This is a genomic window from Acinetobacter sp. YH12227 (genome assembly GCF_013417785.1).
GTDB lineage: Bacteria > Pseudomonadota > Gammaproteobacteria > Pseudomonadales > Moraxellaceae > Acinetobacter > Acinetobacter gandensis.
Genome location: NZ_VPDH01000017.1, coordinates 1 through 53255 on the forward strand (window position 1 = coordinate 1; position 53255 = coordinate 53255).

Annotated in this window: 48 protein-coding genes and 1 pseudogene; 21 read left to right on the forward strand and 28 right to left on the reverse strand. The window is 39.5% G+C overall.

The window, feature by feature from the left end; translation table 11 throughout:
- Nucleotides 1–117: 117 nt before the first annotated feature.
- From FTV09_RS05435 to cxpE, 3 genes are all read right to left on the reverse strand, one after another.
- A complete protein-coding gene (locus FTV09_RS05435; RefSeq protein ID WP_180057164.1) occupies nucleotides 118–807 on the reverse strand; it encodes a CSLREA domain-containing protein in 690 nt (229 codons plus the stop codon).
- 118 nt (nucleotides 808–925) lie between these two features.
- Nucleotides 926–1630 (reverse strand): DnaA regulatory inactivator Hda, encoded by a 705-nt coding sequence (hda, locus tag FTV09_RS05440; RefSeq protein WP_180057166.1) that lies wholly within the window; start codon nucleotides 1628–1630, stop codon nucleotides 926–928.
- Nucleotides 1631–1648: 18 nt separating this feature from the next.
- Nucleotides 1649–2866 (reverse strand): chloramphenicol efflux transporter CxpE, encoded by a 1218-nt coding sequence (gene cxpE / locus FTV09_RS05445; protein WP_180057168.1) that lies wholly within the window; start codon nucleotides 2864–2866, stop codon nucleotides 1649–1651.
- A 133-nt stretch (nucleotides 2867–2999) separates the two neighbouring features.
- Between cxpE and purM the strand changes: the two genes are divergently transcribed.
- A complete protein-coding gene (gene purM / locus FTV09_RS05450) occupies nucleotides 3000–4070 on the forward strand; it encodes a phosphoribosylformylglycinamidine cyclo-ligase (RefSeq protein ID WP_180057170.1) in 1071 nt (356 codons plus the stop codon).
- Nucleotides 4071–4079: 9 nt separating this feature from the next.
- Nucleotides 4080–4709, forward strand: coding sequence for a phosphoribosylglycinamide formyltransferase (gene purN / locus FTV09_RS05455; protein WP_180057172.1), 630 nt, complete (start codon nucleotides 4080–4082; stop codon nucleotides 4707–4709).
- Between the two features lie 88 nt (nucleotides 4710–4797).
- Here purN and FTV09_RS05460 read toward each other — a convergent pair whose 3' ends face one another.
- Together FTV09_RS05460 and sppA are read right to left on the reverse strand one after the other, a co-directional pair.
- Nucleotides 4798–5604 carry an alpha/beta fold hydrolase gene (locus tag FTV09_RS05460; RefSeq protein ID WP_067765294.1) on the reverse strand — a complete coding sequence of 269 codons (807 nt, stop codon included), beginning with the start codon at nucleotides 5602–5604 and terminating at the stop codon, nucleotides 4798–4800.
- A complete protein-coding gene (gene sppA / locus FTV09_RS05465) occupies nucleotides 5601–6626 on the reverse strand; it encodes a signal peptide peptidase SppA (RefSeq protein WP_067765300.1) in 1026 nt (341 codons plus the stop codon). The genes FTV09_RS05460 and sppA overlap by 4 nt, the downstream gene beginning before the upstream one ends.
- A 130-nt stretch (nucleotides 6627–6756) precedes the next feature.
- On the opposite strand from sppA, the gene FTV09_RS05470 reads away from it, so the two are divergent.
- Entirely contained in the window at nucleotides 6757–7737 is a 981-nt protein-coding gene (locus tag FTV09_RS05470) for a lysophospholipid acyltransferase family protein (protein ID WP_180057174.1), read from the forward strand.
- Here FTV09_RS05470 and FTV09_RS05475 read toward each other — a convergent pair.
- The 3 genes from FTV09_RS05475 to FTV09_RS05485 form a co-directional block, all read right to left on the reverse strand.
- Nucleotides 7734–10184, reverse strand: a complete 2451-nt coding sequence (locus tag FTV09_RS05475; protein WP_180057176.1) for a DNA internalization-related competence protein ComEC/Rec2 — start codon at nucleotides 10182–10184, stop codon at nucleotides 7734–7736. The genes FTV09_RS05470 and FTV09_RS05475 overlap by 4 nt on opposite strands.
- Nucleotides 10185–10285: 101 nt before the next feature.
- A complete protein-coding gene (lolD, locus tag FTV09_RS05480) occupies nucleotides 10286–10969 on the reverse strand; it encodes a lipoprotein-releasing ABC transporter ATP-binding protein LolD (RefSeq protein WP_067765310.1) in 684 nt (227 codons plus the stop codon).
- Entirely contained in the window at nucleotides 10962–12197 is a 1236-nt protein-coding gene (locus FTV09_RS05485) for a lipoprotein-releasing ABC transporter permease subunit (protein ID WP_067765312.1), read from the reverse strand. Before FTV09_RS05485 ends, lolD begins: the two co-directional genes overlap by 8 nt.
- 25 nt (nucleotides 12198–12222) lie before the next feature.
- Here FTV09_RS05485 and FTV09_RS05490 point away from each other — a divergent pair, with 25 nt between their 5' ends.
- A complete protein-coding gene (locus tag FTV09_RS05490) occupies nucleotides 12223–12792 on the forward strand; it encodes a PilZ domain-containing protein (RefSeq protein WP_180057178.1) in 570 nt (189 codons plus the stop codon).
- A 7-nt stretch (nucleotides 12793–12799) separates the two neighbouring features.
- On the opposite strand, the gene FTV09_RS05495 is transcribed toward FTV09_RS05490, so the two are convergent.
- Both FTV09_RS05495 and FTV09_RS05500 read right to left on the reverse strand, forming a co-directional pair.
- Nucleotides 12800–13705: a DMT family transporter gene (locus FTV09_RS05495; RefSeq protein WP_180057180.1), complete on the reverse strand. Its 906-nt coding sequence runs from the start codon at nucleotides 13703–13705 to the stop codon at nucleotides 12800–12802.
- Between the two features lie 6 nt (nucleotides 13706–13711).
- On the reverse strand, nucleotides 13712–14185 hold the full coding sequence (locus FTV09_RS05500; protein ID WP_067765321.1) for a YaiI/YqxD family protein: 474 nt from the start codon (nucleotides 14183–14185) through the stop codon (nucleotides 13712–13714).
- Between the two features lie 290 nt (nucleotides 14186–14475).
- Here FTV09_RS05500 and FTV09_RS05505 point away from each other — a divergent pair, with 290 nt between their 5' ends.
- A complete protein-coding gene (locus FTV09_RS05505; RefSeq protein WP_067765324.1) occupies nucleotides 14476–15408 on the forward strand; it encodes a hypothetical protein in 933 nt (310 codons plus the stop codon).
- Nucleotides 15409–16031: 623 nt separating this feature from the next.
- On the opposite strand, the gene serC is transcribed toward FTV09_RS05505, so the two are convergent.
- On the reverse strand, nucleotides 16032–17111 hold the full coding sequence (gene serC, locus FTV09_RS05510; RefSeq protein ID WP_180057183.1) for a 3-phosphoserine/phosphohydroxythreonine transaminase: 1080 nt from the start codon (nucleotides 17109–17111) through the stop codon (nucleotides 16032–16034).
- Nucleotides 17112–17458: 347 nt separating this feature from the next.
- Here serC and FTV09_RS05515 point away from each other — a divergent pair, with 347 nt between their 5' ends.
- From FTV09_RS05515 to FTV09_RS05530, 4 genes are all read left to right on the forward strand, one after another.
- Nucleotides 17459–18943 (forward strand): TolC family protein, encoded by a 1485-nt coding sequence (locus tag FTV09_RS05515; RefSeq protein WP_180057185.1) that lies wholly within the window; start codon nucleotides 17459–17461, stop codon nucleotides 18941–18943.
- A 90-nt stretch (nucleotides 18944–19033) separates the two neighbouring features.
- A complete protein-coding gene (locus tag FTV09_RS05520) occupies nucleotides 19034–20185 on the forward strand; it encodes an HlyD family secretion protein (RefSeq protein ID WP_373685015.1) in 1152 nt (383 codons plus the stop codon).
- Nucleotides 20186–21316, forward strand: a complete 1131-nt coding sequence (locus FTV09_RS05525; RefSeq protein WP_180057189.1) for an ABC transporter permease — start codon at nucleotides 20186–20188, stop codon at nucleotides 21314–21316. It begins immediately after the preceding gene.
- Nucleotides 21313–22410 (forward strand): ABC transporter permease, encoded by a 1098-nt coding sequence (locus FTV09_RS05530; protein WP_180057191.1) that lies wholly within the window; start codon nucleotides 21313–21315, stop codon nucleotides 22408–22410. Before FTV09_RS05525 ends, FTV09_RS05530 begins: the two co-directional genes overlap by 4 nt.
- A 138-nt stretch (nucleotides 22411–22548) precedes the next feature.
- Here the strand turns inward: FTV09_RS05530 and FTV09_RS05535 are convergent, their stop codons facing one another.
- A complete protein-coding gene (locus FTV09_RS05535) occupies nucleotides 22549–23115 on the reverse strand; it encodes a hypothetical protein (protein ID WP_180057193.1) in 567 nt (188 codons plus the stop codon).
- 462 nt (nucleotides 23116–23577) lie between these two features.
- Here FTV09_RS05535 and gltP point away from each other — a divergent pair, with 462 nt between their 5' ends.
- The gene (gene gltP, locus FTV09_RS05540) at nucleotides 23578–24873 is read left to right on the forward strand and encodes a glutamate/aspartate:proton symporter GltP (protein WP_180057195.1); all 1296 of its coding nucleotides are present in this window, start codon (nucleotides 23578–23580) and stop codon (nucleotides 24871–24873) included.
- Between the two features lie 65 nt (nucleotides 24874–24938).
- On the opposite strand, the gene FTV09_RS05545 is transcribed toward gltP, so the two are convergent.
- The 6 genes from FTV09_RS05545 to FTV09_RS05570 form a co-directional block, all read right to left on the reverse strand.
- Nucleotides 24939–25379, reverse strand: coding sequence for a DUF3887 domain-containing protein (locus tag FTV09_RS05545; RefSeq protein ID WP_180057197.1), 441 nt, complete (start codon nucleotides 25377–25379; stop codon nucleotides 24939–24941).
- Nucleotides 25380–25453: 74 nt separating this feature from the next.
- Nucleotides 25454–28435: a DNA gyrase subunit A gene (gyrA, locus tag FTV09_RS05550; RefSeq protein WP_180057199.1), complete on the reverse strand. Its 2982-nt coding sequence runs from the start codon at nucleotides 28433–28435 to the stop codon at nucleotides 25454–25456.
- 291 nt (nucleotides 28436–28726) lie between these two features.
- Nucleotides 28727–29257 (reverse strand): hypothetical protein, encoded by a 531-nt coding sequence (locus FTV09_RS05555; protein ID WP_306669491.1) that lies wholly within the window; start codon nucleotides 29255–29257, stop codon nucleotides 28727–28729.
- Between the two features lie 389 nt (nucleotides 29258–29646).
- On the reverse strand, nucleotides 29647–30579 hold the full coding sequence (locus tag FTV09_RS05560; RefSeq protein WP_180057201.1) for an FAD-binding protein: 933 nt from the start codon (nucleotides 30577–30579) through the stop codon (nucleotides 29647–29649).
- 18 nt (nucleotides 30580–30597) lie between these two features.
- Nucleotides 30598–31350 (reverse strand): electron transfer flavoprotein subunit beta/FixA family protein, encoded by a 753-nt coding sequence (locus tag FTV09_RS05565; RefSeq protein WP_180057203.1) that lies wholly within the window; start codon nucleotides 31348–31350, stop codon nucleotides 30598–30600.
- Nucleotides 31351–31843: 493 nt separating this feature from the next.
- Nucleotides 31844–32449, reverse strand: coding sequence for a LysE family translocator (locus FTV09_RS05570; protein WP_180057206.1), 606 nt, complete (start codon nucleotides 32447–32449; stop codon nucleotides 31844–31846).
- Between the two features lie 114 nt (nucleotides 32450–32563).
- Between FTV09_RS05570 and FTV09_RS05575 the strand changes: the two genes are divergently transcribed.
- Entirely contained in the window at nucleotides 32564–33058 is a 495-nt protein-coding gene (locus FTV09_RS05575) for an Lrp/AsnC family transcriptional regulator (protein ID WP_180057208.1), read from the forward strand.
- A 70-nt stretch (nucleotides 33059–33128) separates the two neighbouring features.
- Here the strand turns inward: FTV09_RS05575 and FTV09_RS05580 are convergent, their stop codons facing one another.
- From FTV09_RS05580 to FTV09_RS05610, 7 genes are all read right to left on the reverse strand, one after another.
- Nucleotides 33129–33500 (reverse strand): hypothetical protein, encoded by a 372-nt coding sequence (locus FTV09_RS05580; protein WP_218949773.1) that lies wholly within the window; start codon nucleotides 33498–33500, stop codon nucleotides 33129–33131.
- A gap of 292 nt (nucleotides 33501–33792) precedes the next feature.
- The gene (locus FTV09_RS05585; protein WP_180057210.1) at nucleotides 33793–34713 is read right to left on the reverse strand and encodes a tyrosine recombinase XerC; all 921 of its coding nucleotides are present in this window, start codon (nucleotides 34711–34713) and stop codon (nucleotides 33793–33795) included.
- 87 nt (nucleotides 34714–34800) lie between these two features.
- On the reverse strand, nucleotides 34801–35625 hold the full coding sequence (locus tag FTV09_RS05590; RefSeq protein WP_180057212.1) for an enhanced serine sensitivity protein SseB C-terminal domain-containing protein: 825 nt from the start codon (nucleotides 35623–35625) through the stop codon (nucleotides 34801–34803).
- 98 nt (nucleotides 35626–35723) lie between these two features.
- Entirely contained in the window at nucleotides 35724–36569 is an 846-nt protein-coding gene (gene dapF / locus FTV09_RS05595; protein WP_067765369.1) for a diaminopimelate epimerase, read from the reverse strand.
- A gap of 12 nt (nucleotides 36570–36581) precedes the next feature.
- Nucleotides 36582–37826 carry a diaminopimelate decarboxylase gene (gene lysA / locus FTV09_RS05600; protein ID WP_180057214.1) on the reverse strand — a complete coding sequence of 415 codons (1245 nt, stop codon included), beginning with the start codon at nucleotides 37824–37826 and terminating at the stop codon, nucleotides 36582–36584.
- A 24-nt stretch (nucleotides 37827–37850) separates the two neighbouring features.
- The gene (locus tag FTV09_RS17920; protein WP_067765761.1) at nucleotides 37851–38054 is read right to left on the reverse strand and encodes a lipoprotein; all 204 of its coding nucleotides are present in this window, start codon (nucleotides 38052–38054) and stop codon (nucleotides 37851–37853) included.
- Nucleotides 38055–38470: 416 nt separating this feature from the next.
- Nucleotides 38471–39874, reverse strand: coding sequence for an amino acid permease (locus FTV09_RS05610; protein WP_067765376.1), 1404 nt, complete (start codon nucleotides 39872–39874; stop codon nucleotides 38471–38473).
- Nucleotides 39875–40207: 333 nt separating this feature from the next.
- Between FTV09_RS05610 and FTV09_RS05615 the strand changes: the two genes are divergently transcribed.
- Nucleotides 40208–41563, forward strand: a complete 1356-nt coding sequence (locus FTV09_RS05615; protein WP_180057216.1) for a sodium:alanine symporter family protein — start codon at nucleotides 40208–40210, stop codon at nucleotides 41561–41563.
- 255 nt (nucleotides 41564–41818) lie between these two features.
- Here FTV09_RS05615 and FTV09_RS05620 read toward each other — a convergent pair.
- Nucleotides 41819–42187 (reverse strand): annotated as a pseudogene (locus tag FTV09_RS05620) (hypothetical protein); the annotation flags it as partial.
- A 170-nt stretch (nucleotides 42188–42357) separates the two neighbouring features.
- Between FTV09_RS05620 and radA the strand changes: the two are divergent.
- The 6 genes from radA to FTV09_RS05650 all read left to right on the forward strand — a co-directional run bounded on the left by radA (nucleotide 42358) and on the right by FTV09_RS05650 (nucleotide 48163).
- Nucleotides 42358–43746: a DNA repair protein RadA gene (gene radA / locus FTV09_RS05625; protein ID WP_067765382.1), complete on the forward strand. Its 1389-nt coding sequence runs from the start codon at nucleotides 42358–42360 to the stop codon at nucleotides 43744–43746.
- 116 nt (nucleotides 43747–43862) lie between these two features.
- Nucleotides 43863–44855, forward strand: coding sequence for a Tim44 domain-containing protein (locus tag FTV09_RS05630; protein WP_067765385.1), 993 nt, complete (start codon nucleotides 43863–43865; stop codon nucleotides 44853–44855).
- Between the two features lie 214 nt (nucleotides 44856–45069).
- Nucleotides 45070–45420, forward strand: a complete 351-nt coding sequence (locus tag FTV09_RS05635; RefSeq protein ID WP_180057218.1) for a hypothetical protein — start codon at nucleotides 45070–45072, stop codon at nucleotides 45418–45420.
- 1 nt (nucleotide 45421) lies between these two features.
- Nucleotides 45422–47194 (forward strand): PepSY domain-containing protein, encoded by a 1773-nt coding sequence (locus tag FTV09_RS05640; protein ID WP_180057220.1) that lies wholly within the window; start codon nucleotides 45422–45424, stop codon nucleotides 47192–47194.
- On the forward strand, nucleotides 47191–47529 hold the full coding sequence (locus FTV09_RS05645; RefSeq protein ID WP_180057222.1) for a DUF3325 domain-containing protein: 339 nt from the start codon (nucleotides 47191–47193) through the stop codon (nucleotides 47527–47529). Before FTV09_RS05640 ends, FTV09_RS05645 begins: the two co-directional genes overlap by 4 nt.
- Nucleotides 47530–47641: 112 nt before the next feature.
- The gene (locus tag FTV09_RS05650) at nucleotides 47642–48163 is read left to right on the forward strand and encodes a tetratricopeptide repeat protein (RefSeq protein WP_180057224.1); all 522 of its coding nucleotides are present in this window, start codon (nucleotides 47642–47644) and stop codon (nucleotides 48161–48163) included.
- Between the two features lie 58 nt (nucleotides 48164–48221).
- Here FTV09_RS05650 and FTV09_RS05655 read toward each other — a convergent pair whose 3' ends face one another.
- Nucleotides 48222–49571: an amidohydrolase gene (locus tag FTV09_RS05655; protein WP_180057226.1), complete on the reverse strand. Its 1350-nt coding sequence runs from the start codon at nucleotides 49569–49571 to the stop codon at nucleotides 48222–48224.
- Nucleotides 49572–49896: 325 nt separating this feature from the next.
- Here FTV09_RS05655 and ahcY point away from each other — a divergent pair, with 325 nt between their 5' ends.
- The 3 genes from ahcY (at nucleotide 49897) to FTV09_RS05670 (ending at nucleotide 53053) form a co-directional block, all read left to right on the forward strand.
- Complete coding sequence (gene ahcY / locus FTV09_RS05660; protein ID WP_067765402.1) at nucleotides 49897–51279, forward strand: adenosylhomocysteinase; 1383 nt, start codon at nucleotides 49897–49899, stop codon at nucleotides 51277–51279.
- Between the two features lie 189 nt (nucleotides 51280–51468).
- Nucleotides 51469–52305, forward strand: coding sequence for a methylenetetrahydrofolate reductase [NAD(P)H] (metF, locus tag FTV09_RS05665; RefSeq protein ID WP_067765405.1), 837 nt, complete (start codon nucleotides 51469–51471; stop codon nucleotides 52303–52305).
- A 34-nt stretch (nucleotides 52306–52339) separates the two neighbouring features.
- A complete protein-coding gene (locus FTV09_RS05670) occupies nucleotides 52340–53053 on the forward strand; it encodes a 16S rRNA (uracil(1498)-N(3))-methyltransferase (RefSeq protein WP_067765408.1) in 714 nt (237 codons plus the stop codon).
- A 35-nt stretch (nucleotides 53054–53088) separates the two neighbouring features.
- Here the strand turns inward: FTV09_RS05670 and FTV09_RS05675 are convergent.
- Nucleotides 53089–53255 (reverse strand): IS1 family transposase (locus FTV09_RS05675; RefSeq protein WP_257222822.1); only part of this gene is annotated, 167 nt, incomplete at its 5' end.

Here is a 53255-nt window from a genome sequence, read left to right on the forward strand (position 1 = left end):
TTCTTGACTCAAGCATTAATGCAGTACGATCTTCAAAGTTAAGATGATGGTATGACAATTTTATATACTCCATAAACCCTTTAAATTAATTAGGTGGTTTATGTCGCACTTCAAGTTTTACTCTGCCCCTTTAAATAGACTCATCGAAATAGCAAAGCTTGGTGCTAATGCGTAAACAGCGCCACCTTCTGTAGCAGTATTATTTTCAAATATGGTATTTTGAATATTGAGTAGACTTGCTGCTGTTTTACCCTCTTCTGATAAACCAACATTATAAATTGCTCCGCCCAATCGCGCATGACCATTAATTAATTTGACATACTCTAAGCTTAATAGCTCGTTGTTATATATAATTCCACCTAAATCAGCACATTGACTAACACCACACCCTTTTAAAGTAATTTCTTTGAGAGAAACTTTAAATTGTGTATTTTTTTCATCATCAATATGAAAAATTTGGTCGGAACCAGTCATTTCAATAATGGCATTATTTAATCCAGGAACAGTGTCATCATTAAAAGAAGCGTCATAAGTCGTTTTAATATTGGTTTCAGCTGTAAGATTAATTTTTTTATCTAATTTATAGGTTTTTTGTTTTTCCAATAATATAGATGCAATAGCACCTTTACCACCACAGCCATTATAGCCTGCTTCGGGCATTCCTTTATTAATGTATTCAATTGCTTCGCGAAGTGAACATTCCTTATCATCTTTCACGACATCATCCGTGGTAGTCACGGTAATTTCTGCGCTAAATGCATGGCCTGCCATCAATAGCATACCCATGCCTATGCTCTGTTTGAGCATATCCATCTCCTTAAATTTTTTTTATCTTTTTATTCTCTAGTTGCAAAATCCCTGCAACATCGAAATATTTTTATGTACTTTGTCACAGCTTGAGTAATTACTCAAGAATTTTTATTGCTTACCGATATTCATCAATGAGGGCAAAAATTTGTCTTAAATTAGCATGGCTCAACTTGGTTTTTTCGCCTTTAAGCATCTGTATGAGCTGCTCAAGCGATCTCAATAATATAGACGCTTGATGTGGGCCATGTACCAATAAATAATCAACAATTTGTTGATCCATATGAATGCCACGACGGTTTAATACAGAATTGACTAAAGCTTGGCGATCAGCAAATAAACTGCCGTTAGGCACTTTCACACTCACAGCCTGAGTAAGACGTGATTGTAGATCTGGTAACTCTAACTTCAGCTCAATTGGTGCGACGCGTGATGAAAACACTAATTGACCACCTTCTTCATTATTATAATTAATCAGGTGAAAAACCGCTTTTTGCCAATGTGGAACACCACTTATAGCTTCTATATCGTCTAAGGCTACTAAATCATAACGATCTAAAGATGTAATCGCCTCAGTTGGGGCATCAAGCAATTCAAGCAATGAAACTTGAATTGCTGATTTTCCAATTTCTAAATATGAATCACAAATTGCAGAAAGTAAGTGGCTTTTACCTGTACCCGCACCACCATAGATATAGAACCGATTCATCAGTCCCGCATGTAGCTGGCGTACACCATCAATTACATGCCCCCAACCTGGCCCGGAAAAATCACCAATTCGGGCATCGAGTTGTGGTTCAATATCTAACTGCAATTGACGCATATCTATATTTTGGCCTTATCAATCTTTTTTATCTGATGAGTCAATGTTACTCGAAATTTCAGAATCTTGCAGTGAATTTACTTCGTGATTTTTGAGTTCAATATCGACTGCTATCTGCTCTGTTTCAACAGTCACTGAACCTGTCGCAGCATCACTCAGAACCACTACATCGCTGCGATAGAGCTGGCTTTTTTCGTAATTTTCACGAACATGACGAAGCAAAACAACAATAACAGCTGCTACAGGCAAGGCAATTAGCATACCCAATAAACCCGCTAACTGCGCACCAGCCAAAACTGCAAATACAACAGCAACTGGTGATAAACCAATTTTATCGCCCAATAGAAATGGCTGTAGAATATAGCCCTCTATTGCCTGCCCAACCATAAAAACGACAAGTACGAGTGCAAGATGCACCCAATCTAAACCAAATTGGAATAAACAAGCGATAACTGCTGAGATAATGCCAACTGCAAAACCAAGATAAGGAATAATACTTGCCAATCCAGCGATCATACCAATGATAATGCCAACTTCAAGCCCAATAAGTTGCAGTCCCATGGCATAAACTACGCCTAACAAGAACATTACTAAAAATTGTCCTTTAACAAAGGCACCCAGTACTTCGTGACATTCACCAACAATTGTTAAGGTACTTTTTTCATACTTACGAGGAATCAGACGACGCATGCTATCCAACATGCGCTCCCAATCTAATAAGAAGTAGAAAGCAATAATTGGAATAAGAACGATGGTACCGCCAATTTGAATAAAGTTCAGACCAGATTGTGCAACTTTCAAAATCATGGCTTGAATACTGTCCACACTATAATTAGTCTGGATATATTCCATAATTGCTGCAGACATTTGCTCAGTGTCAATTTCCATTGGCACTAAATTAAATGTATTTGATAGCCAAGGCAGGAATGTGTAATTCAACCAATGAATATTTCCAGGAATGTTTTTCTTGGCATACATGAGCTGTTCCCAGACCAACGGCACCAAAAACCACATCGCAAGAAAAATAACTACACCAATCCCGATGAATACACAGCTAATTGAAAGCCAACGCGGCAAACCGATATTGTGTAATTTATCAACCAATGGACTAAATAAATACGCAATTAAAAAAGCGCCAATGAATGGTAAAACAACAGGTTTTAGTAGATATACGACCCAGAGGATCAATGCTATCCCTGCCAGGATAAATATGCGACGTAAGGTGCGGTCACCCATAAAACTCACCTTTATTCAATGTAATCGTTATAGAAAGGAAAATATTTTAATAAAGATAACATTTTAGTTCGAAATAGCATAAGAGTTTTGCATATTCAGGTTATAATCCCCGCGCGAATGCGGAGACTTCATTATGAGCAACTCAACTTCTACCCCAAACACTGGTTTAAGCTACAAAGATGCAGGTGTCGACATTGAAGCGGGCGACGCGTTAGTCGATCGTATCAAATCTGTCGCGAAACGTACTGCACGCCCTGAAGTAATGGGCGGTCTAGGCGGCTTCGGCGCTCTTTGTAAAATTCCTAAAGGTTATGAAGAACCTGTTCTCGTATCTGGCACAGATGGTGTTGGTACAAAATTACGTTTAGCATTGAATTTGAACCGTCACGACACAATTGGTCAAGACTTGGTTGCAATGTGCGTAAACGATCTTCTTGTATGTGGTGCTGAACCACTATTCTTCCTCGACTACTATGCAACTGGTCACTTAAATGTAGATGTTGCTGCCAATGTTGTCACTGGTATTGGTGCAGGTTGTGAACTTGCAGGCTGTGCATTAGTAGGCGGTGAAACTGCTGAAATGCCAGGCATGTACGAAGGCGAAGACTATGACCTTGCAGGTTTCTGCGTAGGTGTTGTTGAGCAAAGCAAAATTATTGATGGCTCTAAAGTTAAAGCAGGTGATGTTCTTGTAGGTGTTGCATCTTCAGGTGCACACTCTAACGGTTATTCACTGCTTCGTAAAATTTTAGATGTGAAAAACGTAGATTTGACTCAAATCGTTGATGGTCGTCCGCTTGCTGATGCAGCAATGGAACCTACACGCATCTATGTGAAACCAATTCTTCAGTTATTAAAAGAAGTTGACGTTCATGCGATGGCCCACATCACTGGTGGTGGTTTACCAGGTAACTTACCACGTGTACTTCCAAATGGTGCTCAAGCGGTTGTGAATGAAGCGTCTTGGGAATGGCCAGAACTGTTCAAACTTCTTCAAAAAGAAGGTGGTGTTGAACAATTCGAAATGTATCGTACATTTAACTGTGGCGTAGGTATGGTACTTGTCGTAGATGCTGCTGATGCTGATAAGACTGTTGAGTTGTTAAACGGCCTTGGCGAAAAAGCTTTCACTATGGGTCATATCGCAGATAATGCTGAATCCGTTGAAGGCGCTGACGAAAAAATCCGCGTTGTGTTCGCATAAGCAACGTCCATGATTAAAATTGCTGTTCTTGTTTCAGGTAGTGGCTCCAACTTACAAGCCTTGATTGATGCCAATCTCTCAGGTCAAATTGTTGGGGTCATTTCAAATAAACCTGAAGCCTTTGCATTACAACGTGCAGAAAAAGCAGGAATTGCAACTGCAGTCATTGAGCACAAACAATATCCTACTCGTGAAGCTTTTGATGATGTCATGCATCAACAATTGCTCGCTTGGGATGTTGATTTGGTGATTCTTGCTGGCTTTATGCGTATTTTAAGCGCAAATTTTGTGAAAAATTGGGAAGGGAAAATGATCAACATTCACCCTTCACTTTTACCAAATTATAAAGGCATGCATACTCACCAACGTGTACTCAAAACTGGCGATGTCTTTCACGGTTGCACCGTTCATTATGTGACTGCTGAATTGGATGCTGGGCAAGCTCTGGCACAAGGTGTTCTCAAAGTGAATGTGCATGATGATGCAGGTAGCCTAGCAAATCGTGTACATGTACTCGAACATATCATCTACCCACAAGTCGCTGAATGGATTTGTAATGGTACGATTCAACACACTGAAAATGGCGTGTTATATCGTGGTCAGCCAATGCAAGATGCTGTGCAATTCTGCAAATTTTAATTGATGAATTAAATGATCATTTGCAAAATGGTCAGCAATAAAAAACGCATCCAAGGATGCGTTTTTTATTGCCTACAAGAACGATGTTTCACTTTTTTGCATATTCTGCGAGCATCATTTTAATGATTTCAACAGTTTCATCGGGCTTTTCTAAAGGAAACATGTGACTGCCTGATACTACTTTAAATGATGCTCCAAATTTCTTCTCAACCATTTGTGGAAATTTACGTGGCAAGAATGGCCCCTGCTCTGCAATTAACAATTGCACAGGAATTTTTGGCTTTGCCTGTGGCAACCACCACAATGATGGATTGGTTCTAAAAATTTGAACTTCATCATCACGCGAAATGGTCAGTTCAACGCCACCACGCTCTAGATCATCCATCAATGCATAATCAATATAGGCTTGAAAACAATCTTCATCAAAGTTTTTATAAAAACCTTTTGGACGCAGGAGCTCTGCCGCTTGCTCACGACTTTCCCAGTGATCACGGCGACGCTTCGACAATCCAGCTGGAGACATAGCATCGACCATTTTCAGCTTCAAGATTTTGGCAATATGCAATGCCAAAGCTTCTTTACCCATAATCATCGGTGGATCAATCATTAAGATTTGCTCAAACAATTCGGGACGCTGCAAAGCCGCCTGAAAAGTTAAAACAGAACCCAATGAATGCCCTAGACCAATCACTTTTCGACCTTGTGATTGGCGTACAATACTATCAATCACTTGCTGAGTCAGGCTGTACCAATGATTATCAATTGGATAACGTTTATCTGGCCCTAACAAAGGCACATAAATCACGTCATATTCATCACTAAGTAAATCGAAAAGTTTTTGATATACCTTTGATGGCACGCCATTGGCATGCGCAAAGTGAATTAATGGCTTCATTGTAACTTCGTGGTATTTTCAGATTGGACTTGCTGAGAAATTGACGTTGCAAAACCTTGACCAATTGAACTTCCCATACGACCTAAAACAGAGTCAAATGGACTGTATTCAATTGTATAGTTCACAGCTTTTTCAGTTTTGAGTTCACGTTTTAATGTGTTCAAACTACCTGTACGGTCTGCAATACCCAATTTAACTGCCTGTTCACCTGTCCAGAATAAACCAGAGAAAATCTCAGGATCATTTGATTTTAATTTCTTACCACGACCTTCTTTTACTGCATTAATAAAATGCGTGTGGACATTATCAAGCACAGCTTGTACATGTGCTTTTTGTGCAGGATCAACAGGTTGTGTCATTGAAAGAATGGCTTTATTTTCACCTGATGTCATGGTTCGGTCTTCAACACCTAGTTTTTGCATTAAACCGTTTACACCATAATTTGGCATAATTACACCAATTGAGCCCACTAAGCTTGATGGATTAACAATAATTTCATCCGCAGCTGAAGCAATATAATAAGCACCTGATGCACCTGTATCACCAATAATCGCATAGAGCTTTTTACCAGTATGTGCTTTTTTCAAATACTGTATCTCTTGCCAAATTTCATCCGACTGAACTGGTGAACCACCCGGCGAATTAATATTGAGCACAACAGCTTTACTTTGTTTATTTTCAAAGGCTTTTTTCAAAGACTTAATTGTGTTGGTGCTATTTACACTTTGTTTATCCGCAGCAATTGTTCCAACAATATCAACAACTGCAATATGCGAACCTGCTGTTGCTGTCGGATCAGAACTCGCTGTACTGCAACTTTTTCCCATCGCAACGATGATAAAAAGTAGATACGCAAAAGTTAAAAATTTAAAAAATATTCCCCATCGACGGGCACGACGTTGCTCTTCCACAGAAGAAAGCACTGCTTTTTCTAATATCTTCCATTCATTGCCTGTAGGCTGATGGATATTATTTGAAGAATTTGGCTGTTTTTCTTCAGGTTTTGGTGGCCATTCGGACATATAAAAAACCTTATCTAACGAAAATTTCGTTGTCATTATATACACGCTACAGCGGAAAACTGTCTAATCAATTCATTTTCCCCTATAATTATTTTACTTTTTTCTTCTATCAATATCAGACTAAAACGCGATGACCGACAAGAATTCACAGGATACCACTTATCACCTGTTAAAATTTATCAGCCGTCAACCAATTCAAATTTCAAAATTTATCGCCAAAGGTTTGGCTGGGCTTGTCAACATTTTTAAGATTTCTAAAACATCCGCGACGATTCAACGAAATCTCAAAATTGCATTGCCTGAGTTATCTGATGAAGAACGTGAACAACTCACGAAACAAGCTATCCGCAATGAGCTCATGTCTTACTTTGAGTTTTTTAGTATTTGGGGTGCAAGTACTGAAAAAAATATTCAGCGTATCCATAGCATACATGGTGCAGAATATTTACATGATGCACTTAGTCTAAATAAAGGTTTGGTCTTAGTTGTGCCACATTTTGGTACTTGGGAAATCATGAATGCATGGATTGCTCAATTTACTAAAATGACCATCATGTACAAACCTGTAAAAAGTGAATCAGCCAATAACTTTGTGCGTGCTGCACGTAGTCGTGAACAAGCAACTTTAGTCCCGACAGATGAATCTGGTGTACGTCAGATTTTTAAAGCCCTAAAACAAGGCGGTACAACAGTTATTCTACCTGACCATACGCCTCATGCTGGTGGCGAATTAATCCCATACTTTGGTGTTCCCTTATTGACCAGCAATTTAAGTGCAAAACTCATTCAAAAGACTAAAGCACGTGCTTTACTTTTATATGCGATTCGAAATGAGGATCATGGTTTTGATATGTATATTGAACCCATTGATGAGAAAATTTATCAGGGCAATGCTAATGATGGCTCTATTGTGATTTTCAAAGCAATTGAAAAATTAATCCAGCGTTATCCTGAACATTATCACTGGAGTTATAAACGCTTCAAAGCTAATCCTCAACTCCGAAATTTATATAATGTCAGCGATGAAGAAGTTGAAAAGCGTGTACATAATGTACGTGAACAATATGAACGTGAGCGAATGAACCAGACATGTGAACAAAATATAAGCTAATCAGCTGTAATGGATTTTGTGCTGTAGTCATACCATTTATATTTGGCTCTTTCTTCAAGCAGTTTTATATTTTTACCCTTTTCTACAAAATGTATTGTTCCACTCTTTGCGGTTTGCAAAAATGGGATACCGAGTTTATCTAAACGTGATTGGGTCAACATAGCTGGATGCCCATAACGATTAAAACGCCCAGCCGATACAATCGCAAGTTTCGGCTCTAAATGCTGCAAAAAAGTATAAGCTGAACTATATTGGCTGCCATGATGACCAAGTACCAATACATCTACGCTTAAGTTAGGATAATTTTGCAAAATTTTATATTCAGTCTCCCAACCTGCATCACCCATCAATAAGAAATTTTTAAATCCATTTTTTTCGCGAACCGAAACATAGAGTACGCATGAACTTTCATTGGTATTAAATGGAATCGCTTCTTGTTGTTCTCTACTCGGGGACAATACTTTAAAAAATACCTGGTTATCCCAATTCCATGCTTGCCCTTGCAGACACAACACCTGTGGTACCGCCCAGATTTTCTCAACCTGTTGATTTGTATATAACTGACCAATAGTAAGCTGCTCATATATTGAAAAGAAACCACCACTATGGTCTTGATCCAAATGTGTCAGCACAACTTGGTCCAACTTCCGAACCCCATTCACACTGAGAAAGGGCTGAATTATATTCTTTCCAATACTAAATTTTGATTCATCATAGTATCCTCCAAAATCAACCATCATCGTGTGTTGATGATAACGAATAAAAATAGACTGCCCTTGCCCAACATCTAAGACTGAAAGCTGAAAAGGCACAGGATTGCGTATAGGCAAGACCACAAATATGAGTCCTATCCAGCCCCAACTTTTTGGCATAAGTCCTTGTGGTAAAAATACAATCACTAAAGCCAAAATGAGCAATAAAATCTGCGTGTTTTTCATTGCAACAGCATCTAATGCCGGCGAAAATATTCGATCTAATCCATATAACACGACATGCAGTAATTCTATAAAAAGATCGTTGAGCTGAAATAATGCACTTGAGAGCGGTTCAAAAATGAAATAAGCCAACGCAGCCAAAATATCGAGAGGCACAACCACAAATCCAAGCCAAGGGATGGCAAATAGATTACTCAACGGTGTAATCCACGCAATTTGTTTAAAGAAAATAATCATTAATGGAAACAGTGCGATAAAAATTTTCCACTGTGACTCTATTAATATCATTAACGCATTTTTAATGCTTTGTGCATATGTAAGCTGCTCTGCATTCATTTGCTTACGCTGTAAGGTTTGATAAATCCTTAATAAAATAAAGCAGGCTCCATAGGACAACCAAAAAGCTGCGGATAAAATACTAAAAGGATCAAATAACAATAAAATTGATGCACTAAATATTAATAACGCAAAAGGCCGAATTCTCTGTTGAAGTAAAAGCATGGCACTTGCGACCAAACAAATAATTAAGGTACGTAGGGCGGGAATATCAAAACCTGTAAAAGCACAATATAAGCTCACACACATGATAAATGGCAAGACCAATACATATTGTTGAGGCCATTTTAGATACAAATCTGGTAGCCATTTAGCTAAACTACGTCTAATGCACCAACAAACCAAAATCGCAAATATCAAGACATGTGGCCCTGAAATGGCCAAAAGATGACTCATACCAAAACGTTGAAATAATTGCTCTGTCCCTCTATTTAATAAGCTTTTATCTCCAGTTAGTAGAGCCAATATCAGCCCATTATTTCTTAAAGGTTGCTTTTGAATAAACTCTCGTAATCTCAATCGTTGTTTTTCAATTGCTATTTTGAATTGATGCAAAATAGCTTGGTGTTGACATAGATCTGAATTAAATCCAAGTAATGCCACTTGCTGCTCAGTCAAATATTCCAGTTGTTTCACGTCAAAACTTGCATGAAGATTTTGCTGGATATTCCATTTTTCTATATCAAATGCACCTGGTGTTGCATAACTTTGACTGGGTTTTACTCTGCCCCACATTCGGTAATATTGACCAGGCTCAAGCTTTAATTGTTGTTCCTGCAAAATTTGCGTACTTATCGATGCAGAAAAATATTGTGCTTGAGAGCTTAAATTTAAAACTTGAATGGTTTGCTGTACTTTTTGTTCTTTAAGCTGACTAATTTCTGGTAAATAGACAATCAGTTCAGCCTCATATTGCTCATGTTGGATGAGTGCTAAACGTTCATCCAATTGAGTAGTGGCATAACCAAAACCCAAAACTATGCCAATCAAAACATTGAGTATTAATTGTAAGGTTAAAGGAAATATCTGTTTAACATCAGGGATAAAGTTACCTTGCAATTTTTGCCATAGCACAAAAATAACCAAGACCAACCATGTTGAAATGTGCAGATTCCAAGCATGGCTTCCCATAAGAGAGATACCAATAATCCAGCCCATACAAAACCATTGCAGCATGTCATATTCTTTTTATTTTTTATGAGCGGCAATAATAAAGCCCACCGAGGTGAGCTTCAATAAAACAATCTTAATCCATTAAATCACAGCAAGTAAAAGCTTTACTCTTCTACCCATAAACCATCTTGCATATGTAAAATGGCATCTGCAGATTGGGCGAGATATTCATCATGTGTGACAATCAGCATCGCCATGTTAAACTCTTTACGCAATTCGGTCAGTAATTCAAAAATTTTTACAGCGGTTTTACGATCCAGATTACCCGTCGGCTCATCAGCCATCATCAGTTTAGGTTTTGCAACCAAAGCGCGTGCTAAAGCAACACGTTGACGCTCACCACCCGATAATTCACCCGGTTTATGCGTCATACGATGTGACAAACCAACACGCTCAAGAAGATATTCAGCTTGCTGTTTCACTGCTTTGAAGCTACTAGATTTGCGTAACATCAGCGGCATTGCAACATTTTCAAGTGCGCTAAATTCAGGCAACAAATGATGAAACTGATACACAAAACCCAAATGTTCATTACGAATATAACCACGCTCTGCTTCACCTAGTGTGTCAAAACGCTGTCCATGAATAAATACCTCACCGGACGTTGGGCGGTCTAATCCACCCAACACATGCAATAAAGTACTTTTACCTGAACCACTTGAACCAACAATTGAAACAAACTCACCTGCTTTAACCTGTAACGATAAGCCACGAATGACATCGACATTGGACTTACCATCGGTGAAAGACTTGGTAATATTTCGGGCATCTAAGATGAGATTACTCATAACGTAATGCCTCCGCAGGTTGTACTTTCGCTGCACGTAATGCTGGATAAATTGTCGCTACAAAGCTCAAACCTAATGATAATGACACAATCACCGCAACATCTTGCCATCTTAAATATGAAGGCAAGTAGTTGATGAAATAAGCATCAAACATATTCAGGCCCAATGTGTTGTTTAACCAACCAACAAAGTTACTGATACTTGATGCTGCAATAATACCGAGGATCGCACCTGAAACCGTACCAATCACACCAATCACCGTACCTTGCACCATAAAAATACGTGTAATCGTGCCTGGAGATGCCCCCAAAGTACGTAAAATTGCGATATCCGATTTTTTATCAGTTACCACCATGACCAATGACGACACAATATTGAAAGCGGCTACCAATACAATAAGGAACAACAGTAAGCTCACCATTGCTTTTTCCATTTGAATAGCGCTAAACAAATTACCGTGTGTATAGGTCCAATCAGATGCATAAAAGTTTGCAGGTAAGTCACGCACAATTTCTTGCGATACCTGTGGGGCTGCAAAAATATCATCTAATTTCATGCGCACGCCTTGTGCACCATCTGGTAAGCGTAACAGCGTTGATGCATCATTCAATGCGACATAACCCATCATCGAATCAACTTCAGCACCAATACTGAAAATACCCACGATTTTAAAGCGTTTAAAACGAGGAACTACACCTGCTGGCGAAGGCGTCGCTTCAGGAAGTACCAAAGTCACACTATCATTCAAACCTAAACCTAAGGCATCGGTCATCTGCTTACCCAGCACAATGCCAAACTCACCTTTTTTCAGGCTATCAATACTGCCTTCAACCATGTGGTTTTGGATAATTGAAACCTTTTTTTCGTATTCAGGCTCAATACCACTAACCATAATGCCTGAAACTTGTCCCTGAGCTGTCAACATCCCCTGTAGCTGTGTAAAAGGTGCTACACCTTGAACATGCTCATGCTGTTCAATTTTTTTTGCAAGTTCTGGCCAATTTGTTAAAATTTGTGTTGAAGAAACAGTGGCTTGAGGTATCATTCCCAAAACACGCGTTTTAAGTTCTCGATCGAAACCATTCATCACAGATAAAACTGTAATTAGGACTGCCACACCTAAGGTGAGGCCGATCATAGACACCAGAGCAATAAAAGAAATAAAGTGGTTACTGCGCCGTGCGCGAGTGTATCTCAACCCTATATACAGCGAGATTGGTTTAAACATAACCATCTAGTCCGAGGTAATAATTATGGAAAATTTACAGCATCAAAGCGTTCAAACTGAACGCCGTGTAATGTCGCGTATCGATGCTGCCTTGCGCATTAACTATCAGATTATTTCTGATGATGTTGCACTGAACGATCCTTACGATCCAAATTTTGTGTTGCCGCGCTATTTTCTACTACTTGCTGAATTAGATCAATTTGATCATGCACTCAACTACGAATTAGAACAATTAGCTGAAAAAGATCAACAAATTGCTCGAATCTTATCCTTATTTAACCAAAAGTTAAACCTGATAACGGGCTCTTTGTATGACGCAATTGTACAAAGCATGTTACCAGTGCCTGAACATGTCAATTTTTCAGAAACCGGTTTAAGCTTTTTCAGTGAACGCCCAATTAAAGAAGGTACTTATATCCACCTCACCTTAAGCCATCCTGAAAATTTCTTTCACATTGCTGCAACTGCACAAGTCGTTTACAGCCGTGAAGAGGAAAGCAATTTATACAGAACAGGCGCTTATTTTGTCACCTTACTGCCACAAGACCGCGTCAAACTTGCAGAGTGTATCGCACTGACCCAAAACAAAGAGTGATTTTTAATCAATGTTTTAATTTGTGGGCGAGCTCTCTGTTCGCCCGAAAATCTTTATAAAAATAAACAAACAAGCCTGATAATAGAATCACAGCACCAAGTAAAACCATCAATGATAATTTTTCATTATTCAGTAAAGCACCAAAGAGCATAGCAAGCATGGGGGTTAATACTGTCGTCAACGATAAAGTAGTCGCTTTAATATTTTGAACCAATTTGAAATAACAAAACATCGCAATTAACGATGCCATGATTACCGCATAACCCAAACCAAGTAGTGCTTTGGCTGAAGGAACACTTGTTGGTGCAAGATGCCATATAAACGGCAGCATACACAATGAAAATAATGCTGAAACCATGATGGAACCCGTTGCCTGAGACATCGGCTGCAAGGGTGCATTCACTTTTTTAACCCAAAAAATTGAAGCGCAGTATACAAATACACTGATCAGCATCAAAACGATCCCCATCGGATGTACATGTTGATCACTCCCACCGAGACAGATGATACCGAGTCCAACAACTGCGATACCCATACCCAGCCATTGCAATCGGCTCAAATACACCTGAAAAAAGAAACGTCCAATTAAGCCTGTCATGATGGGTGCAAGTCCAAACATCAAGGCAATAATGCCGGAGCTTAAATATGCGGTTGCCATGTAAGTAAAGACTTGTGAACCAATAAAACTAAATGCTCCTGCCAAATAGCTATGTAGTGATTTACCATCTAAAGGCAATGTATTTTTAAACAGAACAAGTAACGCAATCGCAAGTGGTAGTGCTAAAAAGAATCGCAGTGCTAACGCCCAAAAGGCATTAATATCACTAACACTCCACACAATGGCTAAAGGGGTGGTCGACCAAATAAATACCAGCAGTGCGTAGGTCATCCCCAAGTTTACTTTAGAAGGCATAGAGGATTACTTCTGCGCAGTTTTGCGTTTTTGCTTTTGAATAGTTTGGTCCAAACTACTGGAAAATTCTCGTTTATCTCGCTCAGAAATCGGCGCTGGACCACCTGTTTGTACACCTGCGCCACGCAAGGTATCCATAAAATCTCGAAGATGTAAACGTGCTTTCACATTCGCAGTGGTGTAGATTTCACCACGTGGATGAATCGCAATTCCACCGCGCTCAATCACTTCAGCAGCTAAAGGAATATCTTGTGTCATCACGATATCATTTTCATTCATACGCTGAATAATTTCTTTATCTGCTGCATCTGCCCCGCTCATGACTTGAATAGAGTTAATACGTACCGATGGTGTGATACCCACATTTTGATTCGCGACAAAGGTCACTTCTAATTGGTAACGATCTGACGCACGAATAATCACGTCACGCAAAATACGTGGTAAAGCATCTGCATCCACCCACAGTTTAAATGGCAGCACAAAAAATCCATCAGCAATTAAAGATAGATCAGTTTAACAAATCCCCATGACAATTTGGGTGCATTGATCAAATTGATACAACAAGCATTCTCTTATATCGAGAAAAAACTAATGCTGCGTTTGAGATCGTCTAGAAATGAAATGTGCCCGATAAGCCAATTGAATTACATAAAAAAATGCTATTAAGCATCTATATCTACTGATTTCATGATAAATATGAGTTCAGTGACTTGAAAATCACAAATTACCCTCGATTTATATATAAAACCAACCCAACATCAATTGTGCATATGAAAAAACAAAATAGCCCTGAAATTATCACCATTGAAGATCAAACCTTTGGCAGTCATGTCGAACATTGGAATTTACTTACCAGTAACCCAGCGACAGATGTGCCGGTATGGTTAGGACAGGCACTCGATGCGCCAATCATGCCAATGGGCTTATGTGCACAAGAAAGTGATATGGATGCTTCTTCATGGCTGATTCAAGGTCCTGCCAAAGCCAGCATTCAATTGTGTCAGGTCATTGCTGTTGAAAATAATAAACCTAAAGCGGTAAAAACGGCATTTCCAAGCTTTGATAGTCCGTATAAAACCAAAGCGACTATTGAGCGAATTATTACCTGCAAATCTAATACACAAGCGGTGCTCTGCCTTGATCTGGGTGCGAATACCAGTGTGTATGCCTTTGACAGTCTGTACAGTGTCAACCACAATCAATATGAAAAAGATGCCTCATATAGTGTGCAACTTAATGCATGGGCATATGAGCTAGAACCTGTTGCCGATCATGAACAATTGGTCGTCGATGATCCCGCATCGATTAAACATCATCGTGCACTCAATGACATTTTGGCAGCGAATAACGGTGTCGCGCCTGCAGATGTCCATGAACAAATTAAAGCATGGCAGCCAAAGTCTGAAGATGACAAAGCACCTGTCACTGTAGATTTTTCAAAAATGGTCGCTTACCTCTATGGTGAAACATTAGGGCAAGAAGATGAAGCTTGGTTCCAAGGGCATATTGTGGGTAAAACCCATATGCAATTTAAAGATCAAGAATATACGCTCTATGACGTGACCTTGATTCACGAAGACAACCAAGAAGCTGTCATTGTAAGGGTTGCTACACGCAATGCTGCGCATAAAGATTTTACTGTCGGTCAGTATATTCGTGGAAACCTATGGATTCAGGCAAATATTTACGCAAAATATGCCTAATTTAAATTCAAAAACCGTTACATTATTCAAAATAATGAAGAAAGTGACGGTTTTTTATTTATCTATAAAAACAAACAACTAAGTTAATATTTTAATTTTTGATCAATATTTATCCACAGCGTTTAAATTTAAAACCAGATTTAAATTCATTTTAAAATAAGTTATCCACAATATTAAATTCAAAATAAGCAACAAAATTAATCAAAACTTCTAAATGAAATTATTTAAAAAACCTGAAAAATAAACAACATATATGCAAATTGAAACTATTTTAATGTATTAGGTTGAGTATTTTTAAACAAATTAAATAGTTTGGTAAGTTTATCTAAGATAGTACTTTATTTAATCAAATATTTATGTTAAAAATGCGTTTAAGAAATATGAATTAACGATAAATAGATCGGAAAGAATATCTATGAAAGTCGTGCAAGAAGAAAACTTATCGCAAGTCGATCATCAAATTGAATCTCGATACCGTATCGAGCCAATGTCCTGCTTATTTTTTATCTTAGGCATGCTCATCTGCGCATATTTTTTACATAATTTTGTGCTTTAACATCGACTTTAAACATCCCATACGCATAAAAAAACCGGCTTAAGCCGGTTTTTTTCACTTTATCAAATTATGCATTACGTTTTGCAAAATCATCCATAAAGTTTACAAGTGCTTGTACGCCTTCAAGTGGTACAGCATTGTAAATACTTGCACGCATACCACCAACAGAACGGTGACCCGCTAAGTTTAGAAGATGATTTTCTTCTGCTTCTTTTAGGAATTGTTTTTCCAACTCTGGTTTTGCCAAAGTGAAAGGTACGTTCATAATTGAACGGTTTTCTTTCGCAATCGGGTTCGCATAGAAATCGCTTGTGTCGATATAGCCATAAAGTAATTCAGCTTTCGCCAAGTTTGCTTTATAAATTGCTTCTACACCACCCTGCTCAAGTAACCATTCAAATACTAAACCTGATAAGTACCACGCATAGGTTGACGGTGTGTTCACCATTGAATCATTTTTCGCTTGCGCAGAATATTTCAAAATGCTTGGAATTTCTGCTTTAGCTTGATCTAGTAAATCATCACGAATAATAACAATGGTCAAACCTGCAGGACCAATATTTTTTTGCGCGCCTGCATAGATCAGACCAAATTTAGAAACATCTAAAGGTGCCGATAAAATACTTGATGAGAAGTCAGCAACCAATGGTTTATCAGTTTCAGGAATATTCGCAAACTGAATACCGCCGATCGTTTCATTATCTGCATAATGTACATAAGCAGCAGCATCAGATAAATTCCATGTGCTTTGATCTGTAATCGCTAATTTACCATCAACCATTGTACCAGCTTCAACAACATTGATATCGCCATAACGCTGCGCTTCTTTCAATGCTTTTTCAGACCAGATACCAGTGTGGATATAATCAGCTTTGCTGTTTTTACCCAAAAGGTTTAATGGAATTGCAGAAAACTGAAGTGATGCACCACCTTGAAGGAACAGAACTTTATAGTTATCTGGAATATTCATGAGTTTACGCAGATCAGCTTCAGCTTTTTCTGCAACAGCGACATAGTCTTTGCTACGGTGGCTCATTTCCATGATCGAAAGACCTTTGCCATGCCAGTCAAGCATTTCAGCCTGAGCTTTTTCTAATACGGCAGTTGGTAATGCAGCAGGACCAGCACAGAAGTTGTACGCGCGCATGATTTTTCCTTTCAAAGTGAAACACAATAAAATGATGGCATTTAACCACATCTAGGCAGGGCTTGCAGTACATATAGCTGAAAATATTCCAATGCTGTCTAACATTTAAAGTTAAAATTTCAATAAAGATTGGCTTTATTTCCTCATATTTCAAATTATTAGCTTTACTGATATTTTTTATGGATTGGATTGATGCTAATTTAGGCTATGCGCTCAGAGAAAATGTTCGTCTTACTCTCAATACAAAAAATTTACATATGTATATGAAACAATACAACTACTTATACGTATAACGTGAATATAAAATACCGCCTATAATGGCGCAAAACCAGCAGTGAGTGAGCACTATGCCTCTACTTGAAATTCAGCCTTTTAAACTTAAGTTCAATTTATCTTCCGTGCTGTATCTCTCACTTACGTGTACCACTTGTTTTATTAGTCATAGTGCTGGGGCACAAAGCATCAGTTATGCGCAAGCCGAACAAGAACTATTACAAAGCTCTTATAGCAACCAGGCCAATCAAGCCTTACAACAATCTGCCCAATTACAAGCGCAAGCCATGAAAGGCTTAGGTCTGCCTCGTGTAGACTTAAATGTCAGAGCATATGCTTTTCACAATGAACTTGATGTGCCCTTGGGCGCATTGAAAAATAATTTAGAACACACATTAAGTCAGGGGGTGAATAATAAAATTGATGAGACCTTGCCAAGCGATGTTGCTGTTCCACTAAAAGATGCATTACAACAACCGATTCGTGATGGTGTTGGACTGATTCCAGACTCATCTCAAGTGGTATTAGATGACCAAGTTATACGCCCGACTGTTTCAGTGATGATGCCCCTCTATACAGGTGGCCTCACGAGCAGTGCCAAAGAAATTGCGAATATCCAAGCACAAAGAAGTAAGTTAAACACCGAGCAACAACAAGACATTCAACGTTTTGAATTAATTCAGGCTTATTTTAATGTGCAACTGCAAAAAAAATTATTAGATAGTAGCCGTTTCAACTTAAAAGCCATGCAGCAACATTATGACAATGCTCTAAAAATGGAGCGACAAGGCTTCATCAGTAGAGGTCAGCGCATGCAGTTTGAAGTCGCAAAAAATAATGCACAACGTAGTGAGCAAAACACTGAAGCAAATTTGCGTTCTAGTCTATTTAAGCTCAATAATTTATTACAGAGTAGCGAAATCACTGATTTAACGACACCTTTATTTATTAATCAGCAGAATCATCAAAATCTCAATGCGCTACTCAAGACTTATCAGCAACAATCGAGTCTGATTCGTAAAATACAGATGGACACTCAACTTGCAAATGCAAATGTTAAAGCGCAAAGTGCAGCCAAAAAACCCAATGTATTTGCCTTTGGAGAATATAGTCTAGATGATAAGCAAAATTGGATTGTCGGGGTGGCTGCTCGCTATAATCTTTTTTCAGGCATCGACAAAAATAAAAATATACAAGCGGCAGAATTACAACGTTATGCCTCTGAACTCATGACTGAACGCACCAAACAAGAAATTGAAACTGTCATCTACGGTTCCTATAACGAACTGACATCGGCTCAGCAAAGTCATGCTTTGATACTGGCGAATATGCAGGCCGCACAAGAAAACCTAAGGATTCAACAATTGTCTTTCAAAGAAGATATGGGTACTGCAAGCCAAGTCATTGATGCACAAAATGCTTTGAATACATTGCAAAGTGACATGGCATTAAATGCTTATAAATATGTGATGTCACTCGCCACCCTATTACAGAGTCATGGCTCGATTGACCAGTTTCAAAGTTATGCCAATCAAGCACAAACTGATTTTATTCGTTAATTTAGACTGAGGGAAAAAAATATGAATCAGCAATCCACTGATAATACAAACACAACCTCAGCTGAAAACAATGAAAGAGCTGATGAAAAAATGTCGAATAAACAAGACTTAAACCAATCTTCAGAAACCATTGATTCCGAAGAAAAAACTGATAATGGCCTATTAGCAAACACAGAGCCTGTAAATAAATCAAAGAAAGGAAGCTCTCCTTCTCACGCAGAAGCAAGTACTGAACAGCCTACGCCGCCAAAGCAAAAATCCAATATGATTAAACTGATTATTGCGATTATTTTGATTTTACTGGTGGGCCTAATTGCATTTGGATTATGGAAAAGTTATCAACCAAAGTTAATTGAATTACAAGGCCGTGTAGAAGCTGAAACCATTCATGTCAGCACCAAAGTGCCAAGTCGAATCGAAGAAATTTATGTCCATGACGGTGAGAAAGTGCAAGCTGGGCAAGCCATGGTGCGGTTTAGTAGTCCTGAGGTTGAAGCAAAAAAACAGCAAGCCCTAGCGACACTTCAATCGGCACAAGCTTTATTATCAACCACTGAACGTGGTTCTCAACAAGAAAATATTGATAGTCTGTATGCTAATTGGCAAAGTCTTAAGGCACAACAACAACTTGCTCAAACGACGTTTCAACGTGGGCAAAATTTATTTAAGGAAGGTGTCATTTCTAGACAACGCCGTGATGAAATGCAAGCTGCTGCCATTTCATCAGCACAAATGACAGAAGCATCCTACCAACAATATGCACGTGCAAAACGTGGCAGTACCCCTCAACAGCAAAGCTCAGCCGAAGCACAAGTCAAAATTGCACAAGCTGCTGTAGATGAAGCTAATGCTTTAGAAGCTGAAACACAGCTGGTTGCGCCTTCTGCGGGAACAGTGTCTAAAATTTATGGCAAAGTTTCAGAACTGGTTGCTATGGGGGTGCCAGTTGTGAGCCTTCTACAAGATGATAGCTTGTGGATCAGTTTAAATGTCCGTGAAGACCAATATGCGCAAGTTTATCAAGCCAAATCATTAACTGGCTTTATTCCAGCTTTGAATCAATCTGCTGATTTCAAAATTGAGCATATTGAAGCTGAAGGTGAATTTGCCACCATTAAGACTACGCGCCAAACGGGTGGTTATGATATTCGCAGCTTTAAAGTTCAGCTTAAACCAGCTCAAAAAATCCCTGGACTTAAAGTTGGTATGAGTGTGCTGTTCAAAATTAAAGAGAACAACTAAATGTGGATGGGCATGCTACGTGAATTCCGCTATTTGATTCAGCATAAATGGGACTTGTGTATGGTTACACTCGCCCCTGCTTTAATCATACTTCTCTTTAGCAGCATGTTTTCCCAAGGCAAGCCTGAACACCTTGCAATTGCCATTATCGATCAAGACCAAAGCAGCTTAAGCCAAAATATTATTCGCTTTACAGAACTCAATCATGGTCTAAATGTCAAAGCGATTACTACCAATGTTAACGAAGCTGAACAATTAATTAATCAAACAAAAGTTTGGGGTTATATACACATTCCTGCGGGCGCAGAACAACGTTTGGTGCAAGCGAAGGATGCTCAAATAAGTATCGCCTATAATCAAAGCTATTTTAGTGTTGGCAACAGTATTTCTTCTGCAATGCTATTAAGTACTTTACAAGCGATGGCCGATTTCACTGGAAATCATTATTTTGAAAATAACATTCCTTATCTTGATGCCCCAACGCCGAATGTCAAAATTTCTCCCCTATATAACCCAGGCCTGAATTACGAGTTCTACCTAGAACCTTATATGATCCCTGCGATTTTACATTTGCTCCTCTGTTGCTGTGTGGCGTTTTCTGTAGGGCAAGAAATTAAAGCGGGTAAGTTACAAAATTGGACGCAAACGCAAAGTTTATCTCGTGCCTTAATCAGTAAAAATTTAAGCTATGTGCTGATTTTCAGTTTATGGACTTGGGCATGGATGTTCTGGTTAATCGAATTTCGTGGATGGTTCATTCAAGGCTCATTATGGATCATTCTGCTCGGTCAGCTATTCTTCTATAGTGCCTATGCATTTATTAGCTCGACTGTCGTTTTAGCAACCAAAGACCTAGCAAAATCTTTTGGCTTTATTGCAGTCTACGGTGGATCATCACTTAGTTTCGCAGGCGTGACCTTACCTTTAAACAATGCACCGATGTTCACCAAATTTTGGGCAAACATTATTCCCTATACACCTTATGCAAAATTACAAACAGAACAATGGGTGATTGGTAGTCCACTAAATATTTCGATAACTCCACTCATCACATTGATGATTTACTGCATGTTCTATTTTGGACTTGCGTGGTTCTTTCTTCGAAAAATCACCAAGGAGGCCGTGCAATGACATCCTTCTTTCAATTTTATATACAGACGTTTAGAGATATCTTTAAACATAGCTCTATATTTACCACTCTCGTACTGTCAGTATTTCTATATAGTTTTTTCTATCCAATTGCCTATCAAGCGGAACATGCCGAGTCACTGCCCATCATTGTGGTCGATGAAGAACAAAGCATGGTCACCAATCGGATTATAACGACTGTTGCAAATAGTCCTAACGTTGAAATACGTGCTATCACAGGCAATTTTGCAGAAGCTGAAAGCATGTTACGTAAGCAACAAGCCGACGGTATTTTACTTTTACCGAGTAACCTTTCCAACAGCATACGGCGGGGTGAAACAGGTGGCATCGGATTATATTTAAGTGCAGCGAACTTTCTTAAAACCCAAAAAATTGGCTTGGGTCTCGCAACTTCAATAGAAAATGCACTAGTAGAACATACTGAAAAATTTCAAAATATCTCTGAATTCAGCCCTGCACTATCCATTCATAAAATACCACTGTTCAATCCACTCTCCGGTTATGGCAGTTATATTTTCCCTGCGGTTGCCCCCTTAATTATTCATCAAACCATTTTGCTTGGTCTGTGTATGCTCATTGCGACCTATCGACAAAATCTTGCTTGGCGTACAAGTACCACACAATTTTGGGGAATCTTTTTTACGATCTTAACTATTGGTACGCTTGGCTGCTTGTACCTTTTCGGCTTTACCTTTTGGTTGAATGATTATCCACGTGGCGGCAACTTTTGGGGTATGGTCATTGCCGTACCGATTTTTTTAAGTAGTATCATTGCGATCACGCTATTTTTAGCGACTTATTTAGATATGCCTGAACGAGCTGGACATGTCATCGTTTTTAGCTCAATTCCACTTTTTTTACTTTCAGGAACAGCTTGGCCACATGCTGCAATGCCAATCTGGATGCAACATATAGCGCAATTATTACCCTCAACCCAAGGCATTCAAATGTTTATACAGCTGAATCAAATGGGTGTCCCAACTTATTTCATTATTCCAAAACTGATTTATTTAACTACTGTCGCAGCTGTATTTTTATGCCTTGCTTATTGGCGATTAAATCAAAGGAGAAATTAAGTAGCAATTGCAGCAATTTTTGAAGTTAGAACCTAGCTCTATGGTAAATGTGAAATAAAATGACTACATTGCCTAAATAGAATCAAGAACATAAATTTCATTTATTAAGATCAAGCAAATGCCTCATTTCATACAGAGTTAACTATAGGTGTTTACGCTGACTGTTGAGGCAGCTTCAACATGGTCTGCAAGGGTTACATCGTCAGATGTTGGTTCATTGACTAGAGCATCATCTAGTTCAGCAGTATCCGTTAATTTTTTATTTTCACGCTCAACCCAAAGTCCACGCACTTTATCACCACCATCATGCCCATCAAATACGATGCTCATATAGACGTCATATTGAGGATAGCTAAATTGATAAACCAAAGTTGTGGTTTTTCCTTCAGATAAATTATTCGTTGCCAATGTTCGTATTACGTCAACTTCTGATGTTTGCTCATCAGCAGGAATCATTAACTTCATCTGCTCGAACAAAGTTAAGTCCTTCCGCAGTGCGTCTTGTATATCTGGCTCAACTAAACTTAATAAGTCTGTTTGATTGGGTTGTTGCAATGCTGTATAGATTTTTTCTGCTTTATGCCGCTGCAAATTTGATTCTTCAGGTAAAGCTGCATCTATTTTATCAACTACGTAACTTCCTATTTTTTCACACGCTGTAATCGGTAGAATTAAACATGAAATGATTAAAAATTGTTTTAACACCTACTGGCTCCTTCTTATTTATTATTCAATCTTTAGATGAAATCTTAAATTTATATTCGGCTTAGAAAATAAGTAATTTAGCTGATTAATTTATTGCCCAATTATAAATCAAACTACTATATAAATTCTGTTCAATGTACCAATTGCTTTATTTTTTCCTCGTTTTTTCAAAAATGAAAATCTTCAAGACTGGTTATTAATAACTCATTTTTATTATATTCATAAATAAAAGTATAAATTTAAATCGTATTTCTAAATAAAAATGATAATTTAACAACCAATCAGTTGTTCATTCATTAAAAATATTAGCTGTATTCTCATATTAGCTGCAAAATATTCAAGTATTTATTCTCCCAAATTCTTCAGAAGCTTTTGCCAAGGCTGACTTCGTCTGTCTGCAGCATTTGTTTCATGGATGACTGTGGGCTTTTTTCCTCCCAAATCTGACATAAGAGCTTATGTATGAAAAAGATTAAGGTGAGCCTTGCTTGGCAAATCGTGATTGCTCTCATTCTAGGTATACTTGTTGGTTCTTTCCTACACTATTCTCCTGAATATCGTGATGCTTTAGTTAGTAACTTTCTAACCCCACTGGGTTCGATCTTTATTAACTTGATTAAGATGATCGTTATTCCACTTGTCGTTTCGATGCTTATTTTAGGTATTGCAAACACAAGCCATGGCAGCAACTTAGGTAAATTGGGTTTCAAAACGATTATTTATTTTGAAATTATTACCACTGTTGCCATTTTAGTCGGATTGATTGCAGCCAACGTATTCCAGCCTGGTGCCGGCATTGATATGTCTGCATTGACGCAAGTCGATATTTCAAAGTATCAAGAAACAACACATGAAGTGAGCGAACACTCTCATGGTTTGATTCAAACAATACTTTCACTGATTCCATCAAACTTCTTCGCTGCATTGACCAGTGGTCAGATGCTTCCAATCATTTTCTTCTCAGTGATGTTTGGCATCGGCTTAGGCTCATTGGATCAGGAAGTAAAACAACCGTTAATCAATGTATTAACTGCTGTTTCTGAAACCATGTTCAAAGTAACGCACATGATTATGCTATTTGCACCCGTAGGTGTATTCGGTTTAATCGCGGCAACGGTTGCGAACTTTGGTTTTAGTTCACTTGTTCCATTGCTGAAACTCGCTATTCTTGTATATGGCGCAATCTTCTTCTTCATTTTCATTGTTTTAGGTGCAGTTGCTAAATTCTGTGGATTCAGCGTTTGGGCAATTATTAAAATTTTGAAAGATGAATTAATTTTGGCTTACTCGACTGCAAGCTCTGAAACCGTTTTACCACGTATCATGGAAAAAATGGAAGCTTATGGCGCACCTAAGCCAATCACAAGTTTTGTCATTCCTATTGGTTATTCATTTAACCTTGATGGTTCGACCTTATATCAAAGTATTGCAGCAATCTTTATTGCGCAACTCTACGGCATTGATTTAACTATTACACAGCAAGTCATTTTGGTATTAACCTTAATGATTACTTCTAAAGGTATTGCAGGTGTTCCTGGCGTTTCATTTGTTGTACTTTTAGCGACTTTGGGTAGTGTTGGTATTCCACTTGAAGGTCTTGCATTCATTGCAGGTATTGACCGTATTTTAGATATGGCACGTACTGTATTGAACGTGATTGGTAACGCACTTGCTGTTCTTGTGATCAGTAAATGGGAAGGCCAATTCGATACTGAAAAACAAAAAAATTATGAAGCTGAAATGAAAAAAGCAGCATAAATATTTATCTCAAAAAAGGACGCTTCGGCGTCCTTCTTTCATCTCAAAACTTTGATTTCGATTCTTTAATTTTTTGCACCAAAAACTGAAATATTAAAGTCACGAATTTTGCTACTTCCCGCCGGCTTGTCAAAACTTACATCGTACTGAACTAAGTTCTTATTGGTATAACCATATTCGTAGGTCACCGTATATAACGAAGGCTTATCCGTGGCTTTTTCAATATGCTTAGCCACAATGTTTTTACGTGAATATTCTTGATTTGGAATGCCACGTGCAAACTTACGCAATTCTTTTTCATTCTGTACAAACTTAGCTTTTAGCTCGGGCTCAAAATAAGTGTATAGCTGATCAAAATTACCAGCACGCAGCTCATCATAAGCAGCTTGTGCTACTTGGGCTTGCTCTTGGCTTGGGTCAGGAATTGTATTTAATGCCTTTTGACCAATCTGATCACACCCACTTAAAGCTAAAAGTGAAACAACTGCAAAATATTTTAGTTTCATGTTGTACTCATATCGTGTTAGCAAATTCACCGATAAAAAAGGACGCCGTAGCGCCCTCTTTTCAGATCTAGAACTTAGTCTTCTTCAGGCTCATTTAAGTCCGATTCATTTTCAGTTTGATCCATAATTGTTGAGTCATCAACTAATTGTTCAGTTTCGATCGCATCAACTTCCTCAAAAGTTTCATCTTCTTCAACTGCTTCAATCGAAACAACACCAACAAGAAGCTCTTCATTACCTAAACGGATCAGACGGACACCTTGTGCATTACGGCCAGTTTGTGCCACTTCAGATGCGCGAGTACGCACTAAAGTACCACCATCCGAAATCAACATCAGTTCTTTGGTCGAATCGATAGCTACTGCACCGACCAATTGACCATTACGTTCTGAAGTTTTGATGGCAATGACACCTTTACCACCACGCTTCTTAGTTGGGAAATCATCTACAGGGGTACGTTTACCGTAACCATTTTCAGAAGCACAAAGCACTTCACCTGTTTCTGGAACCACGACCAATGAAACAATACGGCTAATCAATGCTGAATCTGTAGCATCTTCATCATCCGAATCCACATCTGCATCTTCAACATCTTCTGACTGTGCTGCACCAATGGTTACGCGCATACCACGTACACCCTTAGCAGAACGACCCATTGAACGTACATCAGTTTCGGCAAATCGAATTGCTTTACCTTCATTTGAGAACAACATAATTTGTTGCTCGCCATCGGTAATTGCGACACCAATTAAAGTATCATCGCCATTCAATTCAATCGCACGTAAACCGTTTGAACGAACATTAGAGAATTGTTCTAGTTCAACACGTTTAATCGTACCGTATTCAGTCGCCATGAATACATAGAAGTTTTTACGAACCGCTTCAGCTTGTTGTGCGAAGTCATTGATTATTTCATCATCAAGATCAGTGGTAGAAAGTTCTAAACCAAGCTGTTTCAACTGAACTCGTAATGCATCAGACAAGTCATCTGCACCATCTTCAATTTCAGCCAATGCTGCTTCAAGCTCAACGAAATGACCATTAATCACTTCATTGCTTTGAAGTTGTTCGCTATTTGCTTTTACGAAAGCTTTAAAGTCCGCTAAACGCTCTTTAAATTTCTTCGGTGCGTCAATCACAGGTAAAATTGCTGTAATTGTTTCATTATCATCCAGTGGCAATAAGTTCACCATTGGGCGACCTTTAGCACCACGTGATGCTTGTGGCACTTCATACACTTTCAGACGGTACACTTTACCAACATTGGTAAAGCAAAGTACTGTCGCATGGTTAGACGTCACAATCAGATGCTGAATGTAATCATCTTCTTTCATGCTAGTCGCAGACTTACCACGGCCACCACGGCGCTGTGCAGCGTAATCTGACAATGGTTGAGTTTTCGCATAACCTGATTTAGAAACGGTTAACACCATTTGTTCTTCAGGAATCAAATCTTCACGAGAGAAGTCGATGCGAGATTCAACAATATCGGTACGACGCGCATCACCATATTGCTGAAGAATTAACGCTAACTCTTCACGAATCACGTTCATCAATAGGTTGAAGTCATTCAAGATTGCAGTGTATTCAGCAATTTGACCTAGAATTTCGGTATATTCAGCGTGTAATTTGTCTTGTTCAAGACCCGTTAAACGATGTAAACGCAATTCTAAGATCGCGCCCACTTGAGTTGGAGAAAGACGGTAAATATCACCATCAATACCAAACGGACGGTTTGGATCTTCACCTTCAATTTCATCAGGACGAACTGAAACAGAACCCGCTTTTTCAAGAAGTGCTGAAACGCTACCCGCTGCCCACTCACCTGCTTGTAAACGCTCACGCGCTTCAGCTGGGTTTGCAGAAGTTTTAATCGTTTCAATAATTTGGTCAATGTTAGCTAAAGCAACCGTTAAACCTTCTAAGATATGACCGCGTTCGCGTGCTTTACGCAATTCAAACATCGTACGACGTGTAACCACTTCCTGACGATGGCGGATAAATGCAGCAATAATATCTTTGAGGTTCATCAACTTTGGTTGGCCATTATCTAGACAAACCATGTTGATACTGAATGAATTTTCCAGCTGCGTATTTTGGAATAGATTATTCACAATCACTTCAGCGTTTTCACCACGCTTCAAGTCAATTGCAATACGCATACCGTCTTTATCAGATTCGTCACGAAGCTCAGAAATCCCTTCGAGTTTTTTCTCTTTGACTAACTCAGCAATACGTTCGATCGTTTTTGCTTTGTTCACCTGATAAGGAATTTCAGTAAATACAATTGTAGTACGACCCGTTTTTTGGTCTTCTTCAAAATGGTATTTACCACGAATATGTAGACGGCCTTTACCTGTACGGTAAGCATCAACAATACCTGATTTACCGTAAATGATACCGCCAGTAGGGAAATCAGGGCCTGAAATATGCTGCATCAAACCTTCGATGCTGATTTGTGGGTCATTGGCATAAGCAAGACACGCATTGATGACTTCAGTCATATTATGCGGTGCCATGTTAGTTGCCATACCAACAGCAATACCGGTTACGCCATTAATCAATAGATTAGGAATGCGTGTCGGCATGACTTGTGGGATACGCTCAGAACCGTCGTAGTTGTCTTCCCACTCTACTGTATCTTTTTCAAGATCTGCCAGTAACTCATGAGTGAGTTTGCGCATACGTACTTCGGTATAACGCATTGCTGCTGCACTATCACCATCGACCGAACCGAAGTTACCCTGACCATCGACCAATTGATAACGTAAACTGAAATCTTGCGCCATACGAACAATTGTTTCGTATACAGCATAGTCACCATGAGGGTGATATTTACCGATCACATCACCGACTACACGGGCAGACTTTTTGTAAGCTTTGTTGTAGTCATTGCCCAATTCGTGCATTGCAAAAAGCACACGACGATGAACTGGCTTAAGACCATCTCGGACATCTGGCAATGCACGTGACACAATCACGCTCATTGCATAATCGAGATATGAGCTTTTCAGTTCATCCTCAATGGCAATCGGTCTAATTTCCGATACGCTCATGCATACTCCTTGTTATACAAGCAGAATTCTGCCCGCATTTATATACCGTAAAATCTGTAAAAATCGGTTCAAAAAACACCGAACCAATATTAAAAATTAAGTCAGACAGTATAGCATAAAAACCCTTCTTTTTGTGCTAAACATCTTTCACTATAACCATGATTTTTTGTATTTATTTTAACCAAAACTGTGATTCAGACCTACAAAAAAGCCTCTGTTTATAGAGGCTTTTTTAAGACATATAAATTTCAGATTGAATGATCAAAATTCAGCAATTAAATGTGATAAAAATCACTCATTTTGATATTGAAGCTCATCTGCTGTGACATCTACACGGTCTTGTAACATCATTGGATAAGACAACAAAAATAATCCAATGATCAATGGGAATTCATAAACTTCTTCAATTAAGTCTTTATAGGCAACATCATGCAAAAATACAAATGACAAGACACGACTATGTTCAACTGTATCTGACACAAACAGCCCAAATAACACCAATATCAAAGCCCACACAGGTAAAGACATGGTCTTTAGCTTATGCGCTATTTCATGACGCAAATGTGGCGAAAACAACATGAAGACCACTGGTGCAATCAAGAATATTGAAATCATACGAAAATAAGGCTTTGGCACATCTGGAAAATAGTCACGCCCCCAACTTATGCTCCGCCCAAATAGTAAAATCCACCATGCAACGGCCCAAAGCCAAAATTGCTTTTTGCCATCTTCCATTTCGAGTGGACGCAGATAAAAGAAACTAAACACACCAAAGAAAAGCAATGGAAGTGCTTGGACCGACTCAACTGCTGTGACAGTCATTCCATCAAATAAAGGGAAAGAAATACTTTGCAAAAAAGGAAAAAAGTAGACAGCAGATCATCAGCACCAATGCACTTACTGGTAACTGAAAATCAAATTTCAAAAGGAGACTCCGCCAAAAGGCAAGATGAATAAAAATACAATAGTAACATTAAATATACAATTCATTAAGATTCATTTAAGTTTTTGAAGAATTACTCACAATCAAAATCAGTTAAGACACTGTGTAATAAAAGTTGTTTTAATTAATAAATTTTAATTTTTATATACTGATATTTTTCTTCATTCAAACTGAAATCAGTTTTTAAATTCCCTCTTAAAATTAAACCAAATAAAAAGCGCCCTTTGGCAAATATACCAAAGGGCGCTTTTAGAACGACGTTGTTAAATTAGATTTTAGAAACTAATTCAGGCACAACAGTGTTCAAATCACCTACTAACCAGTAGTCAGCTACTGAGTTGATTGGTGCTTCTTCATCTTTGTTAATCGCTACGATCACTTTAGACTCTTTCATACCGGCCAAATGCTGAATCGCACCTGAGATCCCTACAGCGATATAAAGTTCTGGCGCAACGATTTTACCCGTTTGACCTACTTGCATATCGTTCGGTACGAAGCCAGCATCTACTGCTGCACGTGATGCACCTTGTGCTGCACCAAGTTTGTCAGCTAGTGGATCAAGTACAGTGTGGTAGTTTTCGCCTGAACCAACACCGCGGCCGCCAGATACAACAATACGAGCAGCTGTTAATTCTGGACGTTCAGATTTCACGATTTCTTCAGAAATAAACTTAGAAATACCCGCATCACCTGTAGAAGCAGCAGCTTCAACCGCTGCAGAACCGCCTTCTGCAGCAACAGCATCAAATGCAGTACCACGAACAGTTGCAACAACAACTGATTCGCCTGATTCTACAGTTGCAATCGCATTACCTGCATAGATCGGACGTTTGAAAGTTTTAGGACCTTCAACAGCAATGATGTCAGTGATCATGCTTACATCTAAAAGTGCAGCCGCACGTGGAAGCACGTTTTTGCCAGTTGTTGTAGACGCAGCAAGAATATGTGAATAACCAGAACCTATAGACGCAACTAGTTTAGCTACGTTTTCAGCCAATTGGTTTGCATAAGCAGCGTCGTCAGCAAGTAATACTTTGCTCACACCCGCAACTTTAGCTGCTTGATCAGCAACTGCTTGCGCACCTGAACCAGCAACTAATACAGTGATATCACCACCGATTTTTTGCGCTGCAGCAACAACGTTTAAAGTTGCACCGTTTAGTGCTTTGTTGTCGTGCTCAGCGATAACTAAAATACTCATGATTTTTATCCTTCTGTATTAGATCACTTTCGCTTCGTTTTTCAATTTGTCTACAAGTTCGTCTACAGACTTCACTTGTACACCAGCTTTACGTTCTGCAGGAGCTTCAACTTTAACTGTTTTAAGTTTAGTTGCAGGAGAAACACCAAAATCAGCAGGCGACTTAGTATCAAGCGGTTTTTTACGCGCTTTCATGATGTTTGGAAGAGCTGCATAACGTGGCTCATTCAAACGTAAGTCAGTTGTGATGATTGCAGGAAGCGCTAGTTCAACAGTTTGTAAACCACCGTCAACTTCACGAGTTACTTGTACTTTGTCGCCTTCAACTTTAACTTCTGAAGCGAATGTACCTTGGCCTGCACCTAGAAGTGCACCAAGCATCTGACCAACTTGGTTAGAGTCATCATCAATTGCTTGTTTACCAAGAAGGATTAATTGTGGCTGTTCAGCATCAACAACACCTTTTAGGATTTTCGCAACTTCAAGCGCGCCTAATTGGCTGTCGTCAGCTTCAACAAGGATACCGCGGTCAGCACCAAGAGCCATAGAAGAACGGATTTGTTCTTGAGCTTCTTTAGGACCAATAGAAACAACAACGATTTCTGAAACAGTTCCTTTTTCTTTTAAGCGAACCGCTTCTTCCACTGCGATTTCACAGAATGGGTTAATTGACATTTTAACGTTAGTAAGGTCAACCCCACTATTGTCCGGCTTAACGCGAACTTTAACGTTGGCATCAACCACACGTTTTACAGCAACAAGAGCCTTCATGTAATCCTCGGCTGTTTTAGCAAAAGTAAATGTTGAGAAAAGTTATTTTAAACTCTTCACTTTGAATTTTTTAGGTGCCCTATCTTGCTATGTGGACGGCATTTCGGTCAAGTCACAATTATCGAAAGACCTGTAAAAAAGCGTAATTTCCTTGAACTTATCGTTCACATTTTTTAAATAATACATTACTGATCTGAAATCGCTCGGGATTTAGTTACTTTTTAGCCTTTGATTTTTATTATTTTTTTACTTGATTTGGTTCATCAATAGTTCTGATTTAATATTATTTTTCGATCAATCTTTCTGAAATAGAGCATTCTATCTACACATTCAGCAACATATCAGAACGTGTCATTTAAGACAGAAGCTTACAATTTTCCAAATATTAAGCCAAATTCGTAAATAACGAGCAGTTCTCAATTTCAAAAACCTAGTGAATGAAGCAAGTAAAAATGAAAAAACCTCCACATGTAGGAGGTTTTTTTCTTCTTCATTAGTTCGCAATTAACCAAGAAGCAGCCAGTGCGAGTAAACCACCAGATGTTCCATCAATCCATTTTTGCTTACGTTCATCAATCTGCGTCTTTTGTGTAATATGTGCAAAGATCACACTCAAACTGCAATACACGATAAAAATTAAGCCAATAAATATCAGTGAAAGGATCAAGCCTTGGCTCACGGTATTACCAGTTTTATCGATAAACTGCGGTAAGATTGCGAAATAAATCAACATACCCTTGGGGTTTAAAAGCGCCGTAAAAAAGCCCTTTTTCACAGGATTTGAAGCTAATTTTTTCTCAATACTTAGTTTTTTATGAGTAAATACCGACCGCAACAAATGTGCTGATAAATATAAAAGGTAAGCGATCCCCAACCAGCGAATCGTTTCAAATAACACAGGAAACGAAACAATAATCGCTGCAATCCCTAATGCTACCAAAATCGAGTGCACCAAATAACCACTACATACACCTAGGGTTGCCATCATGCCCGCTTTTGCATCCTTACCCATCACTTGTGACAGGATAAACAGCATATCGGGTCCTGGTGTGAAAATAAGGGGGATTACCGTTAAGGCAAACAATGCAAATACAGACATTTCAACTTTTCCCTTTCGATGTCGTGAAAGTGGAATAAGTATGTTTGAAACTATATAAAATAGGATTTCAAATATTCTATAATATGTATTATTTTTCAAATTATATTCTAATTTATGAAGCTTTCTTCTAAGTCTATTTCAGTAAAGCTAGATCGAATCGATAAAAGTATCATTCGTGAGCTACAAAATAATGGCCGAATCCAAAATAATGATCTTGCCAAGGAAATAGGCTTGTCACCATCTTCATGTTTACGTCGAGTTAAAATCTTAGAAGACGCAGGTGTTATTCAAAATTACACGACTGTTGTCGACCCACAAAAAATTGGTTTTCAACTCATTTTGTTTTCACGTATTTGGTTAGTTGGTCAAGATGCTGAAACCATCGATACCTTTATTGAAGCCATGAAAGAATTACCACAAGTGATGGAGTGCTACATTATTTTAGGTGAATGTGATGCTATGCTAAAAGTCGTGGTACCAGACCTAGAAAGTTATCGTAAGTTTCAATCCACCCATTTAACCAAAAAGAACGGCATCACCAGTGTCAAAACCGATTTACCGAGTCAAATTATTAAACAGAGTTTCCAGTTACCTTTAGAAGATTTGTGAAGTTCATTTACACGTATATAAAAATATAAAGGCACCGATCCGGTGCCTTTTCAGTCAGTATTCACAGTAATTAAGCAGTTTGGCTCTCTAAAAAATCACGATGTACATGGCTTAAGTCAATGAGCTCATATTTTTGTAAATCAAAAATGCGCCAAACTGTCATTGCATCTTCTTTACTATCAACCATTTCAGTTGCTTTGGTACTGAGTTGCCACTGCTTGTCTGAAATCCAAATATAATGCTGACCCGTTGCTGAATCATATGCCTGCACTTTCCCGTCAGCATTAATTCCTTGTACCTGTGCCCCCGCAGGCATGACTGCTTCCATATCTGGTAAGTTAATTTCAACAAAGTGCTTAATCTGGCGTAAACCATAGCCCGCAAAAATTTCTTTTTGCTTTGCACTTAACTGGTCATATTTTTCTTGAATATCTGCAATCATGTTATGGCCTATATATTTTGAACAATACAGCGTGACTAAAATGCCGAGTCAAACGGACTAATTTCATTACGACTAGATAATGGACAATTTTTATACCTGATAATTTGAATTTTTATAATGCGACAATAGTTCAAAATATCAGTCAATTTTACCAATATTCTTGTCTAAGCTTATTTAAATTTCATGAAAGTGACTTAAATCGTACATTTCAGTGACTCCCAACTCGTTAAACCACTCTAAATATGTAGCAAAGATCAAACCACATTAAAGTGCAATGTTTTTAAATTTGTTACTATTCTTTATGCTGCGCGCGTGGGTGTGCTTGATCATACACTTGTGCGAGTCGATCAAAATCCACATGCGTATAAATTTGTGTCGTGGTTAAATTACTATGTCCCAGCATTTCCTGCACAGCTCTTAAGTCCCCACTATTAGACAACATATGACTGGCAAAACAATGACGCAATAAATGCGGATGTAAATCTACATTTACCCCTGCGCGCTGTGCTTGAAATTTAACTCGATTTTCAATTTGACGCACGCCGAGTGGTTGCCCTTTTTGGGTAATAAACACTTGAGCTTCTGGCACAAAATCACCATGCCATGCAGGGTATAATTGTAGCCAATGCATCACCGCTTCTTTTGCTTTTGAGCCAAAAGGCACAATGCGGGTTTTATTCCCTTTACCTGTAATACGTAATAATTGACGATTAAAATCGATATCGCGAATGGTAAGCCCCTGCACTTCAGCTAAACGTAGTCCACTTGAATACAATAGCTCTAAAATGGCTTTGTCTCGAATCCACAGTTGTCGTTGAGTTTCCGTTTCGGGCTCAGGCTGTTCCATGATTTGTTGAATCGTTTCAATATCTACCAAACCAGGTAAAGGACGTGATTGACGTTTTAATTGAAAATCATCTGCAGGATTAAATGCCAAATATTGTCCTTGTTCAGCCCATTTCATAAATTGTCGTATAGAAGACAACATCCGCTGCAAACTACTCGGACTCAACTGAAACTTTTCAACTTTATAAGCAACAAACTCACGCAAGTCTGTTTTTTCAACATCACTCAGCTGAATATTTCTTGAGACACAGAAATGCATAAAATCCTGAACATCTCGTTCATATGCTTGCAGTGTATGCTTCGACTGATTCTGAATCTCACGTTGCTTTAACCACATTTCAATTAGTTGAGCATTATCTACCGTCATTTGCGATCTCCAATACTCAACTTGAATTGCTGTCTCATCAAAATATTCTACGGCCTGATTTGGTTCTTCATTGAGGAAGATTGTACGCTATGAAAATAGTCTTGCAAAAAAACCTTTTTTCTTGCCCTGTGCTCGCACATAAAAAGGTTCAGTTTCATCTCTTAAATATGCAACGACGCCCTCTTGATCATCATCCAGCATGTGAATCAAATCAACTAAGCCTTGTTCTTGCATACTGTCATAAGCAACGCGACTAATTTTACTATGTAAGTCTTGCACATGTTCTTTCGATAAACCTTCATTCAACTCAAGTCCAATCAATAAACTTGGCTCTTCATCTCTACGCTGATTAAACATTTGTGCCAAATATGCAGCTTTCACATCAGTTTCTGTCGCAAAAAGTATCGTTAATTGTTCGACCATAAATGTTGGATAATCTGCCGGTTGACCGATCAGGACTTCGGTATCTTCTTCAATCAGGTAATTCTCTGGTGAGGTTCCAAATTCTCCTTTAAGTAAGTAGTCAATTTCATCTGGAATAAAATCTTTGCTCGCATCAGGTGATTGTGGATTAAGTACCAAACGAGAACCAAAAGTCATTTCAAATAAAGTTTTTGCCGGTAAACAAATAAATGATTCTTCCTCTGAAATCGCTAAACGCATTTTTTCTAATGACGTAAAAAATGGAAGCACACTGGTATATTCGTCATCATCCCAACTTTTGAGTTGGATATTTGAACCAGTAGATAAATGACGCTCTTGTATGTCTATGGCGGTATCATTTCGATCTGTATGTCCAACACAATACACATTCGCAGCCAAAAGTTGCTGCAAAAATTCAGGCCGATAAGCAGGTTCATGTACAGCCTTCGCAAATAGACTTTCTAATATTTCTTCTTTTATTGTATCCATGGTCAGTCCTATTTTTTGATTGTATTTTTGAATTATTTTTATTGCTGATGTATCAAATACCGCTATAAAAAAGCCCTGAATAAATCAGGGCTTTCATTTTAACCTTGGAAGTAACTTAAGTCTAAGCGTCCTTCGTAAACGGTTGCGGTTGGACCAGTCATCCAGACCACCTCACCTTCTTTCCATTCAATTTGCAATTTACCACCAGCCAATTCAATTTCCACTGAATTTGCCAATAAACCACGACGCATACCAGACACAGCTGCGGCACAAGCGCCTGTACCACATGCTAGTGTTTCACCTACACCACGTTCAAACACACGTAAACGTGCTTGCTTTTCGTTGATGATTTGCATAAAACCAGCATTCACACGTTGTGGGAAACGCTCATGTGATTCAACTTGTGGCCCAATCATCGCAACATCAGCGGTAATCACATCAGGGACTATCGTCACAGCATGAGGATTACCCATATTCACGACATCAATAGTCAATTGCTGATTATTTTCCAGTGCAATGTCATACAAGTTTTCAGGCTCGTCTGCCAAAAATGGAATTTCGTGCGGTAAGAATTTTGGATAGCCCATATTCACACGCACCCAACCATTTGCACCCAATTCAGGCTCTACAATTCCTGATTTGGTTTGCACTTTAATTTTGGATTTTGTGGTTAACTGACGTTCATGGACAAAACGCGCAAAACAGCGTACGCCATTGCCACATTGTTCTACTTCAGAGCCATCAGCATTAAAAATGCGATATTTAAAATCAACATTAGGTAAATCGGGTGGTTCTACAATTAAAAGTTGATCGAAACCAATACCAAAATGACGATCTGCTAAACGTTGGATGGTCACTGTGTCGAGGTATGCACGTTGGCTGATTAAATCAACCACCATGAAATCATTGCCCAGGCCATGCATTTTCGTAAATTCTAATAACATCTGATTTACTCCTTATGGCAACAGGCTTTCACGTTCCCAAAGCGACTCAATCGTTTCACGTTCACGAATTAAGTGTGCTTGGTCAGCATCTACCATCACTTCTGCCGCACGACCACGACTGTTATAGTTAGAGCTCATGACAAAACCGTATGCACCAGCACCCAATACTGCCAGTACATCATTTTCTTTCAGTGCAAGCTCTCGCTCTTTCCCTAAGAAATCACCTGTTTCACAGATTGCACCAACAACATCCCATTGTTGTTTTTCAACATCGTTACGTGGAGTTACTTCTTGAATGTCCATCCATGCTTCATACAATGCAGGGCGAATTAAATCATTCATTGCTGCATCAATAATGGCAAAGTTACGGTGATTAGTTGGTTTAAGTAAATCAACTTTAGTCAACAACACACCTGCATTAGCAGAAATGCTACGACCCGGCTCCATATACACTTTGAGTCCCAATTTTTCTAAAGCTGGGCGCATCGCGTTGGCATATTCTTCAACTGTAGGCGGAACTTCATCTTTATAAGTCACACCCAAACCACCACCAATGTCGATATGCTTCAACTCAATGCCTAATTCTTTGAGTTTATTGATCATCACAATGACACGATCAAGCGCATCTACAAAAGGCTGTGTTTCGGTCAACTGCGAACCGATGTGACAATCAATACCGACTATTTCAAGATTCGGCAAAGATGCAGCATATTGATAAGTTTCAAATACTGAATCTGAAGGAATACCAAATTTATTTTCTTTCAAGCCAGTTGAAATATATGGATGCGTTTTAGCATCAACATCTGGGTTTACACGTAATGAAATCGGTGCTTTTTTACCTAATCCTGCCGCAACTTTTTGGATACGATCCAGTTCAGCATAAGATTCAACGTTGAAGCAAGCAATGCCAACTTCTAATGCTTTTTGAATATCTGCTTCAGTTTTGCCCAAGCCAGAGAATACGATTTTTGACGCATCGCCGCCCGCTTTTAATACTCGCGCTAATTCTCCGCCAGTTACAATATCAAAACCAGCACCCTGCTTGGCAAGCACGTTTAACACCGCAATATTTGAGTTAGACTTTACCGCAAAACAAATTTGATGATCGATAAAGCTAAATGCACGATCCATATCTAAATAATGCTTTTCAAAAGTCGCTTTTGAATAAACATATAGTGGTGTGCCGTATTGCTGCGCAAGTTGTTGTAATGAACATTGCTCTGCATGCAATACCCCATTAATACGGGTGAAACTCATGGAGGTATCCTTTCTCAAAAAGCATTAAGGTGTTGGGTTTGAATTAGACGCTTCAGCAGGTGCAGTTGTCGTTTCCTTATCCTGCTTTTGCTGTGCAGGCGTATCTGGATAAATCAGATATTTTGCTCGTTTATCTGCATTGCCATCAGAAGGCAAATGTAATGCACCAGACTGTCCACATGCAGTCAGTAAAACACTGCTGATCAGCACGATCATTTTATAATTCATAAAGCGATACATATTCGTACCTAATGAAAAGATTTTTCCGAGTATAACGTGATCAACACGCGGATAAAAGAAAAGCCCTGTAATTCCTAGATGGCTTATTTGCGCCCTGCACTAATTTTAAGCATTTTTGTATTTTTATCGCTCATCTCAAAAAATCTATCTTGCAATAGTGCCTTAAAAACATTGATTTTACTGACATCGCTTATCAATTTGTAAACTATTCATAGTCCGATAAATGTTCTCTAAAACCAATCCATGTCAGCTGTTTTTATCCATCAAACATTAAATTGGTGGTAAGGATTCAACCCATAAAGATCACATTGGGTCATGTAAAAAATCAGCCTTGTAGTGAAAAATTCGCATTAAAAAACTGCTCCCAAAGGAGCAGTTTTTCATTACATCAGTATTATTTAGACTTATTTATGCTTCGGCTTATAGAAACAAAAATAACCAATCAATAAGACGACAAACCAAATTGGGCTGACCATTAATGCTTTCATGGTATCCGCTTCAAGGGATAGCACGTAAATCATACCAATAAAGAAGATAATCACGATCCAACACGTAAACAAACCGCCAGGAAGTTTAAATGTTGATTTGGCATGTAATTCTGGGCGTGTTTTATAGTAAACGATATAGCTCCAGATAATCATGAGCCACACACAGATAAATAAAATCGTTGAAAGTGTGGTTGCCAAAGTAAATGCTTCAACCGTGTTAGGTACAAAGTACTGTAATGCAGCACCAAGTAGTAAACACACTGCTGAGAAATACAACGCATTTGCTGGAACAGCACGTTTATTTAAGTGACCAAACGCTTTCGGGCCTTGCTCTTCACGAGACAAACCAAACAACATACGCGATGTAGAAAACACACCACTATTCATTGATGACATTACTGAAGATAACACCACCAAATTCATAATGATGGCTGCAGCAGCAATACCCGCTTGGCTAAACAAATTCACGAAAGGAGAAATGCTTGGATCAATCTTATTCCAAGGCGTTACTGACATTACAATTACCAGTGCAAGCACATAGAAAATAATGATACGAATTGGAATCGAGTTCACTGCTTTAGGCAAGTTATGCTCTGGGTCTTTGGTTTCAGCAGCAGTTGTACCCACCAATTCCACCCCAACAAAGGCGAAAATAGCAATTTGGAAGCCAGCCAAGAAGCCTGTTACCCCTGTTGGGAAGATCCCGCCATGCGACCATAAATGATTAAATGATGCAACATCACCCGCAGTAGATGTAAAGCCTGTGAAGATCATCCACAAACCAACACCAATCAATACCACAATCGCAATGATCTTAATTAAGGCAAACCAGAACTCAAGCTCACCAAAGAGTTTCACAGTAACGAGGTTCAAGCCCATGATAAAGACAATGGCGGCGATACTGATCATCACCCCTTCTTCTGGTGAGAACGGGTTTCCTCCATTAAAAAACTGTAAGTAATAAATAATGGCTGATAAATCTGCGATACCAATCGTGATCCAACATAACCAATAGGTCCACCCCACGAAATAACCTGCCCAAGGGCCAATTAAATCGGTCGCAAAATCGATAAATGATTTATACGCAAGGTTTGATAGTAATAACTCGCCCAATGCACGCATGACGAGAAAAACCATGAAACCAATAATCATGTAAATAATTAAAATGGAAGGGCCAGCTAAACTGATGGTCTTTCCTGACCCCATAAATAAACCTGTACCAATCGCACCACCAATTGCAATTAATTGTAGGTGTCGGTTGGACAAGCTTCGTTTCAAATCACCACTTGTTTCTGGCGATCCATGAATTTCGTTAGACATATTGTTAATTCAACTTCGCGTTCCATTGGCGACAAATTAACGTAAAAAATTAAGAAAATACAAAATTATTTATCACCATCTATATTTTCGAATTAATTTACAAAGTTAATTTATTTTTCTTATATATAAAAAACAGCCGTAAAACCGTATATTCACTTGATCAATAAAACAACATTTTGCTTGTAAAAAGCTAAATTTCATGTAAAAAATATTTCTCAAACGATAAAAACATGCTCGATAAATCATGGAAGTTTCAAACAATGGCATGTCAATTGCTTCTTTTTACTGAAACGAAGCATTCATTCACTCAGGGCTAATAAGAAGAAAGATACTATGGAAAATTTACATAAAATCATGGAGACACTTAGTGGTTGGGTCTGGGGCCCATACATGTTGGTGCTCATTGTAGGCACAGGTGTCTTCCTTACCTTCCGTTTATTATTTTGGCAGTTCCGTATGTTGCCTTTGGCCTTTAAACAGGTTTTTGGAAAACATGAACATGCGAAATCACACGATGGCGATATTTCGCATTTCGCATCCCTTATGACCGCTCTTTCAGCCACCATTGGTACTGGTAACATTGCAGGTGTTGCAACAGCCTGTGTACTCGGTGGCCCGGGCGCCGTATTTTGGATGTGGATGACTGCATTATTTGGTATGGCCACCAAATATGGTGAAGGTGTGCTCGCAGTCAAATACCGTGTTAAAAACGAAAAAGGTGAGATGAACGGTGGCCCGATGTATTACATCGAACGCGGTTTAAAGTGGAAATGGCTGGCGCTGATCTTTGCATTCTTTGGCGCTGTCGCATCTTTCGGAATTGGTAGTTCAGTACAATCCAACACTGTTGCACTCGCGGTAGAAAATGGTTTCGGTCTGGAAACCTGGGTTACAGGTATCGTGATTACTGCATTTTCGGCACTAGTGATTCTGGGCGGGATTAAGTGGATTTCTAGGGCGGCCTCTTTCATCGTTCCAATTATGGCGATTGGTTATGTGGCGGGCGGTCTGATCATTATTTTCACCCATCTCGATTTAGTGGGCCCTGCACTGAAAATGATTTTCACCTATGCCTTTACTGGTGAAGCTGCTGTAGGTGGTGCGATTGGTGCGGCGATTCGTTATGGTGTCGCGCGTGGTGTCTTCTCGAATGAAGCTGGTATGGGTTCGGCACCGATTGCCGCTGCTGCTGCAAAAACCGATCATCCTGCACGTCAAGGTCTGGTGTCCATGACCGGAACTTTTATTGACACAATTATTGTCTGTTCGATTACGGGTATTGTCCTGGTAATGGGCTTCATCATGGCCGGCAGTGATTTTGGTGGACAAACCGGTGCTGTTCTGACCGTTTCTACATTTAACAAACTGCTGCCAGGTGTCGGTGGCTGGATCGTGACCTTCGGTATTATCTTCTTCGCCTATTCTACCATTTTGGGCTGGAGCTACTACGGCGAAAAATGCTGTACCTATCTCTTAGGTGAAAAGTCCGTACTATTTTATCGTCTTATTTACATTGCATCGGTGTTCGTAGGCTGTGTGGCAACACTCGATTTAGTTTGGTTATTCGCAGACACTTTTAATGGTTTAATGGCGGTACCGAACTTAATTGCCTTACTGCTTCTTTCAGGTGTCATCGCGAAAGAATCGAAAGACTTTATTGCACGTCGAAAGTCGGGCGAACTGTATTAATTTTTTAATAAAAAAGCCACGGATATCGTGGCTTTTTTTATTTATATACCGTTTAGTTATTTATTGAATTGTCCCAATAGGCCCATCATCAAGTTGATCATCCGCATCATCATTTGGTTTTTTTAAGCTTCTCTTGCTTAAATCTTCTGGTCGTGAATCTATATTTTCAACAAAGCCTTCACCAAATTGATCACCAAACTCGTCTTCGTCATATTCCATTTCAAAGCCTTCGTCATCAAATTCATCATTTGCACGATCCGCTTCAATTTCTAAAGCGAGCTCCAAAGAGAGTGAATAGAACAACACACCATCAATTTTCATATTGCCTTGTTCATCTTCAAGATATTCACTCAAAGTACGAAACGCGGGATTATTCACATCAAATGGAACATCCACATAAATATCCCCACTATAGCTGACGAGCAAAGCCTCACCTGCAAGCCCCATACAAGGAAAATATTCAATATTTTGTAAATCTAACCATTCAAATAACGCATTACGTGCATGGTTATTTTCCTGATGTTCATGATCATATTCTTCAAAATGTACAAACAGCACATCACGATTTTTTTCACGTGCAATCTCATCAATGTGTTTCCCTAAAAGTGGCATGCGTTGTTCCATTTCATTTAGAAGGTTTTAGCATTATAAACGTTGCACTTGATGAATGTATAAGTCTCTGCAATTAAACGTCGTGACTTGTCGTGAAAGCATTTTTTTCAAGTTAAGGTCTTGGTTTTTTTGTGCATTCACCGCTATGCTGTGACTCAATTTGAGTTGATGTATGTATTCCTATGGCTAAAGCAAAAAGTGTCTATCGTTGCGAACAATGTGGTGCCGACCATACAAAATGGGCCGGTCAATGTTCTGAATGTGGTGAATGGAATTCACTAAACGAAGTCAGTATTGCTCCTGTGGTAACTCATCGTGCCCAACCGAAAATGGGTGGCGGCTATGCTGGCCAAGCGGCAGCAGTCACTACGTTAAATCAAGTGTCTGTTTCAACAGAATCACGCTTAGCTACAGGTATAGGTGAGTTTGACCGCGTACTTGGTGGCGGTTTAGTCACAGGCTCCGTAGTTTTAATTGGCGGTGACCCTGGTATTGGTAAGTCGACTATTTTATTACAAACCGCTACGCATATGGCTGCAAGCAAAAGTTCAGCCTTATATGTCACTGGTGAGGAATCACTTTCTCAAGTTGCATTACGTGCTCAACGACTCGACCTGCCCACAGATCAACTTAAAGTCATGGCAGAAACATGCGTTGAGCGGATTTGTGAAATTTTAGCCCAAGAACGCCCTGCTGTTGCGATCTTAGACTCTATTCAAACCCTGTATACCGAAACGTTGCAATCAGCACCTGGTGGCGTTTCTCAAATCCGTGAATCTGCTGCATTACTGACACGTTTTGCGAAGAATAGCGGGACGTCACTCTTTATTGTCGGCCATGTAACTAAAGAAGGTTCTTTAGCTGGCCCAAGGGTACTCGAGCACATGGTCGATTGTGTTCTGTATTTTGAAGGCCAGTCCGATTCTCGCTTCCGTATGATTCGGGCAGTTAAAAACCGTTTTGGTGCAGTCAATGAACTGGGCGTATTTGGCATGACCGATAAAGGTCTACGTGAAGTTTCAAATCCTTCGGCCATTTTCCTCAGTCGTTATGACGAAGCGATTCCCGGCTCAATTGTAATGATCAGTCGTGAAGGCACCCGCCCACTGTTGGTCGAAGTTCAGGCTTTGGTCGATGATGCTCATGGACAACCACGCCGTGTCGCCTTAGGTCTTGAGCAGAACCGTTTGAATATGCTGTTGGCAGTGATGCATCGTCATGGAGGCGTACAAACCGCTGGACAAGATGTATATGTCAATGTGGTTGGTGGTCTTAAAATTACTGAAACGGGTTCTGACCTTGCTGTCCTACTGGCTTGTGCCTCTAGCTTACGGGGTAAAGCCTTACCTCAGCATCTCGCAGTTTTTGGTGAAGTTGGTTTATCTGGTGAAATTCGCCCCGTACCCAATGGCCAAGAGCGGTTGAAAGAAGCCATCAAACACGGTTTTAAATATATTATTTTACCGCGTGGCAATGCCCCCCAGAAACCAATTCCGGGTGTACAAATTATTTCGGTCGCTCGTTTACATGAAGCCCTAAGTCAGGCCATGACCTTGTGTGATGAGACTTAGGTTTATTTTTGATTTATTTTGATGATTTTTCCAAGTTTTTACGCATGTTCTATTGAAATTAATGCCAAATGACTGCATAAATACAGGGCAATTCAAACTTTATATAGGAAAATTTGATGGAAGTTCGACAGCGTGGTTTGATGACTGCTCTTTTAACAGCAGCCCTTTTGGTAGCTCCAATTGCAGAAGCTAAGCGTGCCGGTGGCGGTAAAAGCCATGGTATGAGCCGTCAGGCAGCTCCTGCTCAGTCTTATCAACAACCTCGTCAATCTGCTCCAGCTCAACAACCTGTTGCTCCTGCAACAGCACCTGCTAAATCTGGTTCAAATGTTGGCGGTATGGTTGCTGCCGGTGTTGCTGGTGCGGCAATTGGTGCTGTAGCTGCAAACGCTCTTGCTGATGACAACAACGGTCAAGCAGCATCTGAAGCGCAAGCTCAACAACAGGAAGAAAAAGGCGGTATTCCAAGTTGGATTTGGATCTTACTTGCAGCTGCAGCAGCCTTCTTCATTTTCCGTAAGATGGGCGCAAAAAAAAAACTAGCCGCTAATTCAAACCCGTATGCGCCTAACAGCGGTGCGAATAACGCACCGTTTGGCCAGCAAAATGCTGTTCCACGTGCAGGTAACGATAGCACTAATATTTTTGGTCAATCTGTAGGTGGTTCAACTGCGTCAAATGCACCGCAAACCAATGCTCCTTTTGCTGGTGGTGCGTATACGAATTCGGGTAATCAATTACCGGATGGTACTGAACCTGCAACATTCTTACGTGTAGCTCGTCAGCGCTTTAACCACATTCAATCAATGAATACAGCAAGTAATATTGCTGAAATTCAACGCTACTTAACTCCAGACCTTTACCAGTCGATGTATAACGACATCATGGCAAATAAAGATGAAGACGTAGCTGAGTTTTCAAACTTAAATGCTATGGTTGCAGATTCTGCGACAGAAAATGGTCAATATGTTGTTAGCGTTCGCTTTACAGGTACTGTAAGCGAAGACTTAAACAGCCTTCCACAACCTTTCGCAGAAGTTTGGCATTTTGTTAAACCTGCTGGTTCAAATGAAGACTGGAAAGTTGCAGGTATTCAGCAAGAGCAATAATTTTAGGTTTTAACCTATGAAGAAGTAGCGGCTTAGGCCGCTATTTTTTTGCCTATTTTTTAAGACAATTCCCTCTTTTCATGTTGAGTAGCTTCTTCAACATTTTCTAAAATATTGAATAAAATAAAAATATACATCCTACAAGTATTCTAATAATTAATAATAATTGTTATCATTTAGATTAACTTTCATAAATTTCCTTGTAATTTAGACGATGATAAATAGCTCACCGCCTGAAGCTGTTGTGACGCAAGTTACAAATTCTGCACCTTCAAAAATCAAATCCGCACCCTCCCTCCTCGTCTATCGCTTGATGATTTTCTATCGCTTAGCCTTAGCCATGATTGGTGGTTATGTATTGGCCATGCTGTCAGCAATCGTCATCGCAGATTATTTTCAAGAAGACCGCGGCAGTGCTGCCATGAGCGCCACTCTAATCGCTTTTTTACTGTGGGCATGTGCATTTATTTGGGTATTTATGGTGAATAAAACCAGCAAAGCTACATTAGGCATTGTTATTCCAACGCTGTGCTTGTACATCATTTATAAAATGCTAGGAAGTTGATATGCGCATAGATGCAAAAACTGAAGGCCCACGCCAATCAATGTCTTGGCTACATACATGGGCGAGCCTAATTTTAGGTTGGTTGCTCTATGCAATCTTTTTGACTGGAACACTAAGTTTCTTCAAAAATGAAATTACAGTGTGGATGACACCTGAAGTTCATCAATCTGTTCCAGCAAGTTCGCAAATACAGCAAACACAGGTCGCTTTAAATTATTTACAGCAAAACCATCCAAATGCTGGCGCTTGGAATATTTTACTGCCAAACACGCGACAAAATGCCACTTTAGTTACTGTACGCGAACAGGGTGAAGACCCTCGTGCACGTCGTGGTGGTAAACAAATTTATATCGATAGCGCGACGGGTGAAGTACTAAAACCACGTGAAACTCGAGGCGGTAGTTTCCTCTATCGTTTTCATTTCGAACTGTATGGCATGCCACGTATTTGGACACGTTGGTTCGTGGGCATTGCAACCTTATTGATGCTTGTTGCAATTATTAGTGGTGTGATCACCCATAAAAAGATTTTTAAAGATTTCTTTACCTTCCGCTCAGGTAAAGGTCAGCGTTCATGGCTTGATGCACATAATGCGACAGCTGTTTTCGCGCTTCCCTTCCATATCATGATTACATTTAGCGGTCTTTTACTTCTGCTTTTTACCATTATGCCGTGGGGTATTGAACGGATCTACGATAATCGTGGCCAATTTTTACAAGAACAAAACCGTGCTTTAGTTGAAGAAAAAAAATCAGAACAAGCTAACAATCAAAATGAACGTTCAGAGCCTAGTGGAAATCCTGAACGTGCTGCAAAATCAGAATCTCCTACCCAAGGTGGAATACAACAAGCCCGTGGAAATCATGCCGATCAGCAAAATCGTAGTGAAGGACGCGGCGAGCGCAAAAAACGTGATGATAAACCAGCTGTAGCTGCACCATTGACAAATTTAGCGCCAATTGTGATGGCAGTACAAAAGGAATGGAAAACCAATCCAATTAGTACAATCAGCATTATTGCACCAAATACAGATCAAGCCAAAATCGAACTGCGTGCACTTCATGGCGAAAGCGTGGCATATCGTAACGTTTATGCGAGTAAACAGTTTGATGGTGTTAGCGGTAAAGACCTTACGGACGAAAGTGCCAAACTGAAGAATCCATCGGTTCCAATGGGTATCTACAATGTCGTTACCACCTTACATGAAGCACGAGGTGTAGATCTTGCTCTTCGTTGGTTATTATTTATTTCCGGCATTGTTGGTACTTTAATGGTCGCAACAGGTCTCATCTTATGGTGTGTGAAACGAGCACCACAGCAGCAAAAGCAAGGCTATAAATCATTTGGTTACCGTACTGTAGAAGTAACTAATATTGCTGCCATTATTGGTCTTCCAATTGCCTGTGCAGCATTCTTCTATACTAACCGTTTTATCCCTGCCAGCATGGAAATGCGTTCAAACTGGGAAATTCGTAGCTTCTTTATTGTCTGGCTAATCACGTTCATTTATCCGATGTTCCGTACACATCGTCAGGCCTGGTTAGAACTTTTAGCGGTTGCTTCGGCACTTTATGCACTGCTACCAATTGTGAACTTTATGACTGGCGGCCAGCCACTTTGGAACACCGTCGCACATGGTCAGTGGATGATTGCATCCTTTGATATCGCGATGTGGTTGTTGGCTGTTTTATTTGCCTATTCGTTCTATAAAGTCAAAAATCATAAAGGACTCCCTACTAAAAAAGCACGTGTTACACAGGAGTTGAAAGGATGATCTTCTTCTTATGCATTTGGGCTTTAAGCTGTTTAGGTTTTTTTGCACTGGCCAGCAGTATGTCAAAACATCAAAAGCAATTTTTTAGTAAAGAATTATCTTTAGGGCAAACACGCTTAGCGACTTTGGTTGGTTGGTGTTTACTCATTGTCACTTTACTCATTTGTCTTTCCCTAGGAACACCAAGTAATAACATCAGTTATTGGTTTGGTGCGTTGACGATTGCTGCATTAAGTGTTGGCTTATGTATTAGTTATTTCCCAGCATACTTTTGGAAATATATTGGTGGTTTAGCGGTTATTGCGATTTTTAGCTACGGCATGTTGCTCGTTTAATTACCAATAATCGTTTTCGATACATCCTACACGTGTGAAAAGCCAATCTTCGGATTGGCTTTTTTCATACCAACCCATTAGGCTATATCTATTCTGCTCTTTTGGATTTCATATGTCTGAACTTTCGATCTCTCCTGCTTTATATAACCGCGCAATGGCGGGCAACAAAGATGCTCAATTTGAACTTGCTGAAATTTATATGCAAAGTGAAAATGATGAGCATGTTGAGCTTGCAGAAGAATGGGCACTCAAAGCTGCACAACTCGGTCATGTAGAAGCGATGTATTGGTTGGGTGAAGGTTATGCAGTCTATGCGAAAGATATGCAAGAAGAAGATCCTGAAGAATCTAAAACTTATTTTGAACATGCGCATCGTTGGTTAGAGCAAGCAGCTAAACATAATCACCCCGCTGCGATTTTAGAATTGGCGAACTTTTTCCGTCGTGGTGATGTGGTAGAAAAAGACGTCGCCAAGTCGATTGAACTGGTGGAGCAATCTGCAAAATTAGGTGAGATTCAAGCCATGCGTGATTTAGCCTTTATTTATGCGAATGGCTTAGGCATTGATGCCGATGAAGAGAAAGCAGATTACTGGACTGAAAAAGCCAATGCTGTAGAACAGCCAGAAGCTTAAATCTCAAAATAAAAAGCCCATCAATTGATGGGCTTTTTATTTATTTTTCGATTATTTTTTATTTCTCTGAGGCTTTATTCTTCCATGCCGTCTGCACCTGACTCGCTACATTTGGATAATCTAAAATAAAGCGTACATGGCTTTCTACACCCGTTTTTAAGGTCGCATCATCGACAATAAAAAATGGGCTATGGTTTGGCGCTGCTTTACTCATATCCTGATTGGCTGGAGTAGCTCCTAAAAATACAAATAAAGATGGCATCAATTTGCCATAGTAAGCAAAATCTTCACTGGCACTCGCATTATTATTTAAAATTTTGACATTACCATTTGCTGCCTGCTTTAAGGTCGGCGCCATCACCTCAGTTAAAGTTTCATCATTCATGGTCACCGGCGCATAAGTCGCTATTTCCACCTTGGCTTTCACATCATTAGCAGCAGCAGTGTGCTCGACCACTTGTGGAATGGTCTTGAGGATATTATCACGTACCTGTTCATTATTTGAACGAATCGTGCCCAGCATTGAAACCTGTTCAGGAATAATATTACCAGCAGTACCCGCCTGAATCTGCCCAATACTGACTACACCCATGCCCTGAGTTAAATCACTACGACGACTCACCACAGTTTGTAAATTATTAATCATCTGTGCAGAAGCCACAATCGGATCACGTCCCGCCCATGGCATAGAACCATGTACCTGCTGACCGTTGACAGTAATTTTCAAATTATCCGCACTGTTAAGAATAGCACCAGTTTTATAATGTAAATGCCCACTTGGTATACCTGCAATCACATGCAAACCAAAAATCACTTCGGGCTGAAGGTCTTTAAACGCTCCATCACTAATCATTTTACGTGAACCAATCAAATGACCTTCACTAAAATTATCAATATCTGCACCGCCTTCCTCCGCTGGCTGGAACACAAAAACGACGGTTCCAGCAATCTGATCTTTATGTTGCGCCAACACCTTTGCTGCCCCTAAAAGTATTGCTGTATGCGCGTCATGACCACAGCCGTGCATAACAGGACTTTCTTTACCTTGATAGATTGCTTTGACCTTACTCGCAAAACTCAAATTGGTCTTTTCTTGCATAGGCAATGCATCCATATCAGCACGTAATGCCATGACTGGGCCGGGTTTACCACCTTTTAGAATGCCAATAACACCCGTTTTAGCAAATCCTGTTTTTACCTGAATACCATAGGCTTTTAACTCCTTTTGCACGAGCTTAGATGTGTTGACTTCCATATTGCCCAGTTCAGGATATTGATGAATATGCTGACGTAGCTGAATCGTTTTTGCCTCTGCCGCTTGTGCAGCATCTTTGACCCAGTCAGCCAAAGTCATTTGACTAGTCGTCAATGCCAATGTCGCGGCACCTAGCTGAATAAACTTTTTCATCGTTTCTCTCATCTTTATCCTATGGATAATCAAGCATAAGCAAATTTGAATATTTTTTGGGCACTTTATAGGTATCAGATCTATACATTAAAGGTATAGTAAAAATTATTTCTCACTGTGCAAATATTCAACCAAAGTCCTCGCTCTCTCTTTCCCACTCTTAACTTTCCAAGTACAATACTTCGCTAGTCGAGGGATGCTGCGACTTTTTCACAGGCACATAAATGTGAAATCGCTAGGCTCGACGATTCGGTTCAAAGCTCTTTTGAATCAACAACGGCATCCGCGAACTGAATGATCAATTGTTTTTATTAAGGAGATCGTGATGAACGCGGTTAATGCTTCATTTACAGATTACAAAGTTGCCGATATTTCACTTGCTGATTACGGCCGTAAAGAAATCAAACTTGCAGAAGCTGAAATGCCAGCTCTAATTGGCTTGCGTAAGCGTTATGCTGCCGCTAAACCACTTGCTGGTGCTAAAATCTTGGGTTGTATCCACATGACAATCCAAACTGCGGTTTTAATTGAAACTTTAGTTGAATTAGGCGCAGAAGTTCGTTGGACATCTTGTAACATCTTCTCTACTCAAGACCATGCTGCTGCTGCTATTGCTGCTGCAGGTATTCCTGTGTTTGCTTGGAAAGGCGAAACTGAAGAAGAATACATGTGGTGTCTTGAACAGCAAATTAACGTGAATGGCACGCCTTGGGATGCCAACATGATTCTGGACGATGGCGGTGACTTAACTGCACTTGTTCACGAAAAATACCCTGAAGTGATTGCTAAAATTCACGGTATTACTGAAGAAACAACGACAGGTGTTCAACGTCTTTACGAAATGCACCGTGACGGTACATTAAAAGTTCCTGCGATCAACGTAAATGATTCAGTAACTAAATCTAAAAACGACAACAAATACGGTTGCCGTCACTCACTAAACGATGCAATCAAACGTGGTACAGATATGCTTTTATCTGGCCGTCGTGCGCTTGTTATTGGTTATGGTGACGTTGGTAAAGGTTCAGCTCAATCACTTCGTCAAGAAGGCATGATTGTACGTGTAACTGAAGTTGATCCAATCTGCGCAATGCAAGCATGCATGGACGGTTATGAAGTTGTTGCTCCATACAAAAACGGCGTACAAACGGGCAAGAAAGAAGACATCAACCTTGATCTTCTTCAAAACACTGACTTGATCGTAACAACAACTGGTAACTACCACGTATGTGACGCAGCAATGCTTGATTCATTAAAAGCGGGTGCTGTGGTTTGTAACATCGGTCACTTTGACACTGAAATTGATACTAACTACTTACGTGGTTACAAGTGGGTTGAAGTTAAGCCTCAAGTTCACCAAGTTTATCGTTCTGAAAATGAAAACGATTACCTCATCCTTCTTTCAGAAGGTCGTTTAGTAAACCTTGGTAATGCAACTGGCCACCCATCACGTATTATGGATGGTTCTTTTGCTAACCAAGTATTGGGGCAAATGCACTTGTTCGCTGAGAAATTTGCTGATCTTCCTGAAGATCAAAAACAAGCGGCAATTCGCGTAGAACTTATTCCTAAAAAATTAGATGAAGAAGTTGCTGCTGCAATGGTTGCTGGTTTTGGCGGTGTATTGACAACGTTAACTCAAGAACAAGCTGATTACCTTGGTGTTCAAGTTGAAGGTCCTTTCAAAGCTGAGGCTTATAAATATTAATTAGCCCTCACCCCACCCCTCTCCCAGAGGGAGAGGGTGACCGCAGAACATCTTCATTTATGAATTCACTTTCATCTTTTGAAGAAAGTTAGCTTGCTCCCCTGCATCATTCCGCAATGAATTCTCCTCTCCCTCTGGGAGAGGTCAGGGAGAGGGTAAAAAATTAAATATTTATAACAAGGATTTGAAATGAGCAAAAATATACCCATTTCCTTTGAGTTCTTTCCAACCAAAACTGATGCTGGTGCGGAAAAACTTAAAGCTGTACACCAAGAACTTCAGCTACTTAATCCTGAATTTTTCTCTGTAACTTACGGTGCAGGCGGTTCTACCCGTGAACGTACTTTGTCTACATTGAATGATTTCAACGGTAAAGGCACACCAGTTGCGCCTCACCTCTCTTGTATTGGTGACAGCAAAGCACGTATTGCAGAATTGCTAGATTTATATAAATCACAAGGCATTGACCGTATTGTAGCACTTCGCGGTGACTTACCTTCAGGCCAAGTTGGCTTAGGTGAATTGCCATACGCAACCGACCTTGTGCGTTTCATCCGTGAACATTCAGGTGATCACTTCAAAATTGAAGTTGCTGCTTACCCAGAAATGCATCCGCAAGCAGATAGTTTTGATCTAGACATCAAGCGTTTCTGCGACAAAGCCAATGCAGGCGCGAATGCAGCACTTACACAGTTCTTCTTCAATCCAGATGCATACTTCTACTTTGTGGAACGCATTCAAAAAGAAGGTGTAAATATTCCTGTTGCTCCGGGCATTATGCCAATTACCAATGCAAGTAATTTAATTCGTTTTGCTGATGGTACAGGTGCAGAGATTCCACGTTGGATTCGTAAGCAGTTGGCGACTTATGGCGATGACACTGAATCGATCAAAGCCTTTGGTCATGAAGTGATTGTGAAACTTTGCGAACGCCTGATTGCCGGTGGCGCACCAAGCTTGCACTTCTACACCATGAATACAACTAATCCAACACGTCAACTTGTTCTAGACCTCGGTTTAGCATAAGTCATAGATTTCACCCATTTACGAGTAATGCAGTATGCCCCGTTTTTTTATTGAAGCTGATTTAGCCGAAAATACTTCTGTTGAATTAACTGAAACAGTGTTTCATCACTGGGTAAAAGTATTACGTGCGCAAGTGGGTGAACAAGCCATCTTGTTTAATGGACAAGGTGGTGAATACCAAGCAGAACTCATTGAAGTCGCTAAAAAATCTGCTGTTGTGCAGATTTCCGACTTTAACCCAAATAATCGTACGTCTGCAATTCGTACATTACTAGGCCAAGTCATGAGTAAGGGGGATCGTATGGATTATGCGATTCAAAAAGCTGTTGAACTCGGTGTTTCCAATATCCAGCTTTTGACTTCTGAGCGCTGTGAAATGCGTCTCAAATATGACCGCGATCAAAAAAAATTAGATCACTGGCAAGGTATTGCCGTGGCGGCCTGTGAACAATGTGGTTTAAACATCGTACCGCAAATTTTACCACCAATGAGTCTAGAAAAATGGCTGGAAACTGAATTACCAGAAACTCGACTAGTACTGGCACCAAACAAAGATGAAGCTGATGTACTCACTAAGGCGACACATGATATAGCTTTACTAATCGGGCCTGAAGGCGGCTTAAGTGAAGCAGAAATAGCAGCTTCAAATCAAAAAGGATTTGTGAATTGGTGCATTGGTCAGCGTGTTTTACGTACCGAAACTGCACCTGTTGTTGCATTATCAATTCTAAATTATAAGTTGGTTTAATTTTTTTTGGTGGTGTTTCAAAAAGTATGCTGACATTAAATGAAACCATTATTGATGTAAAAAAAGGTTAAGTCGAAGGCTTTAAAATGGTTTTCAATCTTTTTGGAGAAATTACAACTCTTTCTAAAACCGCGCCTAATTCTATGCCTTATTTTACAATTATTACCTTCAATACCTACGGTAAAAAACTTACCAATACTTT

Excerpts from the sequence above, each read along its gene's own strand:
- serC (WP_180057183.1), bottom strand. The coding sequence starts at position 17,111 with ATGCGCGCGTACAACTTCTGTGCTGGTCCTGCTGCATTACCAACTGCC.
- FTV09_RS05610 (WP_067765376.1), bottom strand. The coding sequence starts at position 39,874 with ATGTCTAACGAAATTCATGGATCGCCAGAAACAAGTGGTGATTTGAAA.
- FTV09_RS05515 (WP_180057185.1), top strand. The coding sequence starts at position 17,459 with ATGCCTCTACTTGAAATTCAGCCTTTTAAACTTAAGTTCAATTTATCT.
- lysA (WP_180057214.1), bottom strand. The coding sequence starts at position 37,826 with ATGAGTTTCACCCGTATTAATGGGGTATTGCATGCAGAGCAATGTTCA.
- FTV09_RS05640 (WP_180057220.1), top strand. The coding sequence starts at position 45,422 with ATGCGCATAGATGCAAAAACTGAAGGCCCACGCCAATCAATGTCTTGG.
- FTV09_RS05435 (WP_180057164.1), bottom strand. The coding sequence starts at position 807 with ATGCTCAAACAGAGCATAGGCATGGGTATGCTATTGATGGCAGGCCAT.
- cxpE (WP_180057168.1), bottom strand. The coding sequence starts at position 2,866 with ATGGGTGACCGCACCTTACGTCGCATATTTATCCTGGCAGGGATAGCA.
- FTV09_RS05470 (WP_180057174.1), top strand. The coding sequence starts at position 6,757 with ATGACCGACAAGAATTCACAGGATACCACTTATCACCTGTTAAAATTT.
- FTV09_RS05475 (WP_180057176.1), bottom strand. The coding sequence starts at position 10,184 with ATGCTGCAATGGTTTTGTATGGGCTGGATTATTGGTATCTCTCTTATG.
- FTV09_RS05615 (WP_180057216.1), top strand. The coding sequence starts at position 40,208 with ATGGAAAATTTACATAAAATCATGGAGACACTTAGTGGTTGGGTCTGG.
- FTV09_RS05590 (WP_180057212.1), bottom strand. The coding sequence starts at position 35,625 with ATGGATACAATAAAAGAAGAAATATTAGAAAGTCTATTTGCGAAGGCT.
- FTV09_RS05505 (WP_067765324.1), top strand. The coding sequence starts at position 14,476 with ATGAAAAAACAAAATAGCCCTGAAATTATCACCATTGAAGATCAAACC.
- purM (WP_180057170.1), top strand. The coding sequence starts at position 3,000 with ATGAGCAACTCAACTTCTACCCCAAACACTGGTTTAAGCTACAAAGAT.
- FTV09_RS05530 (WP_180057191.1), top strand. The coding sequence starts at position 21,313 with ATGACATCCTTCTTTCAATTTTATATACAGACGTTTAGAGATATCTTT.
- FTV09_RS05565 (WP_180057203.1), bottom strand. The coding sequence starts at position 31,350 with ATGAAGGCTCTTGTTGCTGTAAAACGTGTGGTTGATGCCAACGTTAAA.
- FTV09_RS05575 (WP_180057208.1), top strand. The coding sequence starts at position 32,564 with ATGAAGCTTTCTTCTAAGTCTATTTCAGTAAAGCTAGATCGAATCGAT.
- FTV09_RS05635 (WP_180057218.1), top strand. The coding sequence starts at position 45,070 with ATGATAAATAGCTCACCGCCTGAAGCTGTTGTGACGCAAGTTACAAAT.
- FTV09_RS05655 (WP_180057226.1), bottom strand. The coding sequence starts at position 49,571 with ATGAAAAAGTTTATTCAGCTAGGTGCCGCGACATTGGCATTGACGACT.
- FTV09_RS05580 (WP_218949773.1), bottom strand. The coding sequence starts at position 33,500 with ATGATTGCAGATATTCAAGAAAAATATGACCAGTTAAGTGCAAAGCAA.
- radA (WP_067765382.1), top strand. The coding sequence starts at position 42,358 with ATGGCTAAAGCAAAAAGTGTCTATCGTTGCGAACAATGTGGTGCCGAC.
- FTV09_RS05520 (WP_373685015.1), top strand. The coding sequence starts at position 19,034 with ATGTCGAATAAACAAGACTTAAACCAATCTTCAGAAACCATTGATTCC.
- FTV09_RS05570 (WP_180057206.1), bottom strand. The coding sequence starts at position 32,449 with ATGTCTGTATTTGCATTGTTTGCCTTAACGGTAATCCCCCTTATTTTC.
- FTV09_RS05645 (WP_180057222.1), top strand. The coding sequence starts at position 47,191 with ATGATCTTCTTCTTATGCATTTGGGCTTTAAGCTGTTTAGGTTTTTTT.
- purN (WP_180057172.1), top strand. The coding sequence starts at position 4,080 with ATGATTAAAATTGCTGTTCTTGTTTCAGGTAGTGGCTCCAACTTACAA.
- FTV09_RS05630 (WP_067765385.1), top strand. The coding sequence starts at position 43,863 with ATGGAAGTTCGACAGCGTGGTTTGATGACTGCTCTTTTAACAGCAGCC.
- gltP (WP_180057195.1), top strand. The coding sequence starts at position 23,578 with ATGAAAAAGATTAAGGTGAGCCTTGCTTGGCAAATCGTGATTGCTCTC.
- FTV09_RS05525 (WP_180057189.1), top strand. The coding sequence starts at position 20,186 with ATGTGGATGGGCATGCTACGTGAATTCCGCTATTTGATTCAGCATAAA.
- FTV09_RS05485 (WP_067765312.1), bottom strand. The coding sequence starts at position 12,197 with ATGTTTAAACCAATCTCGCTGTATATAGGGTTGAGATACACTCGCGCA.
- sppA (WP_067765300.1), bottom strand. The coding sequence starts at position 6,626 with ATGTCCGAATGGCCACCAAAACCTGAAGAAAAACAGCCAAATTCTTCA.
- hda (WP_180057166.1), bottom strand. The coding sequence starts at position 1,630 with ATGCGTCAATTGCAGTTAGATATTGAACCACAACTCGATGCCCGAATT.
- FTV09_RS05585 (WP_180057210.1), bottom strand. The coding sequence starts at position 34,713 with ATGACGGTAGATAATGCTCAACTAATTGAAATGTGGTTAAAGCAACGT.
- FTV09_RS05670 (WP_067765408.1), top strand. The coding sequence starts at position 52,340 with ATGCCCCGTTTTTTTATTGAAGCTGATTTAGCCGAAAATACTTCTGTT.
- FTV09_RS05650 (WP_180057224.1), top strand. The coding sequence starts at position 47,642 with ATGTCTGAACTTTCGATCTCTCCTGCTTTATATAACCGCGCAATGGCG.
- FTV09_RS05495 (WP_180057180.1), bottom strand. The coding sequence starts at position 13,705 with ATGCCTTCTAAAGTAAACTTGGGGATGACCTACGCACTGCTGGTATTT.
- lolD (WP_067765310.1), bottom strand. The coding sequence starts at position 10,969 with ATGAGTAATCTCATCTTAGATGCCCGAAATATTACCAAGTCTTTCACC.
- FTV09_RS05545 (WP_180057197.1), bottom strand. The coding sequence starts at position 25,379 with ATGAAACTAAAATATTTTGCAGTTGTTTCACTTTTAGCTTTAAGTGGG.
- ahcY (WP_067765402.1), top strand. The coding sequence starts at position 49,897 with ATGAACGCGGTTAATGCTTCATTTACAGATTACAAAGTTGCCGATATT.
- FTV09_RS05460 (WP_067765294.1), bottom strand. The coding sequence starts at position 5,604 with ATGAAGCCATTAATTCACTTTGCGCATGCCAATGGCGTGCCATCAAAG.
- FTV09_RS05560 (WP_180057201.1), bottom strand. The coding sequence starts at position 30,579 with ATGAGTATTTTAGTTATCGCTGAGCACGACAACAAAGCACTAAACGGT.
- dapF (WP_067765369.1), bottom strand. The coding sequence starts at position 36,569 with ATGTTATTAGAATTTACGAAAATGCATGGCCTGGGCAATGATTTCATG.
- metF (WP_067765405.1), top strand. The coding sequence starts at position 51,469 with ATGAGCAAAAATATACCCATTTCCTTTGAGTTCTTTCCAACCAAAACT.
- FTV09_RS05490 (WP_180057178.1), top strand. The coding sequence starts at position 12,223 with ATGGAAAATTTACAGCATCAAAGCGTTCAAACTGAACGCCGTGTAATG.
- FTV09_RS17920 (WP_067765761.1), bottom strand. The coding sequence starts at position 38,054 with ATGAATTATAAAATGATCGTGCTGATCAGCAGTGTTTTACTGACTGCA.
- gyrA (WP_180057199.1), bottom strand. The coding sequence starts at position 28,435 with ATGAGCGTATCGGAAATTAGACCGATTGCCATTGAGGATGAACTGAAA.
- FTV09_RS05555 (WP_306669491.1), bottom strand. The coding sequence starts at position 29,257 with ATGACTGTCACAGCAGTTGAGTCGGTCCAAGCACTTCCATTGCTTTTC.